Consider the following 57,671-nt stretch of genomic DNA (forward strand, 5'->3'; position numbering starts at 1 on the left):
AGATGTTTGCGGACCCTCGCAGCATGAGTTCCGACCATCGGCCCCTCGGTAGTGTCTGCACGGTAGTAACGGGCAATTCGCCGAGTCGATCGAACTCGCTGAACTTCGGCGACGACATCGAGTGGATCAAGTCGGACAACCTCGGTGGCACCATCGCAACGACTTCCAAGGAGCGTCTTTCCACCCTGGGCAGGCAGAAGGCAAGGATCGCACCCAGTGGTTCCGTCCTGGTGACATGCATTGCGGGCAGTCCGACCAGCATCGGCAAGGCATCCTTGATTGACCGTGAAGTTGCCTTCAACCAGCAACTCAATGCCGCAATCCCATCTTCAGAGATCACGGGCAGATTCCTCCTGGAGCAGTTGAGAGTGGCACCCGACTTGGTGAGGAAGCAGTCGACAGGCGGAATGAAGGGATTGGTGAGCAAGGCGAGTTTCATGGCAATACTGATCCACGTGCCGTCACTAGATCGGCAGCGAAAGTTTGTTGAGATGGCACAAAAGATCGACGCACTGCGGGCCAAAAAGCACTCGGCGCTTACAGCCGTCGACGACCTTTTGCGCGCACTTCAATACCGCGCCTTCTCGGGTCAGCTATGAAAAGTTCTGCGGCGTCGTCGAACTTCAGCTTCCTAGAGCCCGTTGACTGGCCGGAGATGCATGCCGACTGCAGGCGGGCGGAGAGCTACGCGCTCAGCGACCCCAGGTCGGCCTGCATGTACAGTCGCCGAGCGGTCGAGCACCTCGTGAAGTACCTGTACGGTGTCTTGGCGTTGCCGGTGCCGTATCAGGATGACATGTCGGCACGGATCAACGATGCCCGGTTCAAGGCAAAGGTCGGAACCGGGATCACGACGAAGCTCAACCTGATCCGCAAGCTCGGCAACCACGCGGTACACGACCAGAAGCCAATCCCACCGCGCGCTGCTCTCGATGCGCTGCGCGAGCTGCACCACGTGATGGTGTGGGCGGCGTTTCACCACTCGGCCAACCCGCAGGCGGTGCCGCTCAAGGCGGCATTTGATCCGGCGCTGGCCAAGAAAGCCGCGCCGCTGACCCGGGAGGAAGTTGCCAAGCTCGCCAAGAGATTCGCCGAGCAGGACGAGGCGCACGCCAAGGCGCTGGCTGAGAAGGACGAGCTGACAGCGGCCAAGGACGCCGAGATCGCCGCGCTGCGTGAGCAGATTAAGGCGGCGCAGGCCGCTAACCAGGCGGTCGATGACCGGGACTATTCCGAGGCTGAGACCCGTGACCGGTTCATTGATGTGCTGCTGGCCGAAGCGGGCTGGCCGCTGGCGGACAAGCAGGACCGCGAGTTCGAAGTCACCGGCATGCCCACTGCCGACGGAAAGGGCTACGTCGACTACGTGTTGTGGGGTGCCGATGGTCTGCCGCTATCGGTGGTCGAGGCCAAGCGGACCACCAAGAGTGCCCAGTCGGGTCAGCAGCAGGCCAAGCTCTACGCCGACCGGCTAGAGGCAATGTACGGGCGGCGTCCAGTCATCTTCTACACCAACGGCTACCAGCACTGGCTGTGGGACGACGCAGGCGGCTACCCGCCGCGTGAGGTGCAGGGCTTTTACACCCGCAACGAGCTGGAGTTGCTGCTGCACCGCCGCCACGCGCGAAAGTCGTTGACGGAGGCAACGATTGACTCGGCGATCGTGGAGCGGCACTACCAGCACCACGCGATCCGGGCCATCGACGACGCCTTTATGGTCAAGCAGCGCCAGGCGCTGTTGGTGATGGCTACCGGTGCGGGCAAGACCCGGACCGTCATCGCGTTGGTCAAGCAGCTGATGGAGGCCGGTTGGGTCAAGAATGTGCTGTTTCTGGCGGACCGCACCGCACTGGTGGTCCAGGCCGCCAACGCCTTCAAAGCCCATCTGCCGAACGCCACCACGGTCAACCTGGTAACCGAAAAGATCAGTGACGGAAGGGTTTACGTTTGCACCTACCCGACCATGATGAACCTGATCAACAACACCGATGCTGGCACGAGGGTGTTTGGTCCCGGGCATTTCGACCTTGTGGTGATTGACGAGGCGCACCGCTCCGTTTACCAGAAATACCGGGCCATCTTCTCCTGGTTCGACTCGCTATTGGTCGGGTTGACCGCTACGCCCAAGGACGAGGTGGACCACAACACCTACCGGCTCTTCCATCTCGAAGATGGAGTGCCTACCGACGCCTACAGCCTCGACGACGCAGTCAACGAGGGCTTCCTGGTGCCTGCGGTCGGGGTGTCAGTCGGCACGAAGTTCCTGCGCCAAGGCATCAAGTACGCCGACCTGTCCGAAGAGGAGAAAGACGAGTGGGACGCACTGGAGTGGGGTGAGGACGGCCCACCCGACGAGGTCTCGGCAGACGAAATCAACCGCTTCTTGTTCAACGAGGACACCGTCGACCAGGTGCTGGCCACCCTCATGGACAAGGGTCAGAAAGTCAGCGAGGGCGACCGGCTAGGAAAGACCATCATCTTCGCCAAGAACCAGCGCCACGCGGAGTTCATCGCGCAGCGCTTCGACATTCAGCACCCCGAGTTCGCCGGGCGTTTCGCCCGGGTGGTCACCCATGGCATGAGCTACGTGCAGAGCCTCATCGACGACTTCTCCATACCGGAGAAGGCACCGCACATCGCGATCTCGGTGGACATGCTCGACACGGGCATTGACGTGCCCGAGGTGGTTAACCTGGTGTTCTTCAAGCCGGTGCGGTCCAAGACGAAGTTCTGGCAGATGATCGGGCGCGGCACGCGACTGCGCCCTGACCTCTTCGGCCCTGGCAGAGACAAGCAGAACTTCTACGTGTTCGACTTCTGCGGCAACCTGGAGTTCTTCAGTCAGGACCTACCGGGATCCGAGGGCTCGCTGCAGAAATCCCTCAACCAGCGACTGTTCGAGACCCGGCTGGACCTGATCACCGAACTGGATGCTCGCGACAAGCCCGAGCCCACCGAGCCACCCGAAGGGTCAGGCACCGAGACCGAGCGCGGCTTACGCTTCGACATCGCCCGTCAGCTCCACACCACCGTGGCCGGTATGAATTTGGACAACTTTCTGGTGCGTCCCCACCGCCAGCTCGTCGAGCAGTACGCCCAGTGGTCGGCCTGGACCCCGATGACCTCCGAAGCTGCCGACCAGATCGCACATAACCTCGCCGGGCTGCCTTCGACGAACAAGGACGACGAGGAGGACGCCAAACGGTTCGACCTGCTGGTTTTGCGTCGCCAACTTGCGCAATTGCAGGGCGATGCCGGTGTCGCCGAGCGACTGCGCGAACAGGTACAGGACATCGCCGCCGGTCTGCTCGGTAAAACGACGATCCCGTCCGTCGCCGCCCAGCAGGAACTGCTCGACGAGGTCGCCAGTGACCAGTGGTGGGTCGACGTCACCCTGCCCATGCTGGAGGTGGCTCGCCGACGCCTACGCGGCCTGCTGCAGTTCCTCGACAAAGCCAGGAAGGACGTCGTCTACACGTCCTTCCAGGACGAGTTGACCGAGTCGACGTTCGTTGAGCTGCCCGGGATCACTCCCGGCACAGATTGGGAACGATTCCGCGCCAAGGCTTCTGCCTATCTCAAGCAGCACCAGGACCACGTCGCTCTACAACGATTGCGGCGCAACAAAGCCCTTACCCCCGGCGATCTGCAGACGCTGGAGCAAATGCTGATCGATAGCGGGGCCGGAGACATCGAGACCATCACCCGCGCCAAAGAACAGTCCCATGGCCTCGGCTTATTCATCCGGTCCCTCGTCGGCCTCGACCAACAAGCCGCTTTGGAAGCCTTCGCTCGCTACCTCGACGGCACTAAACTCAACGCCAACCAACTGCACTTCATCAACCTCATCGTCGATGAGCTGACCGCCAACGGCGTCATGGAAGCGGCCCGGCTCTATGAATCCCCCTTCAGCGACTACGCGGCCACCGGACCCGAGTCGATGTTCCCTGAAGCCGACGTCGACAACATCATCAAAATCTTGAACACCGTGCGGGCCAATGCTGCACCGACAAATGGTGTCGCCTGAGGTACCCCGCTCTTGGAGCCTGCCGCGCGCCAACGAGCACGCTGATACGGAGAATCTAATGGAGACAAAGATCATCTTTACAGCGATGAAGGGCAACGGAATCGGGTGCTCCATCAGGTCTCCTCAGGGCCGATCGCTCAGTCTCTCCGGCGCGCTTCCCGACATCGAGCCAATCGTCGACGGGGATGAGAAGATGGTCAGCAATCGTGCTCTGGTGCACAACCTTTGGGCCTATGGCAAGCACGAGAAGCAGTATCGAATCCTGCGCAATCAAGAAAAGCGTGCCAGCCATGCGAGGCAGGCCAAAGCCCACAAGAAAGTGGCCATCGACATCGCCAAGCTGATCGACATGGCGGGCACAGTCACTCGCGCGGGATGGTGCTCGGCATGCCTCACGCGCAGTGAACATCGCAAGCTGATGCAGGGACTCGGCAAGATCCCGGCGTACCTGTGCACGGCATGCGGGTCACCGACGCTCGGATGTGCCGCGCCTCGATGTCCGCACATGGCGATCCGTGGCTTCGGATCGGTCCGCATTCCCCGGTACTGCGCCGAGCACGGGCATGACATTCCTGGTTTTGAGAAAGCGAAGGCCAGAATCGGCCCGCTAGAGAACTACCGCGACTTCCTGACTTATGACAGGAGGAACCTGGCTGTGGCCTCAAGGGTCGCCACCGTCGTAATAGCTGCGGGCGCGGTTGTTGGCACCGGCGGCCTGCTGGCCGCTCCCGCCATCGGCGGCGCGGTCGGCACACTGGTCGGCGGCTACACAGGAGCTGTAGCAACCAACTTCGGGCTGGCACTGCTCGGCGGTGGCTCGCTAGCTGCGGGCGGTTTAGGCATGGCGGGCGGCACTGCTGTCGTGGCAGCAATGGGAAGCGTATTAGGCGGCGGCTTAGGCGCTTTGGTCACCACCGCGTACATCGGCGCAGACAAATCGTTTCGGATTAACAAACTCGCGGATGGCGCCGCGACACCAGTCATCGTGTCGAGCGGATTCCTCACCCAAGGCAAAAACTCTTGGGGAGACTGGGAGCCGATCATCCGACGTCGATACCCCGACTCACCGGTATATCGGGTGCACTGGGGATCCAAAGAGCTTGCAGCACTGGCAAGATTGGTGGGCGGTGGCGTCGGGAAAGCAGGCATGAGTGTCGCGGTCAAGACGGCTGCCGCCAAGGCGGGCCGGACCGCAGCAAAGAAGCTAGGACCCCTTGGACCGATGCTTGTAGCAACCGACTTACTCAAAAACGCCTGGCACACCGCCAAAGTGAGGGCGGACCGCACCGGTGTGGCGCTGGCGGGTCTAATGGCACGGACTGATGCTGAAAGCTATATCCTCGTCGGCCACAGTTTGGGGGCGCGGGTGATGGTCACCGCAGCGCAGACGCTGGCAACCGACCCCGAGGCTCCCAAGATCGACACGGTCCATCTCCTCGGCGCAGCCGTGGGAGCTAAGGGTGACTGGCGCAACCTAAATGATGCTGCGACAGATGCCGCGTACAACTACTACTCCGCCAACGACAAAGTACTTAAGTACCTCTACACCGCTGTGCAGGCGGGCAGCGCACCGGCTGGCCTGCGCGGGTTCGGTAGTAAGTTCCCAAAAATCAGAGACCGCAACGTATCTCGGCTCGTGAACTCGCACTCGGAATATTTTGACAAGGTCAACCTGGTATAGCCGCCGAGCGTACCCTTCAGTTATCCGCAACTAACCGGCTCTGCGGCTCATGATCGTGATTGAGATACACCATTCGCCCGAGCCGATAAGCGCTCTAGACGGACACCGCCGATCGATCCGTGTAGGTCAGTGACGCATGTTGGCGAACGGGAGAACCCGTAGTGGGCACGAAACTTCGCGATCATCTCTGCCTCAATCCTCACTGCGTCGATGTCGTCGATGGCCCGCCACCCGACCAAGAGTTGGTCGCGGTCGGCCAACTGCCAGATGCGCCGTCCGCCGGAGTGGCCGATCGGACTGCCCGAGCCGAATCGGCGAAATTCATCGAGCCGCTTACGCAGCCCGCGCCTTCCGGTGCTGCCCAGGTTGGCCTTACCGATGTAGACGATTCGGGCACCGGGCACCCACAGCGCTCCCAGGTCGGCCACAGGGACGGTTGGGTCTCTGCCTTTGAAGTGCCCAGCGGGAGAGACATCGAGGAAGCTCGGCGGCTCATCGCTCGGCCTCACACTACGTACACGCCAGAACCGAGCGGCACGTCAGCGTGAGGAAGTTGCGCGAACTGCACCCAGCCGGTGAAGCCGGTCAGGTCAATCGGATGTGTTGTCACTACAGCTGCCTTTGCTCGCGCTGACGCGCGCCGGTCTCGAAAGCCCACTCGATCGCTCGGCCCATTCTCCTTTCGCACTGCTCACGAACGGGCGCGGCCCGGGTCATGACGTGGTATGGATGGGGCGGGAACAGGAGATATGTCGTATCCGGCGAGTCGGATTGGCGGGGCCGGGGGACTCGAAATGGCCAATTCAGCTCACGCCCCTCGGGATAGAGGGACAGCACCGCAGCCTTCGCGAACTTGCCGACGCCGATTACCAGACGCGGCTGGACGATCTCAAGCAGCTCGGCGCGCAGGAAGCCCGCGCAGTTTGCGGTCTCATGGGGGTATGGGTCTCGATCGTCCGGTGGGTGACAGTGGATTGAGTTGGTGATGAACAACTCTGTCTTGTCGCGGTTAGCCCGCTGGAAGCAGCGGTCGAGGACGCGCCCGCTGCCGCCGAAGAAGGGTTCCTGCTTCTCCATGCATGCCCGACACAGAGCCTCACCGACGATCGCGACGGGTGAGTCGATCGACCCGAAGCCGGGGGCTGATTCGGTGACGCCGGGCTCATTCAGGCGATCGGGGCGAACGCATTTGCGGCACGCCTTGATCTTGCGGTCGAGACGAGCTTTAGCGTGCTGGCGGGTATCGGTCACGGCAGCTGCCTCGGTTGCCCGCCCAGGAGGTTGGCGATGACCGCTTCGAGACGATGCCCGGTCATATCGCTCACCCTTCGCGACTTGGGTCCGACCGACTCATCGGTGTAGAAGTACAGCAACCGCGTACCGCCAGCGTGCTTCTGCTGGGCCAGCTCACGCGCGCCATCCATAGGGAACAGCCATGCGCTGTCAGTGGACATATCGACGCAGGCAAGCCACTGCGCCTTCGAGTCGTCCGGGAACGGCCAACTCAGCAGGTCTTTGCCCTTGCCGCCAGCGGGTTTCGGGGCAAGATTTGCCTTCACTTGAATCGTGGCCGCTGCCTGGTGGCCAGGCACATACATCACGAGGTCGATGCCCGAGTCGGTCGTCAGCCGGGCGCTGTCGATGCCCAGCCTAAGCAACCGATACTGCACGAGAAGTTCACCGGCTGCACCTATTGCTTGTGTGCCTAGCTTGATTGAAGCTGTCGCACCTTGGTATTCGGCCATCACCAGTCGCCCTCCTTGCGGTCGGCTACCCTGCGATCGAGCCTAGTGAAGTGCCACCGAGTACCGGGGTAACTACCCGGCTCGCTGTGTGCGCCGTGAAGGCTTCTCATCCGAGCGGCGACCGCCTCCGGCGTGCGCTTCAGGCGGCGCGCCAGCAGATCCACGAGGCGGTGCGAAGCGTCGAGAGGGTAGCCGTGCTGGCGGTACGGGCGGTCCACAGCGATCACATCGGCTGCGGACCAATGCATTTCGTAGATAGTCGCCCTGCTGACGTTGTACTCGCGCGCCAAGCGCCGAGGCTGACTCACCTTCGTCGAGTCCGACGCGCTATCGCTACGGTCTGGGCAAGTGTCGGCGAGGGCCTTTCGTCCCGATAAAGACCTTTGGCGATAGCCATGTCCTGGTGCTGGCGCTCTCGCAGTAGGGCACGCTCGAAGTCACCCGCCGCGCCCATCGCCGACAACATCAACGCCGCGCACGGTTCACTCGTATCACCAAATGTCAGGCCCTCCTTGATGAACCGGACCTGTACACCCTTAGCTGCCAGCTGTCTTATGATGCGGCGGAGGTCGTCCAACGAGCGTGCCAGACGGTCCATGCTGTGCACCACCACCTGGTCGCCTTCACGAACATGCCTGAGCAATGCCTGCAGCTGCGGTCTGTTCGTATCGTCGACGCTGGCGTGGTCAATGACCATCTGGTCTAGCTCGATCCCATCCAGCTGATGGTCGGTGGTGTGGTCTACGGTGCCGATGCGCTGGTAGCCGACGACTCGTCCCGTTCGCAATGGCACTCTCACGTGCTTGTTCATACTGAGGAATTATCTCAGGATGGGTCATGTTCAGTGCTTCGTTCGTCAACGCCGCCAATGTTCTTGCCAAGGTCCAAACACTTCCTGAGCTTCACGTCAATGGCGTCAACGACACGGGTGCCTCACCGAGGTACCGGTAGACCGTGGCACGGGATACGCCGAGCATCTTGGCGATGTCGGTCGCGTTGATGCCCTTCTTCTTGAGCTGGCGGGCCTTCGCGGCTTCGGCGTCATCGACCTTGCGGGGACGACCGCCCTTGCGCCCGTTGGCCGCTGCCGCAGCAGGACCAGGGCGGGTGCGTTCGATCATGGTGTCGCGCTCAAGCTGCGCGAAAGGGGGCCATGGTGGGGAGCATTGCCTTAACCGTCGCCCCTCGGTGCGGAGACCCTCTGTGACGGTGCGGAAGCCGATCCATCGGGAAGGGCGAGCGATCGACTTCACTGGTCCTGGTGTCGGTCAAGAAGGCGCGCAACCCTGATATCGAGCCACTGCTGTGCATCCGCTCCGTGGATCTGGTCTGCGAGGGACGCGACATCGGCATTGAGTGCGAGCGCGACCAGCATCCAGCCGTTCGTAGCGTCGATCTCGTCAACGATGGCCAAGAAGTTGTCGGCAGAGCCGGAATAAAACGCAGAAGTGAGGCGTCGCGCCGCTACCCAGAGGTTCGGGTCGGTCATCGATTCGCTCTACCTGGCTCAACCATCAGCAGCCGTGTCGAAGCGTAAGCACCGTTGCACCATACGGGGAGGCACTGACATGCGTAGGTCGCCGCAATCACCCACTACTAACGGCTATGCAGCATCATCGTCGGCCAGATACCGCTACACCATCGTCCGGCAGATGCCCAAGGATTTCGCGATGTCCTTGCCGGTGTGGCAGTCGGCCTTGATTCGTCTTGCGGTCGCGAAGTGGTCGACGTCGTCGACGTTGCAGGGACGTATCCGACCTCGGTGCCGTTGGCCCGAGATGCCGCACTCTTGAGTGCGGTGCGCTCCCTGCTCAGATCAGCTCCCGTTCGTATCGGCCAGTGACCCGGGACGGCGATCATCATGTGTCCGGAGAGTGTAAGAGTCGATCTCGTCGGTGGTGGACACCGAGGTCACGGTCTGATCAGCGACCATCAGATCGGAGGGTTGCTAGACGACGGACGACTGGCCGCCTGCATCGAGTTGGGTTACATGGACGAAGAAATATGGTCAGCCGATGCCAGCCAGTTCCCTTGCCTTCCGGACGTTTTGGGAATTGCTGTAGCGCATCCATGTCGCAGCATCGAGCAGTCGCAGGGTCGAGATCGTCGAAGCAATCCATGGCGGACGGATCGCCTCGACGCTCGTCCGTACGTGCTCGTCTTGGAGGGCGGCCTGCAGCGATGCCCAAGAGTCATTGCCCAGGGGAAGCGCTTCTCGGATCACGCTGTCCACGATTGGGATAAGGCGTGGTCTCTTTCGAGCGAGCAACTTGCTGGTCTTGGTAGCACCCACCCCCGGGAGCCTTCTGACCTCCGTCCACAGCGCATACGCCGGACGCAAGTCTTCCTCGGTGGCGCTCCAGAGATCAACGTCGTCCGGGATCTCTGCAAGGTGTTCGGAGAAGGAACTTGGACGTGTTTCGAGTAGAGCCCTTACGGCTCGCGGCTCGAACCGGACATCGAGCAGGCTCGCGGCAAGAAGGTCACTCGCAGAGACCTCGTCCCTCGGGTTGTCCGGCAGGTCGTCGAAAGTGCTGCCTGCGAACGGTCCGCCGGGCTCGAAGAACAAAACGATTAGTTGATCTGCGGGCGCTTTTACTACTTCGATGATTCGCGAGGCCAGCTCGTTCGTCGTTTTCAAGTTCAGCTCCCGTTCGTGCCTACAGGCTTCGGCGCGGATGCGATGCAATTGACCTCGATGAGGCTATCGAACTCGCTGGCCATGGCGGAACAACATCGGGCGGCACCACAAATTAGTTGGCGGTGGTGTCATTGCTCGTGTGCCCAACGGCCTCAGCGGTGCTGCGTGTTAGTCCGCGTCGATTTCGGCCAATTACCGATAAAGGTTCGCCCTGCCCATCCCGAGCGTCTCGCAGATGGTGGCGGCGGTTCTCCCCGTTGTCCTTCATGCGCTGGACAAGGGCGGCCCGCTCGTCGTGAGTAGAGGCTGCGGGTTTGCCGGTGTCAGGATGGCGTTTTCTCGCTGAGGTAGCGGTACACCGTGGCGCGGGAGACGCTCAGCATCTTCGCGATGTCGGTTGCCGTGACGCCCTTATCCCGGAGGCTTCGTGCTTTGGCGGCGTCGGCATCGTCTACCTTGCGTGGGCGTCCACCCTTACGTCCGTTCGCGGCGGCAGCAGCCAGCCCGGCGCGGGTGCGTTCGATGATGGTGTCACGCTCCAACTGTGCGAACGCGGCCATGATGGTCAACATCGCCTTCCCCATCGCGCCCTCGGTATGCAGGCCCTCGGTGATGCTGCGAAAACCAATGCCTAGCGATGTGAGTTCATCGACCACGGCGAGCACATGTTGTGTGTTGCGACCGAGCCGGTCGAGCTTCCACACCGTCAAGACATCGCCTTCGCGGAGATGGTCTAAGCAGGCGTCGAGCTGCGGGCGACTGGCCTTCGAGCCACTCACTCCATGGTCGGCAAACACCCGGACGGCACCGGCGTCGCGCAGGGCATCTAGTTGAAGCTGCGGATTCTGATCCGTCGTGCTGACCCGCGCGTACCCGATAACCGCCAAATACCTGCTCCTGTCTCATTATCCCGTCAAGCTACCGGTATTGAGAATACCGGTTATGAGACGGGTTTTCAAGACACCTGATGGGCCCGTTGAGGCTGGACGACAGAGGCCGACGGCGGTGGTGTCTCAGTCGCAACAACCTATCGAATTTGAGACCTCAACTTGAGTGCCCGTAAGCACGGGATCTGATTCAAGGCGACCTTGTCGCCCTTTGCTGAGAGCATTGGGAAGATGTTTGAACCCGAAGGATGTGACCGATGAGCACCGGCCGACCGACCACACGATGTGGGGTATCCACAACGACCAGGCCGACATCAACCCCGTCGCTGACGGCGCCGTCCGCATTGGCTGGGACGACACTGGCGATCTCTCGCAGCTGTCAGCTTCGCGGGACGCGTTCAAGCAGCGCCTCGCCGAGACCATGCCTGCGGTCGAGCAGAAGTCGATCGCCGGGCGCCGCGTACGTCGAGCGGCAGGGGTCCGCCGACCGGTTCGAATGTGGGGTGTGTCGACTCAAGCTGGACCGCCGCAACCACCTGGTGGAGGCTGCCATCCCGTTAGAGGTAGAGCTAGAACCGGATGATGCCACCCAAGACGAGATAGACGACTATGAGGCACCACAGGTCGATTCGTACATCGACGCAATGATCGACGAGAGGCGTGGGAAGTAGCGGCGAACTACTGCAACCTGGCGGCTCAGCAGCGCCTCGGCGGCCCTACGCTCGAAATGTCCGATGCTCACCCGCACGTAGCCGACGATCTGACCTCTGCCAATTTATGCCCCATTCTGTCAATTTCGATTCTTAGACTCATTTTCGACAACGTCTATCAATCCGCTACGGACCCTATTTCGACGATTGGTACTGTCGAGCAGGCTGTCCAATTTGGCTAGAGCCCAGATAAACAGTTCGGCCTGGATGACAACCCACTCGGTGTCGAGCGACCCTTGAAGCGACGAGCTTGCCACACCTGGCACGCGAAGAAGCGGTCGCTGTAAGCCACCGCTCGTGGAGCCGCCGAGGGGAAGGTAACGCCCGTCGGTGATGATCGCCTGCCTATTGATCGGCGGCTCCGGGCTCGTCAGTGGTGTCGTCGGAATCCACTCCGTCGTCGGAGTCAGTGTGGCCGTCGGCGCAGTCGGTTGATTGCGGACCGCCTGTGCTCGCACCGGAGCGGGTGACGCCTTCCCTCATATCCCGAATCATCTTCTCCTGCTGGGCCCTCATGACGTCGGCGATGCCCGACAGAGCCCCAGCCTCCCGAAAACTCTTGGCTATCTCCTCCTGCTGGGCCCTCATGACGTCGGCGATGCCCGGTACCTGTCCAACATCAATCGAGGGACGTGCAGACCGCCTTCTCCACCGCACCCGCATGGGGTCTCCTGGCAACGCCTCGACGGAGTCCGCAGCGATGTCGAGTATCTGGCCGTCTGACGCCACGGTCACTTGGCCTACCACGCGAAGAGTCTTCGTGTGCTCGGGGCCAATCAGTGGCGCTCCGACGAGCAAGAGGTCCACTTCGGTGTCTACGACGAACCGCGCAGTCCATCCTGCACTTCCTCTGCCAGCCGCCTCGCTGAACTCCCAGCCGTCTTCCGGCTCGCGCGCTCCCGCCACGACAGCCCTCAGCATTTCGACAGGCAACGCGGCCAGTTCTGGATCGACCTCGAAGCCGATCAGTGCGTTCACCAGCATTGAGGACAGGACATCCATCTTGATCGCATCGATCCGTACCCGCAGGTCATCCCCAACGATGGGGGCGAACATCGCAGCTAGGTGCAATTCCAACCGCTCAACCGATATCGCGTAGTGGACCCGTTCGCCGAGCCCCTGCTCGGCAAGTTCTTCCCCGAACTCCTCATGAAAAGGCTGGCGCGGTTTATCTTGGCCGTCGTTATTGCTTGTCGCAGCTCGCTTCTCCGGGCTCGGCCCGAAGTCCCGGGTGTTGTGGCTAACCAGCCACACCTCGTCCTCGACATTGTTACGAGCAAGGGCGAGGGCAGTCAGCCAGATCAACGTATCCCTGTAGCCGTCCTTCGTCTTGCCGTTCTTATCCCTGGTGAAGGGGTTACGACCAAGGGAGGCTCGGCTCACGATCTCCATGTGGTCGACGGGCGGTACTGGCTCGATCGCGATGTGGTGCTCGCCTAAGTAGTCCCGCAGCCACGTCTCGTAATCTTCACTGCGGGCGTCGATTTCAGCGATGATTGCCGTGATGTGGTCGTCAACGCCGAATTCGCCTAACCTCAGCGTCGTTACCCCCTCTCGCTCCTCAGCCCACTGCCGCCTGACAACGTTCACAGTCTCCATGAAGACGACGGCAGGCACTACGATGCGGAGATCCCAAGCTTCTGCGTGCTCGACCAGTGACCGCCACGCCCGCCTCTTTTGAAAGGGCGACTCGACCAAGATGTTGGTGTCGATCACGACGATAACCACACGCCTATTTTCCCTAACCAGTCAACGACATTATTGAGCCGTGCGGGTTGCGCCAGACGACTCGGGCTCTCGTGGGGCCACCAATCGAACACCGGAACAAACGACCGCTGACAGTGACTCCCTGGTTTCGCAGCCGCTACTAGGGGGTGGTTACTGCCAACCGGAATCCGGTCCGTAGCACCGTAGGTACCCCTGCCCACTTGGGTCAGAGGGGTCGCAGCCACCGGTATTGCTGGGGCCGCGAGGGTCCAGGTGGCACAGGCCGTCCGTCAGTTCGTAGTAGTAACCCACGGGGCAGCCCGCGTCTGCCCTCACCGGTGACACCGATGTGCTCGCCGGTGACACCGATGTGATGAAGCCAGCGAGGGCTGCTGCTGCCACTGTGGCCGGTAAGAGTCTTCTCATTACCGCCTGCCTTCTTGGGTCGTAGGGACTCTTGCACACCATCGAGTTGTTGGGGTCACGCCGCCCGGGCAGCCTCTACCAGGGGCGTTGAGCCCACTCAAGGAACGCGCTTCGATACTGCGGGCAGGAGTTCTTGACCGCACTGACCAGGGCCGAGTTGTACTGATCCACGGTCATTCCGCTGTCGTGTAGCCGCTGGCCAACGTCGCGCAGGTTGTCGCCATTGACTCCGCCGTGGTTGTCGAAGTACTGGCAGATCGAGGCGTCCAATTGCGGGTCGGCGTGCGCAGCGGCGGGTGCCGTCAGAGTGGCCGTCCCCAGAACAACGGCGAGAGCGGTCAGGATGGCCCCAGCTTTGATGATCACCGTCAACCCACCCCGGCCTGCAACGTCGGCATCTGGTCGGGACATAGGTTCCTCACCGCGCTGCCCATGAAACCGTATGTCCGGTTGGCGCGAGTCACCTTGGCGACGTTTTGATAGACCGCCTGGACACTCACACCCGACTGCAGGTCGACGCAGACCCCGTGGCCCCACCTCAGCGCGCTGCTGTTTCCCATGTCGTTGTAGCCCATCATGTTTATGTCGTTGAGAAAGCTCGCATCGTCTGCGCGCGCTGGGGTCGCCGCGATCAGCGCTGCCGCCAACACGCCGACAACAACCGCGAAGAACCTCCAGACCACGGTCGCCGCCGCCCGGTCCCGACCCAATGGCGGAGAGGTGTCGGAGGTTGAATGCCCGCCCGAGGCAACCTCACTCAATACCCGAGCTCCTTTACTCTTGCAAGGCATCCGGACCTAAAGTCCTCCAAATCGGTTCCGCTATAGCCGCGAACTACTCCTGCAAACCCGCAGGCATTGTGTGGCGGAGAGCCGTCCCTGATTGACGACCTGGCGTCGGTCGCATGGTCATATCCCGACTTCCAGGCGGGACTATGGTCGCTGCCACTGCAACCAGCACCGAGGCCGATGAGAACAGCGGCGGCGACGATACTGACCGCAGTCCTCGTGGCCCTCATTAGGAACTAAACACCTCACTTCGGATACGGACGGACGTGTGCCGGTACAATGCTCGGCGCGCTGACCATTCGTTGATCCGTTCAGTTGCCAAAGCTACGGGTACCCGGCGATGACCTCAAATATCCTAAATTGGGATATAGCTTACTGCCAGGTGCGCTGGCCAGGTGGAGAAATCCATCTACTCGGAGGAGTACCAGCAGCTTTGTGCGCTGCTGCGCCAACTGCGCCGAGAAGCCCTTCTGACCCAGGTCCAGGTCGCCGAGCGACTAGACGTACCTCAGTCCTTCGTCAGCAAGTACGAGTCAGGCGAGCGCCGGTTGGATGTGATCGAACTCCGTCATGTCGCCGAAGCCATCGACACGACTTTGGAGGTCCTGATCTCGCGGCTGATCCAGCCCTAATCGCCCGAACGTCTTTGGTCCGCTTGCCTGCTTCTCGCCCACAACCACCGAGTTGCCAGGCCTGACTTCGAGTGTCCTTCGCCTCCAACCGTCAACGCCTCGCCGGTGGAAGCAACAAGACATCTCCTTGAGTGAGAAGCATGCGCTAGGCGCGATCGTTTCCGAGGCAGAGCATTGAGAAGTGTCACGCCTCGACGTGCACGACCCGTCTCTGGCATGACGGAAGACATTCCGTGATACAACATGCCCAGGGTTCTTCGCTGATCGCTTACCTGTAGCCGACAACCAATCGCCTGAGTACGCCGGGGAGACATACTTACGTGGCTCAACATGGGGGCAAGAAGCGGAAAGTCGGGTCAGCCGACGTCCAGACGCTCACATACGGTCTCCTGGGTTGGTTGCTATTTGGTGCTGTAGTGGCGCTACTGCCACTCGTTTTCATCTCCTCTAGCCTCGTGGAAACAGGCAAGCTGGCCTCCATGTGGGACATATTCGACCACAAAGTCTTGTCCGGCGGAGAACTCATAATTGTGTCGGTGATTCTTGCTAGTGCCTCGGTCGGCGATCTTGTGGTGATGTTGTGCCTCGTCCTTGACGATAAGGAACGGCGGCTACCCAACCCTCTTCTCGCGTTGTTGACAGTAGGCGCGGCTTGCGTGTTCCTGGTTCTCGGGGGGTGGAAGTACGGAGACATCGTCGCCAAAGGTCGTGAGGGTGAGAAGGCGCAAGCGGACGCAAGCGCACTTAAGGCGGCTCAAGAGCCTCCAAACCAGCTACCAACGCAGTCGGACGAGCTACGTCGGAAGCAGGAGAGCCACCAGCGGCACATCGCTAACTTCTCACTAGGGTCGCTTGCAGCAGCCTTGGTCTTCGGAACGAGTAGCATCTGGTTAAGAACCCAAGAGGAGGGTGCCTCGCGGGATCGGCGAGGTAGTTCGCCGTAGGGAGGCTTCGACATAAATGAATGGGGACTGGCTTCCGCTGGCAGGCATGGCTGCTGCTGCCGCGACGGCGTTTGTTGCCGCGTCGGTCGCAACAGTTCGCAACAGCCGTGTTACTAGAACTCAATCCTCAGAACATGTGTTGACTGGACGGGGCAGCACCGCTCGTTCGTCAAACAATCGAGACGCCCAGGTAATAAGTACGAACGCAATTAGGATCTTGCATGACCGGGACGCAGCGATGCTGTGGGCGGAAGCCGCGCAGAGGACGCCCGAGGACGATCTAGCAACCTACGTCGTAGCCGCGACGCTGCTCGCAGGCTGGCGAGTGTGGGACGGCTCAAAAGAGATGCCTACAAGTAAATGGATGCGTGACACGCTGAGTGTATACACAAACAAGAGCGACGACCTCAACCGTCGCAGGGCAAGTGGTGGTCGGACCGATTCTCGATATCCGGATAAACTAAGCGAAATTTTCGGCGGATCGGATTACAAGGAATTAAGAGAATATGTTCTTCGCCTAATTAACTCCCGCCGCACACAGAAAAAAGCCCTTTGGAATCCTGCCTCGCGGAGCAGTTAGAAGCAGGTATCACCGAGCACACGTAACGATCTGGAAATCCTCGGAAGAATCATTCGTCCTAGCCCTCGGTGCTTGTCGGCGCAGAAGGCGGCCAAGCCCTGCGGAGTGTGCCAGAGCTGTAAAGCTACACGACCAAGTTGCGGCACAAAATAGTCGGGATGAAGTCGATCGTCCGGATAGACGACCTGCACACGGTTTCGCGGGGGGCTATCGGGGGGCCATCAGTTAACCTGGTCTCCACCCCACTTCGGTGAGCGCCGACTGCAGCTATCAGCGTGGCATTACCATCGAGGTTGACAGATGTTGTCGTTTAACTATTTTCGCTCGCGTCGGGGTTGGCATCGTAAAATCCTGGGCTCGCTCTCGTTAAGCAGGAAGTCTAAAGTCTTGTCCCCAATAGTAACGTTGTCGCACACTTCAAACGCAAAAAGAGTCAAGCTTAAAAGAATTGAGACGATTGAACCAAGAAAACACAACCAACCTAAATGTTTTGAGTGCAGTGCCCAACCGGTGTACAAAGCGACGCCAGAAAGCGCGATGAACAACAAGAGGTAGCCCGCAATCAAAGCGTGGTAGCCCCTATTTGCCTCGGCTCGTGCTGAGTTTACCTTATTTTCGAAGAAAATCAGCGGATCTCCTGTCAGATGGTCTAGCTCGCCTTCAATCCAGCTGCGGTAAGTCGCCAATCCGGTACAGTCTGCGGATATTTGCATTGCATAGGTAATCGGCAAGGCGATGATGAACGGGACAAAGCAGAACACCGGCCTGCAAGCTACGCCTGCAATGATTCCTGCTGCTGCTATTGCGGCTCCAATGGAGACACATGTTGTGATGCTTGACAATCGACTATCAAGGGCGGACATTACCGACGCAGCTTCTTGCCGAAGCGCATCTATCCGGAGTTTCTTCCACTCTTGAGGCGTCAACTCATACTCGCCGGGCGCAGCCACATCTCCCCCTAACCTGCCAGACCACGAACAATTGTCAATTAGATGCAGACACAAACCGCCGACACGTGGGCGGCGCGGTTGAGTGCTCAAACGTTCAGTGCCGCTCGGCGGCCGCTAGCTTACCGGTTCAGTGCCCAATTTCTGCCACCGATAACGACTCACGGAGGTTGTGGTCAGACGAACCGGATTGCGCTTAGGGCCCGCTTAGGAACGAACCGACCGCGACAGCGACTCGCCTGCGGTAACGTGGATGGGCCCACCTCAGCGCGCAACTCGTCGTAGGTAGTACTCGATCCGGGTATAGGTAGTTCGCTCCGCGCGGCCAGTCGTCGTCCTGATCGCCATCATCGACGATCTCGATGGTCCCCGTGTGCACCGACTCAGTCACGTAATCTTCGAAGCTGAAGTTGCTGCCCTGCAAGTCGTTGAGTTCGGCCAGCTCGGCCTCGCTCGCGGCCTTCAGCTCGTAGCTGTAAACCTCACCGCACATGCGGTATCGGGAGCCGTCGTCGGGCACGGGGGTGTATCTCCTTCAAGTCGTGTTTCTAGCGTCCATTCTCCGGTAGGCCACCGACACGTCTACGTTCCTGGCGGACAACGAAATCTCGGGTGGCATTCGGGAACCGCGCCCATTACGGGCTCGTCGTCGAGAACCAGAGTGCAGCTGTGGGAACTGCAGCGCGCCACGCTCCGACTCCGATCCTGGAACCTCGGGCACGACGCTCATAGGGTGGGGCAGGTGGCCGAACAGCACACACAAAACCTCCCTGCTAAGGACGCTGGGCCTGAGAGCGCCGAATCTGGGCCCCGAGAGTTCCTCACGCTCGGCCACGTGCTGGCCGGGATCGGGGCGGAGCACGTCCCACCCATTGGCCTAGAGGACATTCATCTCATCCGGCACAGCTTCAAGCCAGGTGTCTACGATGCCTCACACGTGTTCGGTGCTGAGGATCCGCTGCAAGGCCCAGAGGATCTGGCTGAACAACGAGTCCTCGACTACACCCGCTGCCAAAGCATCTCGACTAAGCGTTTCCCCTCCGACCCTGGCAGGTACTGGGTAATACTCATCGCTGATGGCAAGCGGCGCTCTCGTCTGTATGGGACCTTCGAGAACTGCGGCGAGGTACTGCGGGAGAGAACAGCGACCCGTCGGTACTGGGATCTGCGTCCCTGCAACTTCCTTGCACCGCTAACGGGCAGACTCGTCGTGGAATGGGACAATCCGCGAACCTGGCAGCGGCGCGCGACCAGCGTGGCGAACCTCCCTGTCTTAGAGATCGCAGACCGGGACAAGGTTCCGTTTCCAGGGTTCGACCGTGTGCTTCTGACGTACCACGAGCTGTGCGAGATGGTCGCCGGTCACCGATATGCCGACTGGCAGGTGGCACTCTCAGAAGTTCAGGGGATCTACCTAATTACCGACTCCTCGAACGGAAGGCAGTACGTCGGAAAGGCCGACGGGGCGGAGCGAATCCTGCAGCGGTGGACGTCCTACGTGCGTGACGGTCATGGCGGCAACGTCGCCCTGCGAGAGCTAGCCTTTGCCAGTGTTGGCAAAAGCGAGGAAGCCCGCTCCCGGGTCAAGACCGAGCATGCCCGGCACTTCGTGTTTAGCATCTTGCGGGTGTTCGGACCCAGCACGTCCTCCTCAGAGGTTGACGCCGCCGAGACTCACTACAAGCGCGCGTTGATGACTCGTGAGTTTGGGCTCAACCGGAACTGACAGATACGGTCATGGCCACAAGTTCTGAAATTGTCGCAGCGCGACCGGCGACAATATGTGGTTCTGCCGCAACAACATTCAGGCTAGACCGATGTCTCTACCTGCGCTTTCGGCCCGAATGTCCTGCAGCGCAGCTATAGTCAACTAACAACTCTCATGGACGAAACCCCGTCGTACTTGGTGCCGATGATTGCGACTCTGCTATAGGCGTCCTACAGCCTCGTCACGGCTGAGCGCTTCCGTGAAGTCCTGGATCGTCCGAGCGCTCCAATAGGCGGCGACCCCGGCAAGGCTGTAATGCCGCTGATAGTGATTCCACAAGGCGGTGTAGGTGATCTGGTCGCCCTTGGCGCGGCACTCGTTGATGGGCTCAAGCTGAGCGAGAATCTCGGCGAGAGTGATGGTATGCGACTTACCGCCTTGCCGAACGACTGGGACACCGCGCCAGTTCAACAGCCCATTGACGGCGACACGCACAGATTCGTCACGACAGATCCGACACCTTGGCTCCCTGCGCTGAACGTCGTCCGTCATGCGGTCGAACATCGCCTGCGCGTTGTGCCCAGTCACTGGATGCCCTCGATCGGGTTTTTGCACAGTTCTGCTCCTGCCGATGGTGGCCCGAAGTAAGTCGCGTGCGCGCCGCGCGACTCCTTGGATGGCGAACCTTTCCGGTCTCGACTCTCTCCGATGACCGCCCGTCCACCGACTTTGTTGCTGCCGGAGTACATCCCGTACAGCTCTCGATGCGCTCAACTCAAGCCCGATGGCCAGCGAGTGCCGTGACCGCTCATCCCTGCCCGTGATTTCGCTCCACTGGCGCAGGGGCCGCTTCCCGCGAGTAATTCCGCTGGGTGGTAGCGGTCCAATCAAATTGTCGGGGATAAGAATACGCGGTCGGCGATCGGACGCACAACCTTCACCGCCTTGTCTGCTATGGCCGTCGGCTTTGCAAGATCTCGTTGCCGATATCGTTCGGCGGCAGGGGCCTTCCTCCTGGCCGTACCTTCCTCTTGGAGGTCGTTGGAATGTCGGGCTTGCCCCGAATGGGTTAGACGGGAGGTGATTTCCTGTCCGAGGACGTGTGACCGAAAGCCCAAGCCGTTGCACGATTAGCAGGATCGAGGCCTCCACTCGATTGGCCATTGCTAGGTGGCCCGTAGCGCTGTGAGCGACTTTCAGCGCCGCGGAGGGTGGGTAGTGCCTGCCGAGCGATCTGCGGTCCTAACAGGGCAAGGTGGTTGGCGCTGACGGCGATTGGACCGATGGCGTGCTTAATAGTTTTTAGCTATAGGACTGCTACAGGCTGAATCAGTAATTGCGACAACGGGGTCGAGGCTGCGAGTGAGGTGAGCATCCTGCGAGCGAGGTTGTCCGACTTCCGTCTGGGTTCCGTCCGACTTCCGTATATCTCCCCGGCAATGCTCTGAACAGTACGAATAGGTGATCCGTCCGACTTGTCCGGGATCAAAGCTGGAATTTTCTTCCCTATACGTGTGCGTGTAGGGGATGTATTACTCTCTTCCCCTCCTGTGTAAAAGAGGAAAAGAAGTCGGACATCCCGGACGTCGCAGTTCAGACTGTGTTTTTTCCCGGACCAAAGTCGGACGGAAGTCGGACGGAAGTCGGACGTCGCGGCGCTGACGGACGTTCGAGTCATCATCGCTGCACCACCCTCAGCCCTCGGTAGATGGGCTTGCGGTCGCCAGTGGACTGCTTGCCGAGGACGCCGGGGCCGTAGATCGCGACCAGCTTACGACCCAGGTTGCCCTTCGATCCTGGCTCGTGGCCGTTGTTCCGACACCATCCTCGCCAAGCGGTAAAGAACTCGCCCTTGCCGACCACGAAATCGTTCCCCTCGTCGCAGCACTCGGCGATGAACTCGCGTAGCGGCGAGGTGCCCTCGCGCAGATGCTCGGCCATCAACGTGCTGTTCTCGCCGGTCAACTCAGTGAAGCAACCGGCCTTGGTTAGCCGGTCCAGTCCTTGAAGCGCCCAGTCGAGGATGCCCGGCAGTTCCTCTCGCAAGGTGTTGAGCAGGGTCGGATCTTCCTTGCCGAGAAAGCTGTTCGGCAGCCACAACGTCAGCATCCGGGCCGCGATCGCCCCGGATGCGTCGGGCAACTGCGGCGTTTCGTTGCTCATGAACTGCAACCGGACGCCGAGCTGCCCGGTCCATGCGGTTTTGTGCTTCTGGTTCGCCGACACCGGATCTTCGCCCGTGATCCGCAGCACTATCTCGACAAAACGCTTGCCGTTCATCGTCATCCGCTCATCGGAGAATGTCGCTACCGACTTGGTGACTAGTTGCTCCATGCCAAAATCGCTGGTGAGGTCTGCCCCGGACATGCCGGTGTGGCCCTGGTCTCCGCCGACCAGCCAGCGGATGACGCGGTCGATGGTGCCCTTGCCCGAGCGCGGCGGTCCCAGCAGCATCAGCGCCTTATGCAGATCGGTGCGCCCGCTAAGGACGTAGCCGATCCACTCCTGTAACACTGCTTGCGCCGTCGGGTCATTGGGCATGACCTCTTCGACAAAGCGCATCCACCGGCGCGCCGGTGTGGCCCCGGCCTTATAGGCCAACGGCAAAGAGTACGTCGTGAAGAACAGCGGATTGGGCGGCAACAGGACTCGATCCGCAACCCTGAGCAACCCGTTGACACACGGGATGACCAGCAACTCGGTCCTGCGGTCCAGCCAGGTTCCCGGACGCACCCAGGAACCGAGCAGCACCGGCGGGGTCTTAAGCGCGTCCAGAATCCTGTCGAGCTTGGACTTGTCCGGGTTCCACGGCAGTAGCTCGCCCCTGGCATTGGCGTAATGGACGTTTTCCAACAATCCGTAGAGTTCGGCGCGCAGCTCGGTAGCGGTCAGCCCTAGATAGGCAGATCCGTTAAACCGAAACCAATTATCGCCGTAATAGGCCAGTGGCCGACCCGCAGCGCGATAGTCGGCCTCGATGCGCTTGGCGCACACACGAGGAGCTGCCGGTGAGGGCCACAGCAGATCATCTACATCGCCTGTCGCGGGCTCCTCGCCGTCGGCCACCGTCGAGGCAGCAGGGCCGTCCTCGTCGCTCGTGCTGGCCTCTGAACGCTGGTCAGCTGATTCATCGTCGCCAGCGTCATTGCCAGGCCCAGCAACATCTTCCGGCGGCTCAGCACCCGGTTCGGGCGTCTGGTTGTCCTCAGCGCCATCCGGATGTTCGGCGGCAGCCTGGGCGGCCTCGGCTCGCCTCCGGACGCTCGGGTCACCGGCGGCCACCCGCGCTTTCATCCGGGCAGTGCCCTCGGCGAAAAGTACTTGCATCTCGTCGACCGATAGGTACGGGCTGGGGGTAGGGGTATGCTGGCCGTTGATTCCTTTCGCTGGATCACTGTTGGTCGCCCCGGCCCCTCCTGTGCCGGGGCTTCCTTCTATTTCGGCGGTCATGTGGCTTGTCTCTCTTCGCAATGGACGGCTCCGTCGCCAGAACCGATGGTGTGGTCTGTGGTGTCGGCCAAGGCGTCCTCGATGAGATCCCGTGCGGCCTGGTCGGTGTGCGGCGCTGAGGCGATCACGAGGACTCCCCGGTGTCCATCACCTTCGGACGGTGCTGAAAGTGGCTCAGAATCCCTGTCGCCGGGTGGTTTTCGTGGTTCTCGTAGTGGCCTCGCGCGGCGGTAGCAGTCATAAGCGCGCTCGGTGGCCAATTCCAGGCCGACTTCGAGAGGTGGCTGACAGACACCACCACGCCGATGAATGTCGAAAGACTCGACGCCCGAGAAGGTTCGGTGGCATCGGGAGCAATGACAGGTGTTCAGGCCGTCCCACCGATTGGGGCACTTAGAGCAACCGTGGGCGGTCATGAGGCCGACCGCCTCAGCGACACAGAGACGACGACACCGACGACGACGGCCAGATACAGGGCCAGCATCACGGCACCTTCCGATGTGCCGCACTGGCGTCCAGGGCCTCGACAGCGGCGTCGAGCTGGCTGCGCAACCGCTTCAGCCGCGCAACGTGATTCGTGCGGGTGAGCGTGGAATCGGCATAGGCGGCGGAGAGCAGTTGCGCATTAGCGGCGAGGCGGTCAGCCAGCCGTCGCGCGCGGCTTTCTAGGCCCGTCAGGTCTCCGCTCACGGCGTCACGCAGAGTGGTGCCGCGTGAGTCAGCCACGAGTAACCCTCGGTCCGGCGTGTCACCTGCTGGACTCCCACGCAATTCTGGGACGCTCGAACGAGACTTCGGGCTGACGACAGTCTCGCCGCCATCTAAAGGGTCGTGTTTCGTTGCGCGCTGCGTCGTCGCTTCAAGTTGCTCGACATATTTTGCGAGCGGCTCGATCGCCACGGTATGGCTCAGCAACGTGTGCAGCGCCTTATCCAGCACGGGCACGAGCGTTTGCACGGCTTTGCCCTCGGCAAGCAGGTCGGGCAACTGCGAGAGCGCCCAGACGCCTTCCTCGAAGTCGTCGAACCAATCACTCATAATTTCAAGAGACAGGGCGAGGTCGGGGTCATTCTTGGATGTATTCATGCCGGATCCCCGGCCTCGCGTGCCAATTGTTCGGCACCAATAATCAGCTCGGGGTCCTCGGCAGCCATTTCGGCCTCGATAGTGCTGGCCTGCTTGCGGAGCCTGCGGGCTTTGGCGCTGGCGGCGGCCATTTTGGCCATGTGGGCGCGCTTCGCATGATCGGCTCGCTTGGCTCGCTCTTCGGGCAACAACAGACCGTCAGGGTCTACTTGGTTTTCGAACCTGCGCGAGGCGGCTTCACGGGCTGCGGCAGTGCGCGCCAGTGGATCCGTGGTGTTGGCCCACGAAGCGTGGGCGGCGGCTGTGGCCTGCAGGCTGCACTCGGCAGCGCTCTGATGGCGGCTTTCACTAGACATGCGGGGGCCTGACTTTCTGAATTGAAAGGAGATTCAGGCATAGGCATCAAAAGAAATAACCGGAACGATTGCGTTCGATTACCGACACGGCCCCTGCGATTAGGTATTCAGTTGTACTCAGCTACGGTACAACTTCCGGTAGTACAGCGCAATTTGGCTCTAAAACAGGCGATCTCGACCATAGGATCGCTACAGGTAGCCGTGGAGCAAACGTCGCGTGACTGCCGCTGATCGGTGGTGGTTGTCTTTGGATCGACGATCACGCGGCTTGCTTGACGCCTCACGGAGCCCTCGGGCTATCGGTGCACACGGACGACAGCCAGCGCGTCGATCGTTGACCGCCGAGTTGATCAGAGATGCGCCCACGAAAGCCCTGGCCGCGGACCTCGATGCTCTTGCCTAGGGCTGCATAACTTCTTGCGGGTCGCCTGCTTCTTCCGACCGTGCGCAGCTTGAAGCTGCACCTCTACCACGGGGACCGCAAGCGTATGGAATCGATGTTGCCGGAATCGCAGTCAGCGGAATTGCGGTTCACGTGCCTCGTCCGCCGAAGCAGACTGCGACTGGGCCACACCGGTAGACCTCGATCGACGGGCGGCGTCATAGTCGGCGTGTAGCGCTGCGCCGGGTGCCTAACGGACGCGCCTATGCAGAAACCGCGAATGTTCCTGGTCTGGCGGCCTTTGCACACGACAAGCACCAGCGACCCCAGCCCGCACACAGCCCGCAGGAGTCGGATCAAGCGCGATAAAGGCATCAAACCCATCAACGCATCTACGCAGGTCACGCTATAAATTCGAAGAAGCCATCAAAAGCCGTGTATACGCAAAACGCCAGGTCAGACGGCCTTCTAATCCCTAGGTCGCACGTTCGAGTCGTGCCGGGGGCGCAGGGGAAGACAAGTACGAATATGAAACTGCGCCCTACCGTATGAGGCTGATGCGGGAACCGTCGTCAAGCGGCCGCTTCCGAACTCCCGCACATGTCAGCGCCTCGCCGTAAGCTGAGGTCGTCATGATGGGCGGCCTGGCGCGCTAGTCTCCGCAGTACCGATAACCCAATACCCCGGACACCCCGTCCAAGAGCCGGCGCAGGTGCGATGCAACTCGTACTAAGAGACGCCTATCAATGCGGGATGATTGCGGTGGAGGTAGACGCGATGAGCGTGATGAGTGAGGGTGCAGTAGAGGCGCCGCGATCGAGGCTGTCGTACTCGGCGATCGCGACGTACGCCGAGCAGATCGCACATGAACACAAAGTCATCAACGAACATGGCTATGTCGATGTGCATGCACTGCTCAAGAAGCTTGGTGGTGAGATCGAGGTCGACAACCGCGCAGAATCGCTCGAAGTGCGGGAGCCAGGCGACTTCACCGTAATCATCCCTACGCACACCTCGCGGCTGCGTGACAGGTTCACGATTGCCCATGAGCTCGGGCACTACTTCCTGCACTACCGAGCCCCCAAAAGTCATCGCATCGGTGAGCGGACATCCATGTTCGCCCGGCTAGGCCGCAACGTCGCCGAGACTCAGGCAAACGTGTTTGCATCGAACCTCCTGATGCCTGCGAACCACTTCAAGGATGTGTTCGTCCGGCAGGACTGCAACCTGGTGACCGTCGCTGAGCACTTCGGGGTGTCAGTCCCGGCGGCGAAGGTCCGCGCCGAGTATCTCGGCCTTCTCACCTGATGGCGGCTGGCCTCAATCAAGACGGATCCATACTTTTCCTCTCCTGCGATCTGCAGAACTCGACCCAGTTCAAGCAGAAGAGCGAGGGCGGATGGATTGCGACCTTCCTCGCCTTCTACAGCGAATTCCCCTCGCTACTGGCAAACAAGATCAACGAGTCATATCCGGTTCTGAGGGACCGTCTCTCGCTGTGGAAGGCCATTGGCGACGAGTTGATCTTCTCGTTCAGGATCCAATCAGAGCAAGAGTGCAGCGACGCCATCGACGCGTGGACAGCCACGATGCTCGAGTTCGAGATCCAACACTTGCTGGGGAAGACACCAATGACGCTTAAGGGCGGCGCGTTCTTAGCGACCGTCCCTGCACCAGACCGCCGGGTTGCGATCCCCCGCACCATCCAGACCTCCGACGAAGGATCGCAGATCGACGCGGAGGAGACGAACGAAGCAACGCTCAACAGCGCCGATACAACTGGGAACTTCGCGATCAACTTCGCAACGGACTTCGTCGGTCCGAGCATCGACACTGGATTCCGCGTCCTCAAGTTCGCGGCGCGTAGCTACTTCGTGCTGACCGTCGAGGTCGCTCACCTGCTGTTCAAGCACTACAACGATGACAAGACCCAGCGCGGCCGTGCGGCATATCTCCTCGGAACGCACTCTCTCAAGGGTGTCTGGGGCGGTAGGCCGTACCCGGTGTTCGCGATCGCGCGGTCATTGGAGGCGGCCACTCCTGAGCAACTGCTGGCCAAAGCATTTGGGGACGGCGACAACCCCGGCCTAGTCACCGATGAGTACCCGCACCGCACACCCAGTGAGGTGCTTGCGGCTATCGAGGCATACCGCAGCGCTGATGCATGGCAGGGCGCGATTCATGCCCCGGACGCGCATGAGCCGGACTTCAGGGAGCATGAAGCAGTCATCGCCGTTCGGCATTACCTCGACAACCTCAACGACACGTCCGAAGATCCTCTCGATAGTGCGGAGGATCGGGGCGAGGAGGATGCGGTCGGCGACGACCTACCTCGCGACTGAGGACCACCACGAACTTCGTCTGGCCCACTGCCGCGGCGGTGCTGCCGGTATGGCATCTGGCCAGACGAGTCGCGCCACGCCGATCAGATCGCATCAACACACCGGGACGCCAGCGCTATGATCCGCGCATTTCCCCTTCCCGGGGCGCGAAGGAGGTATCTTGCAGACACTTTGTTGTCCGTTTGCCAGCTACCTCGGCACGGTCTTGGTAAGTTCTGGTACGTGCGTATCATTTCAGTCGTCCAGGCCGGCGTCGTCGTGGCCGGCGGTCTCATCGCGTGCTTCGGCGCGCCAATCGCCCATGCCGACTGCCAGACCGGGGCAATCAGGCCTGACTCGGGCGGGACCTATTCGATGTGCACTGCCGGCCAGTGGACACATGTCGACCGGCAACTGTGCGTGGACTATCCGCAGTCGCAGTACTGCGCGGCGACGACTACGCCCACTACGTCGACGTCTGCCAGCACCACCCCCGCTACGCCGACGCCGACTGGTGCGCCTCCGCCTGGCGGTATCGACTTGCCCAACCCTCCTAATGTGAACGCGCCCAACGTCGGTTGCACGTGGGTAAACGGCTACACGAAGAAGAACGGGACTCACGTCAGCGGCTATTGGCGCTGCTGACGGACTCGTCCACGGCGGCAGCCGACGGACACCGAGTTTTTCGAATGCCCTTCGTGTCGCCCGGCGGTCAACTACCGCCCGCGAAAACCGCGCGTCAGCCGCGCCGGCCGGCGCGGTCGGCGAAAGCGTCGAGCGCCGCGAGCACTTCCGGCGACCGCCACACTCGGTTGCGGGGTCCGTTTGTCGTCTCGACGAGGATTCCCGCCTGGGTGAGCGGGTTGAGATAGCGGTGAGCATTGGTGGAGTCGATGCCCAACTCTTGTGCCAGCAGCACAGCGTTCACCACCGGTCGGCGGATCAACAAATCGGCGACTTTCCACACCGCCGAGTCGGACCGCGCGGTGATCACGTCGTTCCACGACTGCCGGATACTGCGAAGTTCCGCGACCAGTTGTCGTGCGTTGGCGATAGCTAGAAGGGTCGCCTTCGAGAAGCGTCTGACAATCGGCGCGGCGTCACCAGCTCGATAGCTCGTCAAAGCGGCGAAGTATGCGTCCGTGTCGGCCAACAGCCCAGCTGAAATCGGCGCCGTCACCTGGCGGGCGAGGCCCTTGTTGCGCAGCATGGCCTGTACCAAAGCCCGGCCCGTACGTCCATTCCCATCGGTGAAGGGGTGAATGGTCTCGAACTGGGCATGACTGACGGCGATCTGGGGCAACGTCGGCACGTCGGCCCGCTGCGCGAAGGCGATCAAGTCGCTGATCGCGTCGGGGATCTTCTGGTAAGACGGGCCGACGAAGGTCGCGCCGATGGGAGTCGAGCCGCCGCCGATCCACACCGGCTCGGTGCGAAACTTTCCCGGCGTGTGGCGCGGCTCGTCAACCATCAACGCGCGATGCGTCGCCAGGATCGCGTCGGCGTCGATGTTGTCGGAGAGGGCGACCGCCGCTTGCATCGCTGCGGTGTTGGCGACGATTATCCCGGCGTTGCGCTTTGTTTTCGCGCCGGATAGTTCGGCCTCGGCGATAGCCCGCGCTGATGCGGTCAAGTTTTCGATCTGCGAGCTGGCGGCGGACTCCGACCGCAGCAGAACGGCGGCAAATGGCGCGATTTCACTTCCGAATTCGGCATCGAATCGGGTGATTTCGCGGCCGGCGGACTCGGCGTCCGCCAGAACCGACGGAGGTAGGTCCAAGACCAGTTCGGCAATGCCAGCGGGCACAGCTGGGTGGTAGATGCCGAGTTTGGGCAGCACGGCGCTCGCGTACCGCCTCGTCTCCGGCGCCCACCGAACGTCCTCGTAACTGACGGGACGAAGTGAAGTCACCACTTCAAGTTAGCTTCAGTTAAATTCACAAGTGAAGTTAATGAGAATATTGACTTCAGCTATGTCGTGGCGAGCGAGGAACGTCGCGGCCCCCGCCGACAAACGAAATACTCAGGCTCTGCAAGAGTCGACGCGGTTTACCGCACCTCGTCAGCCGTACGGATCCCGAATACCGCATGATCTTCGGCATGAACGACAAATCGACTGAGCCGTTCGTGCAATTAGGTTCCTGGATCGCCGTAGCGGCCATGGTCGGGTTATTCCTGTACTGGCTACTCCAGGCGGGGGTCGCAGCGGTCGTGGCCAGTGAGAAGAATCGCAGTGGCGTCGGCTACTTCTTCGCGACCTTCTTCTTCCTAGGTCCACTCGGACTCGCCGTTGCCATGCTCGTCGAACCCGGGGAACCGCCAGAGGAGAACGACAGCGAAGACTACTTGACCGAAAGCGAGGATGAATCGTTCTCGTCAGAGCCATCCGGACGGGGCCCATGGTTCGTTCGAGGTCTGATCGGCAAGTGGGATTAATACCTACCGCGGGGCCGAGTTGCGTGCTGGTGCGCCGGTGCCGCAGTGACCGGCTCGCTGGTGCTGTTAACGAGGTATTGGCGCTGCTGACGGACTCGTCCCACGGCGGCAGCCGAAGGACACCGAGTTTTCGAATGCCGTCGGCCCGGGGGTGCTCTCGCCGCAACATATTTGAGACGTGCCCCGAGGGTTAAGTCACGCCAAGAGCACCGCTAGCGCCACTCCTGTTGACCATTGTCGCCAGAATGCCGCGCGAGTTTGCTGTGACCCGCCTTGTCTCGTCCCCACCCGTGCCGGACGCGTGCAATCGCAGCGCGTTGCCGGGGCAGCGCCTGGTGCGGCCGAGGATCACCTCCGACAACGGCTTTAGCAGCACCTTTGTCCCGCTCAGTGCCCAACTCGAATAGTCGCGCGCGTCAATACTCCGGCGCATCGAATCGACGTGAACGCCCGGCGTCTCGGCGAACCAAACCCAGGTGAACTTCAGTGTGGCGTTTTTGCTCCAGCCGGTGGTGATGGTCGCTATCATCCCTGCATCGCTTCCGGTGAAGTGTGGGCTGGGGAGAGTCCGATGACTGCGGTGGGGCTGGCATGTCGAGGGAGCCGCAATGTCATCTGTTGTGATCGTGTCGCCGGAGGTGGCAATAGCCGCCGCGCAGAATCTGTCCGACATCGGCTCGGCGCTCCGGGCGGCCCATGCGGAGGCGGCGGGCGTGACGACCTCGGTGACAGCGGCCGCGCAGGACGAGGTGTCGGTAGCGATCGCATCGTTGTTCGGGGGTTATGCCGAGCAGTTTCAGGCACTCAACGCGCAGGCGGCGCTGTTTCATGCCGACTTTGTGCGGACGCTGAACTCGGGTGCCGCCAGCTACGCGGCCGCTGAAGCATTTTCGGCGGAGACGCTGGAGCAGACCATTCTCGACGTGATCAATGCCCCCACCAATTTGCTGCTGGGGCGTCCCCTGATCGGCGACGGCGCCAACGGCGCGCCCGGCACCGGCCAGCCCGGCGGTGCGGGCGGAATCCTGTGGGGCAACGGCGGCAACGGTGGTTCCGGCGGCGTCGGGCAGGCCGGCGGGGCTGGCGGTGAGGCCGGTCTCTGGGGCAACGGCGGATCTGGCGGGGCTGGTGGGGCGGCTGACGCCGCCGGCGCCGTTGGCGCAGCCGGTGGCAATGGCGGTGCGGGCGGCTGGTTGGGCGGTTTCGGCGGGCACGGTGGTGCCGGCGGTACCGGCGGGACGGGCACCGCGACCCAAAACGGCGGCACCGGCGGAGTCGGCGGGGCCGGCGGCCTGAACCGGGCGACGTCCTACAGCGGCGGGGCTGGCGGGATGGGTGGGACCGGCGGCGACGGTTGGTCCGGCGGCGCGGCCGGACCCGGATTGACCGGCGCCTCCGGGACCGGCGGCGGCAACGGCGGGGCTGGCGGTGCCGGCGGCGGCAACATCGGACTGTTGGGCACTGGCGGGGCCGGCGGACTCGGCGGCGCTGGTGGGGCGGGTGGCAGCGGCGCGACGGGCGGTTCCGGACTGGATTCGGTCACCCCTGGCGGACTAGGGGGCAACGGCGGCGCGGGTGGTAACGCAGGGGCGGGTGGCGCGGGCGGTTCGGGCGGAATATTCGGGATCGACGGCGCCACCGGCGCCACCGGCACCGGCGGTAATGGCGGCGCCGGCGGGCAGGGCGGTGCGGGATACGACGCGTCCGCGGTGGCGGGCGCTGCCGGCGGGCAAGGCGGTAAAGGCGGCACCGGCGGGATAGGCGGCGCTGGCGCCATCAACGGCGACGGCGGCAAAGGCGGCCAGGGCGGCGACGGCGGCGCCGGGTTCGACGCGAAGGGTCTGACCACGGGCGTCGACGGCAAAAACGGCGGACTAGGTGGTAACGGCGGGACCGGCGGGGCGGCCGGAAGCGGTGGCATCGGCGGCACCGACGGCCAAGGGGGTGCGGCCGGTGCGGGTGGTGCCGGTGGTGGCGGTGCGAGTAATGCAGCGTTTGGCGGCACCGGCGGTAATGGCGGCAATGGTGGCGACGGAGGTATCGGCGGTGCCGGTGGCGGAGTGGCCGGTGCCAAGGGTGTGGACGCAGTCGGCGGCAACGGTGGCAACGGCGGCCAAGGTGGCATCGGTACCACTGGCACCGAGACCTCGGACGGAGGTCAGGGTGGCCACGGCGGCTCGGGCGGCACCGGCGGTAAGGCCGGTGGCGACGGTGTGGCGGCCGGTGACGGCGGCGCAGGCGGCCAGGGCGGTAAGGGTGGCACTGGATTTAGCGCATCGGGAACGATCGGCGGCGTCGGCGAGAACGGCGGTAGAGGCGGCATGGGCGGGACCGGCGGGACCGGCGGGGCGGCCGGCAGCGGTGGCACCGGCGGCGCCGACGGCAAGGGCGGCGATGCCGGGGCCGGTGGTGTGGGTGGTCGCGGTGCCGAGGGTCGTGCCGGCTATCACGACGACATCGATCCCGAAATCGGCGGCAACGGCGGCCAGGGGGGTACCGGCGGGACCGGTGGCACCGGCGGCGCGGGCGGAGGACTGACCGGCGCCAAGGGCGCCGACGGCGCTGGGGGTAAGGGCGGCAACGGTGGCGACGGTGGCGCCGGCGTGAACGGCTTCCTCAACGACGGTGCCGGGAACGCCGGCCACGGCGGCGCCGGCGGGACCGGCGGGAACGCCGGCGGCGATCTAGCGGCGGCAGGCGACGGTGGCACCGGCGGCAGGGGCGGCAAGGGCGGCGCCGGGTCTGACTGGTCGCTCACTGATTTCGGCCGCAACGGTGGTGACGGCGGCATAGGCGGTAATGGCGGTACCGGCGGGGCGGCCGGCACTGGCGGCCTCGGCGGCGCCTTCGGTGATGGTGGAGACGGCGGAGCTGGTGGCGCCGGAGGCGGCGGCGCGTCTGGGCTCGACCCGTTGAGTCCCGCAAAAAGCAATGGTGGTTCCGGCGGTAACGGGGGCGCAGGTGGAGATGGCGGTGCCGCGCTTGGGAAAGGCGCCACGGCTGGTACCGGCGGTGCGGGCGGCGGCGGCGCTAACGGCGGTGTGGGCGGCAACTATAGCAACGTGTCCGGCAGCGGTGGTAACGGTGGAAACGGCGGCACCGGCGGCAACGGAGGCACCGCCACCGGAGGCGCAACCAACGGCGACGGCGGCAAGGGCGGCGCCGGTGGCGCGGCCGCCGGAGGCTTTGACGCGCAGTTGCTGACCACCGGCCAAGCCGGTGGTAATGGTGGTGCGGGCGGTCACGGCGGTACCGGCGGGTCGGCTGGCGGTGTCGGTGGCAACTACGGCGATGGTGGCAACGGTGGCGCGGGTGGCGTCGGAGGCGGTGGCGCCGCCGGTAAGACACCGGTCGCCTCCGATAACCCGGGAAACGGCGGTACCGGCGGTAACGGCGGCGACGGAGGCGCGGGCGGCGACGTTGGCGGTCCGGGCGCCAAGGCCGGTGCCGGCGCCCAGGGCGGCGCCGCCGGGGATGGCGGTGACGGCGCCTCTACCGTCAACGGACAACCCGGCGGCCAGGGGGGTAACGGCGGCCGCGGCGGGGCCGGCGGCAATGGCGGTGCCGCCCCGGCGGGTGGGACCAACGGTGACGGCGCGAAGGCCGGCGACGGCGGCGACGGCGGCAACGGGGGTAATGCCGCGCGCGGCCAGGGCAATCCCGACGATGGACCGGCTCACGGCGGTGGTGGCGGCGGTGGCGGCGCCGGCGGCAAGGGCGGTAGCGGCGGCGCCGGCCTAGGCGCCGCTGGCCCCGGCAACTCCGGCGGGTCGGGTGGCGTCGGCGGTAACGGTGGCACCGCGAACTTCGGCGGAGGGTTCTTCGACCTGACCACCGCAAACGGTGGGGACGGTGGGGGTGGCGGAACCGGCGCCACTACTACCACCGCAACCGGCGGCAAGGGCGGCGGCGGGGGCGGGGGCGGCGCCGGCGGTTTCGCAGCAGAAGGCGAGGCGGCCACCGGCGGTGGCGGCGGCGGAGGCGGTGCCGGGTCATCGAGCGGTGTCGCCGGCAGGGGCGGCGACGGCGGCGACGCCAGCGACGGGTTCACTGGTGGCGCCGGCGCTACAGGCGCGGGTGGTGTCGGCGGTGGAGGCGGAGGCGGCGCCTACGATGCCAATGGTTCGCCCGGCGCCGTGCCGGCAGGTGGCGCGGGCATCGCCCCTCTTGACAACAACGGGGGCAACGGCGGCACAGTCGGCGGGACCGGCGGCCAGGGCGGTTTCGGCACCTCATTCAGTCCGAACGACAACGGCAGCGACGGGCAGACCGCGCTCTAACCGGTCAGCCACCCAGCTCGCGCGCCACCGCATCGAACGCCCGCAGCGTGTCCAACAGCATCGGTTCCTCAGAGGACTCCGACTGGCTGGAAATCTTGGCGGCCACCACCTCTGCGGCGCGGTTGATGTAGATGACCTGACCGCACATGCCCAGACACAACACGACGTTGCTGCCCGGATAGGGGAACCACACCTGGTTGCGGTACATCCCGCCGGGCATCTCGTTGTCGTCGGGGCTGGCGGCGAACGCCTCCCGTGAGTCGGGCCCACCTTGCAGGGTGTCGGCGATCCACGCCGCCGGCACCACTTGCCGGCCGGTCAATGAGACGCCGTCGCGCAGGAACAGCGACCCGAACCGAATCATGTCGGTCAGACATGCGCTGATGCCGCCGTCGAACAATCCGGTGCCCTCGCTGTCGACGCCGATCGTGGCGTCGCACTGGGCCCCGATGCGGCTCCACAGCAGATCCGACATCAGCTCCGGCATCCGCTGGCCGGCTACGACCTCGCACATCCAGCCGAGGACGTCGGTTTCACAGGAGCGATATTGGAACGGCCCGCCGTGCGCTGACTTCTGCCGCAGGGTGAGCAGGAAATCCCGCAGCGTGGTGGGGCCGTCCGGCCCACTGCGGGGCGCCCACCCGAGGGCCTGGTCGAGCTGGTGTATCTCGGCCGTCGGGTGCAGGTAGTTGTCCGAGAAGGCGATACCTGAGCGCATATCCAGCAGATGACGCACGGTCGCCCCGGCGTAGCCGCAATCCCCCAGTGCGGGAACGTAATCCGTGACCGGCGAGTCGAGATCGATGGCCCCGGCGCCGTGCAACGCGCCCGCGACCGCTCCCACCAGCGACTTGCTCACCGAGAACAACAGGTGCCGGGTCTGTTGTCCCATGCCGCCCAGGTACTCCTCGGCCACCAACGAACCGCGGTGAGCGACGGCCCATCCGTCGGTGGCGGTGGTGGCCATCACGGTGCCGACCCGGGTGGCCACCCCGTCCGTCCGGTTCACCCGGACCTCGGCCAACCCCGCGTCGACCGCCGGTAACTCTGCGACCGGCCCGTCCCCGCGCGCGATCAAAGCAGTCGGCACGAAGTCTTCGACGTGCTGAAAAGACCACTGCGCGTAGGGCTCCGACAGCCAGTTGGCCAGTGAAATGCCGGCCGGGCGGCTCACGCTCGTGCTACGAGTCGAGAGACGATCGCTGCAGTCGGCGTCAGAGGTGTCGAGACGAACTTGGACTTGATGCCCTTCACCCAGCGCTGGCAACGCTCGGTCAGCTGGTAGTCGGGGGTCTGCAGGTGCCCGCGGGTGAACAGCACTCCGAGTTGGGCGCCCTCACAACGCAAGTCGCCGGGCGCCGCCACCCGCATGTAGAACGCCTCGGACCCGTCGAGCAGCGTGGCCCAATCGTTGGCGGGGCGCGCAAACGAGACGCGCCCGTCGTCGTCGATGCGCCACACACCGGTACGTGGCGTCGCGGTGAAGATCTCGAGATCCGGCGCGGTCTCGTTGATGATCAGCTGACTCCAGACCTCGTCTTCGCCGTAGCCGCGCTCCCAGCGCGAGTTGATCGCGTCGATGTCGAGCTCGTACTCCACGTCCATGTATTCGAGCAGGTGGAACAGGAACAGCGGCATGTCGGCGTAGGCCTCGGTGGTCAGGTTCGTCATCGGGCTCGCGCCGCTCAGGCGCGGGTTCACCTCGCCGAGGTAGAGCTCGTCGGAGTCCAGGTCATGCAGCAGGTCCACCTCGAAGTAGCCGCGGTAGCCCTCGCGGCCCAGGACATCGCCCAGCTTTCGCACCATTTCCCGCGCGGCGTGCGTCTGCGCGGGCGGCAGGACCTCGCGCCAGATGTCGTTGCCGCACCAGCCGCCCTTGGCCGGCGTCAGCTCCGGATACCCGACGAGACTCGTCATGGCCGGGCCGATCACGGTGCCGTGCCGCGTCACGGTGCCCTCGATGCACACCTCGACGTTGCGGATGCGCTTCATCACCTTGACTTCCTGACCGGCCAGGTCAGCGGCGTGATCGTCCCAGTCGCGCTGGCCGCGCACGAAGAACGTGCCCGACCCGGCGGCGCCGTAGGCGGCGTTGACGACGAGGTCGTCACCCAGACCCGCCTGCTGCGCCAGCGCCGACAGCTCCTCGTACGAACCGGCTCGCGCGATCACGTTCGGGACACTCCGGACGCCCGCCTCGTCGGCCAGGCGGGTCATGACGATCTTGGAGCCCAGCCGATGGCGCAACTCCACCGGAGCGTGCATGACTTCCAGCCCGGCCTGGCGCGCGAGGGCCTGTGTCTCCTCGTCCATCATCACGAAGCAGGCCTTGCCGCCGGGCCCCCTGCCGGCGATGAACTCGAGTGTCTCGGAATCACGCAGCAGGTGGTTGCACACATCCCCCATCGAGTCGAAGTCGATGCGGTCGCGCCGCCGCGGCACGAACACACGCGAGTGCACGCCCTCGAAGGAGTCAAAGTAGGTCAGGTAGAAGAAGTTTCGAACCCAGCGGTCGATCCCGAGCAGGTTGAAGGGGGTCGGCGAGATGAAGTACAGCGGCACGGTGTTGGTGTGGAAGAACGCACGTACGTCTGAGATGCCGTTCAACTTGCGGCGCGGTTCGGGCCCGCCTGCGTGGGCGGTCACGCCAGCCACGGTGACGTCGGGGGCAGGGGCCTAGCGGTGACCGCGGTGATCTCACATGCGTCCATGCCCACAAGTGTGCACGTGCCTACGGCGCCTTGAAAGCGTGGATTCCCATAGCACTGACTCTCTTGATCATCGTCGCAGGCTCTCGATCACGGACGGCAAGTGTTGATTCTGCGCTGAGGGCGTGGTTTTGCGAGTAGACGTCGCTCTCAGCGCAGACTGAATGCAATCAGCCCAACCTCAGACCGGAACGGCTTCCCGGCTGGGCACGTCAGCCGAACTCGTCAGTTGCAACGCCGGGTCGACGACGGCGTCGTTGCGCAGCAGTTTGACGTCGGCGTGGTAACTCATCGACGTCAACCACGGCTGGCTGGCACCCTGGCGGGGCAGCTGGTTGACCGCGCGCCGCACATAGCCGGCCGAAAAGTCCAGCAGCGGGCGGGTTTCCATGTCCGGGTCGTCGAGCACCGGGCGCGCGGTGTCGTAGCCGTTGGCGTCCATGTGCGCCAGCAGCCGGCAGAAGTGCTCGCACAGCAGGCCGACCTTCAGCGTCCACGAGGAGTTGGTGTAGCCGATCGCGTAGGCGAAATTCGGTACGTCGGACAGCATCATCCCCTTGTAGGCGACCCGCTCGGGCAGCTCGACCGGCTCGCCGTCGACCACCAGCGACATGCCGCCGAACGCCTGAAGATTCAAACCCGTTGCGGTGACGATGATGTCGGCGTCGAGTTCGCGGCCGGATTCCAGCTGGATCCCGGTTTCGGTGAACGTCACGATGCGGTCGGTGACCACCGATGCGCTGCCGTTGCTGATCGCCCGGAACAGGTCGGAGTCGGGTACCGCGCACAGCCGCTGGTCCCACGGGTTGTACGCGGGGCTGAAGTGCTCGTCGACCGGATAGCCCTTGGGCAACCGCTTGGCGTTGACGCTGCGGATGATCTTCTTGGCCAGGCCCGGATACTTCTGGCAGAACTGATACACGGCGCGCTGCTGACCGATGTTCTTACGACGGGCCAGTGCGTAACCGAGCCTGTCGCCGAACAGCTTTCGTGCCGTATTGGCGAAGACGTCCTTGGACGGCACCGGCATGATGTAGGTCGGCGAACGCTGCAGCATGGTGACGTGCCCCGCCCGTTCGGCCATTGCCGGCAACATGGTGACGGCCGTTGCGCCACTGCCGATGATGACCACCTTCTTGCCGGCGTAGTCGAGGTCCTCGGGCCAGTGCTGCGGGTGCACGATCTGCCCGGCGAACCGCTCGCGGCCCTCGAAGTGCGGGGTGAAGCCCTCGTCGTAGCGGTAATAGCCGCCGGCGCAGAACAACCAATTGGCGCTGATCTGCGTCGTCTCACCGGTGTCGGTGCGCTCGACATCGACGACCCACCGTGCGTCGGAACTCGACCACGCGGCGCCGCGCACCTTGTGGTGGAAACGGATGTTGCCGTCGATGCCGTTCTCGGCGGAGGTCTCGCGCAGATACGCCAGGATCTTGTCGGCGGTGGCGATGGCGTCCTCGTCGCGCCACGGCTTGAACTCATAGCCGAAGGTGTGCAGATCGGAGTCCGAACGAATCCCGGGATAGCGGAACAGATCCCAGGTGCCGCCGGTCGCACCGCGCGCTTCGAGGATCGCGTAGCTGCGACCGGGATGCTCGCGCTGCAGGTAGTAGGCGGCACCGATGCCCGAGATACCGGCGCCGACGATGAGGACGTCGACGTGCTCGACCTCGGTGGTTGTAGATATGCGGGACATGACATGGCTCCTGACGCCGGATGCGTGTACTGCGTCCATGGTCTCGGTCCCGGTCGCCGCGACCAAGATAGGATTCGACCATTCCTGGCGGCTTCGTGGTGCAATTTGCACCACTGACTTATGGTGGCTGCATGTCCTGGAAGCGTCCGTCGGAGCCGGTCAGGGAGCTGATCCGGCAGTGTGCGCAGATCACCGTCAATCCGCGTGCCGAGTGGCTCGACGAACTCGACGCCGAAGTGCTCGCGGCCAGCCCGGCGTTGGCGGCCGACCCCGAGCTGGCCGCCGCGGTCGGTCGCAGCAACCGAGCAAACATGTACTTCTGGGGCGCGGCCAACGTGCGCGACCCCGGTGCGCCGGTACCCCCGAACAGCGGGCCGGAGCCGATGAATATCGCGCGCGAGGTCGCCCGGCGCGGACTGACCCCGTTCACCCTCGACGCGTACCGGATCGGGGAGGCAGTGGCGTGGCGCCGGCTGATGGAGATCGCGTTCTCGCTGACTTCGGATCCGGCCGAATTGCACGAATTGCTCGACGTCTGCTCCCGCTCGATCAGCGCTTTCATCGACGGAACCCTGGCGGGTATCGCCGCACAGATCGAGCAGGAACGCGACGATCTCACCCGCGGGACCCATGCCGAACGACTCGAGACCGTCGCCCTGATCCTCGACGGGGCCCCCATCACCCGAAAGCGCGCCGAGGCACGACTCGGGTACGCCCTGACCGGACCGCACGTCGCCGCCGTGATCTGGAGCGACGATCCGGCGGGCGACATGGCCGGACTGGATTCGGCCGCCGAGTCGTTCGGACACGCCGCCGGGGTGCGACCGCTCACCGTCCTCGCTTCCACGGCCACCCGCTGGGTATGGATACCGGCGAGATCGATAGACATTGGCGCGCTGCGTGATTCGATCGAAGCCCGGCCCGATATCCGTGTCGCGGTAGGACCCTGCGCCGAGGGCATCGACGGTTTCCGGCGCAGTCACTTCGACGCCATCACCACCCAACAGATGTTGGCGCGCCTGCAATCACCGCGACGTGTCGCGCGGTTCGCCGACGTGGAACTGGTCGCCTTGATCACCGCCGACACCGACCGCGCCACCGAGTTCGTCCGCCACACCCTGGGCGCACTGGAACAGGCGGGACACGAACTACAGGAGACCGTAAGGGTTTTCGTGCATGAGCAGTGCAATGCGTCGCGCGCCGCGACACGGCTCTATACCCATCGCAACACGCTGCTGCGGCGTCTGGCCCGCGCCGACGAACTGTTGCCGCGTCCGCTGGCCGAGTGCAGCGTCAATGTGGCGGTCGCACTCGACGTGCTGCGCTGGCGCGGCAAGTAGGTAATCCAGTCAGGCGGACATCACGATCGTCGATCAATCCGGTGACGGGCCGCGCCGCCGATCCGACTGATGACACCAGGTGCCCCAGAATGCGGGCATGACGGTAGCTGGCGAACCGACGGCACAGTTCTCGCGGCAGACGTTTCTGCGGGCTGCCGTCGGGACCTTGGCCGCCGGGGCGGTCTTCGGGACCGCCCGCGCCGGTGCCGCACCCAACAGCGCCGACTGGGGCAGTCTGTCGGGAGCCATCGGCGGGCAGGTCATTGAACCGGAGAACGGGCAATTCGGTTCGGCCAAGCAGGTTTTCAACACCAACTACAACGGTTCGACACCGGCGGCGGTCGTCAACGTGACGTCGGCCGCGGACGTGCAGAAAGCGATGGCGTTCGCGGCTACCCGCAAGCTCAAGGTCGCCGCGCGCAGCGGCGGGCACTCCTACATCGGAGCGTCCACGGCAGACGGAGCCCTGGTAATCGACCTGCGCGGGCTACCCGGGGATCCCAAATACGACCCCGCCAGCGGACAGATCACCGTCACGCCCGCAACGCATCTGTTTGCGATGCACCAGACGCTGGCCGCCGCGGGCCGAGGCATCCCGACGGGTACCTGCCCGACCGTCGGTGCGGCGGGACACACCTTGGGTGGCGGCATCGGTGCACAGTCGCGGCACGCCGGACTGCTCTGCGACCAGCTGGCGTCGGCGAACGTGGTGCTGCCCGGCGGGCAGGCGGTCACCGCGTCGGCCACTAGCAACCCCGACCTGTTCTGGGCGTTGCGGGGTGGCGGCGGCGGCAACTTCGGGGTGACAACTTCGTTGACCTACACCACGTTTGCCAGCGAGGACGTCGACGTCGTCAACATCTTCTTTCCGCCGCAGACGTTCGCGCAGGTTCTGCTCGGCTGGCAGAGCTGGCTGCGTACCGTCGACCGCAAGTTCTGGGCGCTGGCCGACGCCACCGTCGACGGGATGGGCACGCAGTGCCGCATCATGGCGACGTCCCCGGTCGGGACCGCCAACAGCGTTGCGGGCGCGATTGTTTCGGCGGTCGGTGTACAACCGACCAGGACCGAGAACCTGACGCTCAACTATCTGGACCTGGTGAAGTATCTGGCCGTGGAGAACCTCAACCCGTCCCCGCTGGGATACGTCGGTGGTTCCGATGTCTTCCCGACGATCAACGCCGGTGCCGCCAAGGGAATCGCTTCGGCGCTCGACACATTTCCACGTGGGGCCGGGCGAGGTCTGGTGATCATGCATGCCCTCGACGGCGCGCTGGCCAGTGTGGCCGGCGACGCCACGGCCTTCCCGTACCGGCGGCACTCCGCGATGGTGCAGTGGTACGTCGAAACGGCCGGTTCCCCGTCGGCGGCCGCCGGCTGGCTCACCACCGCACATCAAGCGGTGCAACCGTATTCGGCTGGTGGCTACGTGAACTACATCGAACCCAACCAGCCGCCGTCGCGGTACTTCGGCGCCAACCTGGCCCGGCTCAGCGCCGTCCGCCAGAAGTACGATCCGGGGCGGATGATGTTCTCCGGCATGAACTTTTGATTCCGCGCCAAGGGATTTTCTGCGATGATGCAGCGTCATGGGCATCACTCGCACGCTGACGATCCTCACCGTTCTCGGCTACGCCACGCTGGCCACGTCGGGCGTCGCCGCAGCCGACGACAGCCTCAACGGCCACTACCGGGCCGTCGTCGACGGCTCCCCTTCCAATCAGCTCGGTGACATCCTGCTGATCAACACCACCTGCGACCCTTCGGGCAACTGCAGTGGTTGGGTGTCGACACCCAAGACCTGGGGCGCCGCGATCAACAAAACCCCGGGCGGCCCATGGACGATCAACCGCACCGACAGCCAGGGCTGGACCTGCCCGGACGGGACCAAGGCAGCGGCGGATCTCGTCTACACGTTCGCCGTAGGAAGTCTGGCCGGTTCGATCACGTCGACAAAAGTGGCCGGCGGATGCGGTGATCCGTCAACGCCCAGCACCACCCACGCGCTTCAGGTCCAGCAGTGCGTCGACAGCCCCACTCGGGGAGTGTGCCCCTGAGCGACGGCTAGTCGGGGTCGACATCGGCGACACATCGCACCGGATAAAGCTCGTACGTACCGCGGAAGCCCTTGAGTTCGACCTCGCGGGGTGCGTCCAGCGCGATATCGGACGCCCCTGAAACCGCCTCCCGAATCGGCGCACTGACCAACACTTCCCCACCCTCGGCCTCGCCCGCGACCCGCGCAGCCATCGCCACATTGCGGCCGAACAGATCGTCGCCGCGCCGCACTGAGCTGCCCATGTGCAGACCGATGCGGACCCGGATGCGTTCCCACCGTTCGGGTTCGGACCGTAGCGCGCGTTGCACGGCCATACTGCAGCGCACGGCCTTGACGGGATCGGAGAAGGCGATCATGAAACCGTCGCCCTGAGTTTTGACGACGTGTCCGCCGTTGTCGCCGACCTGCTTGCTGATCAACTTGTTGTGGCGTTCCAGCAGCTTCACCCAACCTCGATCGCCGAGTTCCTCGTTGAGTTCGGTGGAACCCTCGATGTCCGAGAAGGCGATCACCACGTTGCCGTCGGCTGTCATCCTGGCCAGGTCGGGTCGTTCAACCCGCGCCCAACCCGCCAAGTCCTCCACCGAGTTGCGGACGGTGGCACCTAGGCCCCTGTTGATCAATGAATCCGCGGTGCGCCAAACGGTCCTGACCGCAAGAGGAGCCACCCCGGGCGGCCGTCTACGACGCGGTCGGTCTTGGCGCAGCCGCGCCAGCGCCTTTCGGGCTCCAGTCAATTGCCGCCGCGACACGATCAGCACGATTCCCACCGCGATGAGGCCCGCGAATTCGACGAGAGCGACGATGGCCCACAGCAGTTCCGCGCTCACGGTCAGGTTGCGGATTCCCCAGCGCGTCGCAGCATGCTTTCCGCGTGCCGCAGCACCGGGGAGTCGACCATCTGCCCTTCGAACGCGAACACTCCGCGCTCGGTCTTGGCCGCCGCCAGCACGCGCCGGGCCCAGTCCAGCTTGTCGTCGCTGGGCCGGTAAGCGCTGCGCACCACCGGAACCTGACTGGGGTGGATGCATACGGTCACGTCGAACCCGACGGTGGCGGCGTCGACGGCCTCATCCCGCAAACCGTCGATGTCGCGGATGTCGAGGTGCACGGCGTCCAGCGCGAGCCGGCCGAAGGCGGAGGCCGCCAGCAGGATCGTCGACCGGACGTGCCGGTCGACGTCGCGGTAATGTCCGTCGGGCCACCGGCTGGAACTGCCACCCAGCGAGACGGTCAGATCCTCCGCGCCCCACATCATCGCTACCACGCCGTCTGCGGCGGCGATTTCGGTGGCGAACACCGCACCCCGCGCACTTTCGACCAACGCGATGACGTCGCGCGGCGCCAGCGCTGTGATCTGCGCGGCTGACTCCGTCTTGGGCAGCATCACCGTGGTGTACGGCGTCTCAGCCAGGACTTCGAGGTCGCGAGCGTACTCGTCGGTGCCTGCGGCGTTGATCCGGACGACGGTGCGCGCGGGGTCAAGTGGTGTGTCGCGCAACGCATTACGGGCGGCCGGCTTGTCCGGCTCGGCCACACCGTCTTCGAGATCGAGGATCACCACGTCGGCCGCGGCGGCGGCTTTCGCGAAGCGCTCGGGCCGGTCAGCCGGACAGAACAGCCAGCCCGGTCCGGCATCGCGCAGGCTCATTGCCCCGCCTCGCTCGGCCGCTTCTGCACCAGCGTGGTGCGCACTGCCCGTGCCACGACGTCGCCGTGCTGGTTACGACCGGTGTGCTGCAAGGTGACAATGCCTTCTCCAGGACGGCTTTTCGACTCGCGCTTGTCGGTGCACACCGTCTCGGCGTACAAGGTGTCGCCGTGGAAGACGGGTTTGGGGAACGACACCTCGGCGAAACCGAGGTTGGCGACGATGGTGCCCAACGTCAGCTGCGCGACGGAAAGACCGACCAGCGTGGACAGGGTGAACATCGAATTCACCAGTCGCTCACCGCGAAAGCCCGGCTGTTCGGCGGCCCACGCGGCGTCCAGATGCAGCGACTGGGTATTCATCGTCAGCGTGGTGAACAACACGTTGTCGGCCTCGGTGACGGTACGGCCGGGCCGGTGCAGATAGATGGTGCCGACCTCGAACTCCTCGAACCACAAACCGCGCTGGACGATCCTTGCCCCGACTGTGACATCTGCGACGCGACTCGCCGAGGCTGTGTCGTCAGATTCACCCTCGGAAGGGGCGGCGGCGTCGGTGTCGCTCATGACAACCCCAGCGACCGTGCGATCAACATCAACTGCACCTCCGTTGTGCCTTCACCGATTTCGAGGATCTTGCTGTCGCGGTAGTGGCGAGCCACCGGGTACTCGTTCATGAACCCGTATCCACCGTGGATCTGGGTGGCGTCCCGCGCGTTGTCCATCGCGGCTTCCGACGAGATCATCTTCGCGATCGCCGCTTCCTTCTTGAATGGCTTGCCGGCCAACATCTTTGCCGCGGCGTCGTAGTAGGCGGTGCGGGCGGCGTGGGCACGGGCTTCCATGCGCGCGATCTTGAAGCTGATGGCCTGGTAGGAGCCGATCGGCTGGCCGAAGGACTGACGTTCCTTGGCGTACTTGACGCTTTCGTCGACGCAGCCCTGCGCCACCCCCGTCGCGAGCGCGGCGATCGCGATCCGGCCCTCGTCGAGGATGGACAGGAAGTTCGCGTAACCCTTGGCGCGGGTGCCCAGCAGGTTCTCTTCGGGGACCCGGGCGTCGTCGAAGGTCAGCGGATGGGTGTCCGAGGCGTTCCAGCCGACTTTGTTGTAGACGGGCTCGACGATGAAACCCGGTGTGCCGTTGGGCACGATGATCGTCGAGATCTCCTTCTTGCCGTCGGCGATGGTGCCCGTCACCGCGGTGACGGTGACCAGCGAGGTGATGTCGGTGCCGGAGTTGGTGATGAACTGCTTGCTGCCGTTGATGATCCATTCGCCGCCGTCGAGGCGGGCGGTGGTGCGGGTGCCACCGGCGTCCGAGCCCGCACCGGGTTCGGTGAGCCCGAAGCCGGCCAGCGCGCGGCCGGCGACCAGGTCGGGCAGCCACTGCTGTTTCTGCTCCTCGGTGCCGAACCGGTAAATGGGCATGGCCCCCAGACCGACACCGGCTTCCAAAGTGATCGCCACCGATTGATCGACCTTGCCGAGTTCCTCCAAAGCCAATGCCAGCGCGAAGTAGTCCCCGCCCATGCCGCCGTACTCTTCCGGGAACGGCAGCCCGAACAGGCCCATCTCGGCCATCTTCGCGACGACCTCGTACGGAAAGCTGTGCTCCTCATCGTGTTTGGCCGACACCGGCGCCACCACGGAGCGCGCGAAGTCGGCCACCGTGTCGCGTAGGTCCTCGTATTCCTTGGGCAGGGTCCCCGCCGGGATCGTCGTCGTCATGATCAGTCCTTGCCTTCTTGTTCTGTCTCCGGGACCAGCCGGGCCAGCACCTGCTCGACCTTCACCTGATCGCCGACGCCCACCAGCACCTGCACCCGTCCCGAAATCGGTGCGGCCAGTGAATGTTCCATCTTCATCGCCTCGACCACGACCACCACGTCGCCCTCGGACACCTCACTACCCGACTCGACCTGCACGGCGATCACGCTGCCCGGCATCGGGCTGAGGATCTCGGCCGGTCGCTCGCCGCCGGTGCGGTCGATCTTGTGTTCCTCGGCTTCGCGGATATGCCAGGTGCCGCGTTCGTCGGCGATCCACAGATGTTGATCGGCCTCGGCCCAGTGATAGTCCTGGCGCAGCCCATCGATCGTCACGCTCAGCTGGTGCTCACCGACCTGCACGGTCGCCGGCTTGACCTCGCCGTCGCCGACCTGCACGCCCGCCGCGTCGGGCAGCCCCCACACCGACACCGTCTCGGTGCGCAGCGGGGTCTGCACCTCGGTGCGCACCGGAGCCACCAGACTGACGGGCCGCCACCCGGTCGGTTGAGCCCACAGCTCGCTCCCGGCGCGGTCGGTCAGTGCCCATTGACGGTAGAGGCCGCCCGCGGCAAGCACGTCATCGGGCGCGGGTGCCGGCTCGAAGTCCGCCAACCGCTCGTCCAGCAGGGCAGTGTCCAAATCCCCGGCACGCACCCGTTCGTCGGCGAGCAGGAATCGCAGAAACTCGACGTTGGTCTGTACCCCGAGCACCGCAGTCTGCGAGAGCGCCCGGTCGAGCCGGGCTAGTGCCTCGGCGCGGTCGGCGCCGTGCGCGATCACCTTGCTCAGCATCGGGTCGTAATCGCTGCCCACCACGGTGCCGGACAACAGCGACGAATCGACCCGCACGCCGTCGCCGGAGGGTTCCCGCACATGCAGTACCCGACCTCCCGTCGGCAGGAATCCCCGAGCTGGATCCTCGGCGTAAACCCTTGCCTCGATGGCGTGTCCGGTGAGCTCGATGTCATCCTGAGCGAACCCCAGCTTCTCCCCCGCGGCGACCCGCAGCTGCCACTCGACGAGGTCGCGGCCGGTGATCTCTTCGGTGACCGGATGTTCCACCTGCAGACGGGTGTTCATCTCCATGAAGAAGAACTCGTCGGGCCGGTCACCGGAGACGATGAATTCCACCGTGCCGGCGCCGACGTAGTCGACGCTGCGGGCGGTGCTGCACGCCGCAGCTCCGATCCGCGCCCGGGTCTCGGGGTCCAGCAGCGGCGAGGGCGCCTCCTCGATCACCTTCTGGTGGCGTCGTTGCAGACTGCACTCGCGCTCACCCAGGTGCACCACGTTGCCGTGCGTGTCGGCGAGCACCTGCACCTCAATGTGCCTGGGCCGCAGCACGAACCGCTCCAGGAACAGCGTGTCATCGCCGAACGCCGAGGCGGCTTCGCGCCGGGCGCTGACCAACGCGGCACGTAGCTTCGTCGGCTCTTCGACCAGCCGCATGCCCTTGCCGCCGCCACCGGCAGACGGCTTGACCAACACCGGGTAGCCGACTTCGTCCGCCGCGCTGACCAACTCGTCGTCCGTCAGCCCCGGCCGAGCCACCCCCGGCACCACCGGCACGTCGAACGCGGCGACCGCGTTCTTGGCGGTGATCTTGTCGCCCATCACCTCGATGGCGCGCGCCGGTGGGCCGACGAACGCCACCCCGGCTCGCTCGCATTCTGCGGCGAAAGCGGCGTTCTCGGAAAGGAATCCGTAACCCGGGTGGATCGCTTCGGCACCGGTCCGCGCCGCCGCCCGCAGCACGCGCTGCATGTTCAAGTAACTCTCGCGCGCCGGCGCCGGCCCCAGCCGCACCGCCGTGTCGGCCTCGAGCACGTGCCGCGCTCCGGCGTCGGCGTCGCTGTAGACCGCAGCCGCACGAATGCCCAGCCGGCGCAGCGTCCTGATCACCCGCACGGCGATCTCGCCGCGGTTCGCCACCAATACCGTCTCAAACATGAGTCACATCCGGAAGACGCCGTAGGATACCGGCTCCAGTGGCGCCTGGGCGCACACCGAAAGAGCCAGTCCGACAACCGTTCTGGTGTCGGCAGGGTCGATGATCCCGTCGTCCCACAGGCGGGCGGTCGAATAATAGGGGTTGCCCTGGTCCTCGTACTGCTCGCGGATGGGCGCCTTGAACGCGTCTTCCTCCTCCGGCGACCACGGCTTGCCGTTGGCGGAAAGTTGCTCGCCGCGCACGGTGGCCAGCACGGACGCGGCCTGCTCACCGCCCATCACCGAGATCCGCGCATTCGGCCACATCCACAGGAAGCGTGGCGAATAGGCTCGACCGCACATCGAATAGTTGCCCGCGCCATACGATCCGCCGATCACCACGGTCAGCTTCGGCACCCTCGCGCACGCCACGGCCGTCACCATCTTCGCGCCGTGCTTGGCGATGCCGCTCGCCTCGTAGTCACGGCCGACCATGAATCCCGCGATGTTCTGCAGGAACAGCAACGGAATCCGACGCTTGTCGCACAGCTCGATGAAATGAGCTCCCTTGACCGCGGATTCGCCGAACAGCACGCCGTTGTTGGCGATGATCCCCACCGGGTGGCCGTGAATGCGCGCGAACGCGGTGACCAGCGATTTACCGTAATTGGCTTTGAATTCACTGAATTCGTTACCGTCGACCAGTCGCAGGATCACCTCGTGCACGTCGTAGGGCACCCGCGGATCCGGGGGTACCACGTCGTAGAGCTCGGTCTGCGCATGCCTGGGTTCGACGGTCGGTATGACCTCCCAGGGCGCGGGCTCGCGCGGACCGAAGGTGGCAGCGATCCCCCGCACGATTCGCAGCGCATCCTCGTCGTCCTCGGCCAGATGGTCGGTCACCCCGGAAACTCTCGAGTGCAGATCGCCGCCGCCCAGTTCTTCGGCGGTGACGATCTCCCCGGTGGCCGCCTTGACCAACGGAGGGCCGCCCAGGAAGATCGTGCCCTGCTCGCGGACGATGACGGCTTCGTCGCTCATCGCCGGCACGTAGGCACCGCCGGCGGTGCAGGAACCGAGGACGGCGGCCACCTGCGGGATTCCCTTGGCGCTCATGGTCGCCTGGTTGTAGAAGATCCGCCCGAAGTGTTCGCGGTCGGGGAACACTTCGTCCTGTTTGGGCAGGAAGGCGCCGCCGGAGTCGACGAGGTAGATGCAGGGCAGCAGGTTCTGCAGCGCCACCTCCTGCGCGCGCAGATGCTTCTTGACCGTGATCGGGTAATAGGTGCCGCCCTTGACCGTTGCGTCGTTGGCGACGATCACGCATTCGCGTCCGGCTACCCGTCCGATCCCGGTGATGATTCCCGCGCCCGGGGATTCATCGCCGTACATGCCGTTGGCGGCCAGGGCGGCCAGTTCCAGGAACGGGCTGCCCGGGTCGAGCAGCCGGTCCACCCGTTCGCGCGGGAGCAATTTGCCGCGGCTGACGTGGCGCTCCCTGGCACGTTCGTTGCCGCCCAGAGCGACAGCGGAGAGCTTTTCGCGCAGTTCGGCCGCCAGCCGGTGGTGTTCGTCGGCGAACGACGGGGCCGTCACTGTGGTCACTGTGTCACCAGATCCGAAAGGTTCAGCGGCGGCTGCGTTTTCGCGACGACTTCTTCGACCGACACCTCCGGGGCGGTCTCGATCAGGTGCAGGCCGTCGTCGCGGACGTCGATGACCGCGAGTTCGGTGACGATCCGGTTGACACACCCGATGCCGGTCAACGGCAGCGTGCACCGCTCCAGGATTTTCGGGCTGCCGTCCTTGGCGGCGTGTTCCATCATCACGATCACCTTGCGGGCGCCGTGCACCAGGTCCATCGCGCCGCCCATGCCCTTGACCATCTTGCCGGGGATCATCCAGTTCGCCAGGTCGCCGGTGACCGAAACCTGCATGGCGCCAAGGACTGCCACGTCCAGGTGCCCGCCGCGGATGATCCCGAACGAGGTGGACGAGCCGAAGAACGAGGCGCCGGGCAGCGTAGTGACGGTTTCCTTGCCGGCGTTGATCAGGTCGGCGTCGACGTCCTCGCGACGCGGGTAGGGACCGACGCCGAGGATCCCGTTCTCTGAGTGCAGCACGACATGCACGCCGTCGGGGATGTGGTTGGGGATCAGGGTGGGCATCCCGATCCCCAGGTTGACGTATTGCCCGTCCTCGAACTCCGAAGCCACCCGGGCGGCCATGCCGTCTCTGCTCCAGGTCACTTGGCGCCCTCCCCTTCGGCGTCCGTCACGTTAGCGTGACGTTCGGCGCCGAGCGTCACGCCAGCGCAGCGCTCGGCAAAGTCATGGACGCTCACCGCACCGTCTCCTTCTCAATCCGCTTCTCGGGATCAGGCACATGCACCACGCGCTGCACGAAAACGCCCGGCGTGTGCACCGTCGCGGGATCGATCTCGCCGGGTTCGACGAGTTCCTCGACCTCGGCGATGGTGATCCGGCCGGCGACCGCGCATTCGGGGTTGAAGTTGCCCGCGGCGTAGCGGTACACCAGGTTGCCCAGCCGGTCACCCTTCCAGGCGTGCACGAGCGCGAAGTCGGTCCGGATCCCCCGTTCGAGAACGTAAGTCACGCCGTCGAACTCGCGGGTCTCTTTGGGCGGTGACACCACCGCCACCTCGCCGGAGGAGTCGTAGCGCCAGGGCAGTCCACCGTCGGCAATCTGGGTGCCGACCCCGGCCGGCGTGTAGAAGCCGGGAATGCCCATCCCGCCGGCGCGCAGCCGCTCGGCCAACGTTCCCTGCGGGGTCAGTTCGACTTCGAGCTCGCCGGACAGGAATTGGCGGGCGAATTCCTTGTTCTCCCCGACATAGGACGAGACGGTGCGGCGAATCCTCCTGTTCGCCAACAGAATCCCCAGCCCGATGCCGTCGACGCCGCAGTTGTTGGACACCGTCTCCAGATCGGTCACACTGCTGTCGGCCAAGGCGGCGATCAGCGCCTCCGGAATGCCACACAACCCGAATCCGCCGACGGCCAGCGACGACCCATCGGCTATGTCTGCCACCGCCTCGGCAGCGGTCGCCACCACCTTGTCCATATACCGCAGCGCCCTCCGGTTTCAGTTAATAATCATTAACTAAACGGTGAGAATACCATTTCCCTGCGCAGCGGGTAAAGGCAGGGCAGGGGCTATTCCCGCTCACTGAGGTGCTCGATCGCGCGCTGCCGCATCTCGACTTTGCGGACTTTGCCGGTGACCGTCATCGGGAACTCGTCGACCACCCAGACATAGCGGGGAATCTTGAACTTCGCGATGCTGCCGACGCAGAACTCCCGCAGCCGCTCGGGGGTCAGCTCCGAGGCTCCCGCACGCAACGTGACCACCGCCATGAGTTCTTCGCCGTAGCGCTCGTCGGGCACCCCGATGACGTGGGCGTCGAGGATGTCCGGATGCGTGTGCAGGAACTCCTCGATCTCGCGCGGGGAGATGTTCTCCCCGCCACGGACGACGATGTCCTTGATCCGTCCGGTGATCCGCACATATCCGGCGGAGTCCATGGACGCCAGGTCGCCGGTGTGCATCCACCCGTCCGCGTCGATGACCTCCGCGGTCTTCTGCGGGTCGTTCCAATAGCCCGACATCACCGAGTAGCCGCGCGTGCAGAACTCCCCCGCCTCCCCACGGGGGACCGTCGCACCGGTCATCGGGTCGATCACCTTGATCTCCAGATGCGGCCCCACCCTCCCGACCGTCGCGACGCGCCGCTCCAACGAATCGTCGGTGCGCGTCTGAGTCGACACCGGGGCCGTTTCGGTCATGCCGTAACAGATCGACACCCCGGGCATGTGCATGCGCTCGATCACCATGCGCATCACCTCGACCGGACAAGGGGATCCGGCCATGATCCCGGTGCGCAGACTGTCCAGCCGGTAGTCGGTGAAGTCCGGCAACCCAAGCTCGGCAATGTACATCGTCGGCACCCCGTAGAGGCTGGTGCACCGTTCGTCCTGCACCGCGCGCAAGGTGGCGGCGGGATCGAAGCCGGGTGCCGGGATCACCATGCAGGCACCGTGACTGGTGGCTGCCAGGTTGCCCATCACCATTCCGAAGCAGTGGTAGAACGGCACCGGGATACAGATCCGATCGTGTTCGGTGTACTCGAGTAGCTCACCGACCAGGTAGCCGTTGTTGAGGATGTTGCAATGGCTGAGCGTGACGCCTTTCGGGTATCCCGTTGTGCCCGAGGTGTATTGGATGTTGATCGGATCGGACGGTGTCAGCAGCGCGGTCCTCGCGTCCAGCGCGGCCGGGTCGGCTTGGGCACCAACCAACTCGTCCCAGCGATCACTGCCCATGATGGTGACGGCACAGTCGGGCGCTACGTCGGCCAGCATCTGCGCGTAGTCCGCACCTTTGAAACCCGGTGCGGCAACTACCATCCGCACACCGGACTGCCTCAGCGCATACTCCAATTCGCGCGCTTGGTAGGCGGGATTAATGGTCACCAGGATCGCGCCGATGTGAGCAGTCGCGTATTGCACCAGCACCCATTCCCACCGGTTGGGCGCCCAGATGCCGACCCGATCACCCGCTTCGATGCCGGCTTGCAACAGTCCCGTCGCCAAACCCCGTACGACGTCCGATAGTTCGGCGTAGGTCCACCGCCGGCCCGCGGCGACGTCGACGAGCGCTTCACGACTCGCGAAGGCGTCCGCGGTAGCCGCGAGGTTGGCGCCGATGGTGGTCCCGAGCAACGCAGGTGTGTTCGGGCCACGTTCGTAGGAAAGCGGATTGCGGTCTGCGGCGTCGGTGGTTGTCACGGTCCCTCCGGCCGGTAATCGGGTGTTACGTTAGTGACGATTAACCGACATGTCCAGGAGGGCCGTCATGGCAGCATCCGCCCCGGACGGGGAGCCCGGTCCACCTGAGGCGCCAAATCGTCGCAGCCAGTTGAAATCCGACCGTCGGCTGCAACTGCTCGCCGCCGCCGAGAGACTGATCGCCGAACGGGGTTTCCTCGCGGTGCGCCTGGAAGACATCGGCGCAGCTGCCGGCGTCAGCGGTCCGGCGATCTATCGTCACTTCCCCAACAAGGAGTCGCTGCTGGTCGAGTTGTTGGTCGGGATCAGCGCCCGACTGCTTGCCGGTGCCCGCGCGGTGGCGGACCGCGGCGCCGATGCCTCGGCGACGCTGGACGGTCTGATCGACTTCCATCTGGACTTCGCCCTGGGCGAGCCGGACCTGATCCGTATCCAGGACCGTGATCTCGCCCACCTGCCGGCCACCGCGGAGCGGCAGGTGCGCAGAGCCCAGCGGCAGTACGTGGAGATCTGGGTGGGCGTGCTGCGCGAGTTGAACCCCGAACTCGCCGAGGCCGATGCCCGGTTGATGGCGCACGCCGTTTTCGGGCTGTTGAACTCGACGCCGCACAGCATGAAGTCGGCCGATACCAAGGCGTCGCGGGTGCTTCGGTCCCGCGCCGTCATGCGGGCGATGACGCTCGCGGCGCTGACGGCAGGCGATCTGTAGTGCGCATTCGCTGAAGCGCGGTCAAAGCCCCCTTCGCCGTGCCCAGGTACCCTGCGAAGTGGACATGAACGAGCCACGCCGCACCCAGAATTTCGGTCCCCCTGAGCCGGGGTGGTATTCGGCGTCTCCGCAGGATGCCGCCGATTCGGTGATCGATTACCCGGCCTACGCCGACGAGATGCCGTACGCCTACGGCGGCAGAGGCTCGCCGTGGGCGCCGGGCGCCTACCCACCGAACCCGACCCAACAGTTGCCGTCACAGTATTGGCAACAAGACCAGCCGCCGTCCGACGAGCCGCCGGGAAGCACCCCGCCGCCGGGATCGCCGCGCTGGCTGTGGTTTGTGGCCGGCGCCGCGGTGCTGCTCGTCATCGGCCTGGTCATCGCGCTGGTCGTCACGAACAGTTCGGACACCCAGCAGACCGCCATCGAACCGCTGCCCCCGATGCCCGGGCCCAGCACCACCTTCGCGCCGCCGACCACCCGGACGGCGCCCCCGTCGACCACTCGCAGGCCGCCGCGGACCACCACGACCGAGCCAGGCACCACGGTCCCGCCCACGGCCACCGTGCCGGGCACGATGCAGTCCGTGGTCTACAGCGTCACCGGGGAAGGCCGGGCGATCAGCGTGATGTACATGGACACCGGCGATCTCATCCAGACCGAGTTCAACGTCACGCTGCCGTGGACCAAACAGGTGAGCCTGTCCACGTCGGCGACTCATCCGGCCAGCGTCACCATCGTCAACATCGGCCACAACGTCACCTGTTCGGTGACCGTGGCCGGAGTGCAGGTTCGTCAGCGCACCGGCCAGGGTTTAACCATCTGCGACGCCCCGCTCTGACTGCGGTCGCGGCACCCGCACGAAGAACATCGCCACCAGTCCGGCGAGCAGCACCACGACGATGCCGCCCAAACCGGCCCGATCCGCGGCGAATACGTCGACGAAGACGGAGAACAACCACGGGGCAATGAATGACATTGCTCGGCCAGTCATCGTGTAAAGACCAAAGGCGACACCCTCTTTGCCGTGTTGCGCCAACCGAAGCAACAGGGCGCGCGCAGAGGATTGCGAAGGCCCGATGAACAGACACAGGGACAACCCGCACACCCAGAACGCGAGTGGGCCGGACACGGCCAGCATGGCCATCCCGGCGGTGAGGATGGCGATCAGAGAAGCGACGATGACCGGTTTCGATCCGATTCGGTGATCGACAAACCCTCCCACCGCCGCACCAATCGCGGCCACGACGCACGCGGCAACGCCGAAGATCAGCACGTCACCTTTAGGGACGCCGTAGACCTTGACGCCCAACACCGGACCGAAGGTGAATACCGCCGCCAGTCCGTCCCGCAACAGCGCGCTTGCCACCAGGAAGTAGACGAGGTTGCGGTCGCGGTGCCACTCGGAGGTGATGTCGGTCCACAGCTTGCGGTAGCTACCCAGCAGGGTTGTGGACGGGTGGGGGTTCGCGCCCGCGTCCGGGAGGCGGTGGGCGACGAGAAGCAGCGGCAGGGCCAGGATCGCCAGCCAGGCGGCTGCCAGCAGCATCGCTGCCCGGACGTTGACTCCGTCGGCGATGGGCAGGTGTAGCAAACCGCGACGGTCACCGTCGCCGAACACGAAGCCCAGATAGACCACGATCAGCAGCACGACGGTGCCGATATACCCCGCCGCATAGCCCAAGCCCGAGATGCGACCGGCCGTCTGCGGCGTCGAGAGCTGACGCAGCATGGCGTTGTAAGGGACGCTGGCCAGGTCACCGCATGCGGCGGTCGCCGTCAACAGCGCCAACCCGGCGAAAAAGTAGCCCGGCTCATCCCGGATCAACGCCATCGAGCAGGTCAACACCACCGCCATGCCGGTCAGCACGGCCAGGGCCAATCGCCGTCGACGCGGTGACTCGACCCACGCTCCGATCAGGGGCGCCAACGTCGCGATCAGCACGCCGGCGGCGGCTCCGGCGCGCGCCAGCCAACTCACCGGCGAGGCACCCAACGGTGTGGTGCCTTCTGCCACGCTGGCCGTCAAGTACACCGAAAACACGAACGTCGGTGTGATAGCGCTCAGGCCGGTTTGACCGCAGTCCCACATGGCCCAAGCGACCACCCGCGAGCGCGGGACGGTGACTTGGCTGGTTTGCCGAGATTGAGTCTCTGCGGGCCCGCCCTCGAACTTCTTCTGCAAATTTTCAGTGTCGGTGACGGGCTGGTGACGTGCGGCCGAACCGCGCTCCGAGTCACCCATGACCGCACTCTATGCGTGTTGCATCCGGTCGTTGCGCGCTGGCTACGATCAACCCATGCCGATACCCGCTCCCAGTCCCGACGCGCGCGCCGTTGTCACCGGAGCGTCACAGAACATCGGCGAGGCGCTGGCCACCGAACTGGCCGCGCGCGGCCACAGTCTGATCGTCACCGCCCGACGAGAGGAACTGCTCACCGCGCTGGCCGCCCGTCTGGTGGACAAATACCGCGTCGCCGTCGAGGTGCGACCCGCCGACCTCGCCGACCCGGCCGACCGCGCGGCGCTGTGCGAGGAACTGGCCGCGCGGCCGATCTCGATCCTGTGCGCCAATGCCGGCACCGCCACCTTTGGTCCGGTCGCATCGCTGGACCCCGCCGGCGAGAAAGCACAGGTGCAGCTCAATGCCGTTGCGGTGCATGACCTTACATTGGCGGTGCTGCCGGGCATGATTGAACGACGGGCCGGCGGCATCTTGATTTCCGGCTCGGCAGCGGGGAATTCGCCTATTCCCTACAACGCCACCTACGCCGCCACCAAGGCTTTTGCCAATACGTTCAGCGAATCGCTGCGGGGTGAACTGCGTAATTCCGGGGTGCACGTGACACTGCTGGCCCCGGGCCCGGTGCGCACCGATCTGCCCGCGGAGGAGGAGGCGTCGCTGGTGGAGAAGTTGGTGCCGGACTTTCTGTGGATCTCCACCGAGCACACCGCTCAACTGTCGCTGGATGCGTTGGAGCGCAACAAGATGCGTGTGGTTCCCGGCTTGACGTCCAAGGCGATGTCGGTGGCGAGCGGATATGCTCCACGCGCGATCGTGGCGCCGATCGTCGGGGCGTTCTACAAGAAGCTCGGCGGCGGATAGGCCTACTTCCGGCGCCGCCGACCGGTGCCGAAGATGCCTTTGACGGCTTCGCGGATCGCCGTGTTGATCCCGCTCTTCACGGTGGGGTTCTTCAACACTTCCTCCCACATCGAGGGACCTTTGGGCTCGACCGGAGCCGGCATGGGTGGCAGCTCGTAATCCGTTGGTACCGGCGGATAGTCAGGCACGCGAGCTTGCTCAGCCGAGGGGCCCGGGGAAGGCGGCGGTGCCGCCTCGATCGTCTGACCGTACTTGCTTTGCAACGAACTCGACTTGGCCGCCTCGTGGACCGCGTCCGGACCGATCGCCGCCATCAGCGAGCGGGGCACCCGCATCCGCGTCCAGGCGACGGGAGTAGGCGCACCCTTTTCAGAAAGCACGGTGACGACGGCCTCGCCGATCCCCAATGACGTCAACGCCGACTCGAGGTCGTAGACATCGGTTTTCGGGTAGGTGCGCACGGTCTTGCTCAGCGCCTTCTGGTCGTCGGGGGTGAATGCGCGCAGCGCGTGCTGGACGCGGGCGCCCAACTGAGACAGCACGTCGTTGGGCAGGTCCGTCGGCAACTGGGTACAGAAGAACACCCCGACCCCCTTGGAGCGGATCAGCTTGACCGTCTGCTCGACCTGTTCCAGGAAAGCCTTCGACGCGTCGGCGAACAACAGGTGTGCCTCGTCGAAGAAGAAGACCAACTTGGGTTTGTCTACGTCGCCGATTTCGGGCAACTGCGCGAAAAGGTCGGCCAGCAGCCACATCAGGAAAGTCGAGAAGATGACCGGACGCAGCGACTGACCGCTGAACTCGAGCAGACTGATTACGCCCTGACCGTTTTCGACGCGCAACAGGTCGTCCGGATCGAGTTTGGGCTCGCCGAAGAAGGTGTCTCCGCCCTCGCCGGCGAGGTTGACCAGCGCGCGCAGGATGACGCCTGCCGTGGTGGACGACACTCCCCCAAGGGATTTCAGGTCGGCCTTGCCGCCCTCACTGGTCAGGTGGCTGATGACCTCGCGCAGTTGCTTCAGGGTGACGAGGGGCCAGTTGTTCTCCTTGGCCCAGTGGAAGATCAGTCCCAGCGTCGATTCTTGAGTCACGTTGAGCCCCAACACTTTCGACAGCAGGACGGGCCCGAAGCTGGCCACGGTTGCGCGCACCGGCACGCCGATCCCGCCGGTCCCGAGCGACAGAAACTCGACCGGGAAACCCGTCGGCTCCCAGGTGTCGCCGGTGTCCTTGGCGCGCGCCGCGGTCTTTTCGTTGCTCTCCCCCGGACGGGACAGACCCGACAGATCGCCCTTCACGTCGGCCATGAACACCGGGACCCCGGCCGCACTGAGCTGCTCGGCGATCAACTGCAGCGTCTTGGTCTTTCCGGTGCCGGTGGCCCCGGCCACCAGGCCGTGGCGGTTGATCGTGGCCAGCGGGATGCGGATCTGTGCGGCCGGGTCCGCCGTGCCGTCGACGACGACGGTGCCCAGCTCGAGTGCCTGACCTTGTACGGCGTAGCCAGCGGAAATGCGCTGCGCGGGTCCTGCCTCTGATTCGGTGCTCATCGGTGCCGCGCCCCTTTTCCCCGGTAGTTGCCCGTGCAGGATCACCCTACTTGCCGGGGGCCGACGAGGTCAGAGCCCCGATGCGCCTAATGTTGGGCGTTGTGCGCGACGAATTGGTGTGGATCGATTGCGAGATGACCGGGCTCGACCTCGGCTCGGACAAGCTGATCGAGATCGCCGCACTGGTCACCGACGCCGAACTGAACATCCTGGGCGACGGAATAGACGTGGTGATTCACGCCGAGGAGGCCGCGCTGTCGTCGATGATCGACGTCGTCGCGCAGATGCACGCGCGCTCGGGGCTGACAAACGAGGTCAAGGCGTCCACCGTCGACGTCGCCACTGCCGAAGCGATGGTGCTCGATTACATCGGTGAGCACGTCAAACAGCCCAAGACCGCGCCGCTGGCCGGTAACTCCATCGCCACCGACCGATCCTTCATCGCGCGTGACATGCCCGCTCTCGACGCGTTTCTGCACTACCGGATGATCGACGTCAGCTCCATCAAAGAACTCTGCCGGCGGTGGTACCCGCGGATCTATTTCGGGCAGCCGCCCAAAGGGCTGGCGCACCGCGCGCTGGCCGACATCCACGAGTCCATCCGGGAACT

At 64.2% G+C, this 57,671-nt stretch carries 50 protein-coding genes (1 of these 50 running past the window's edge); 17 read left to right on the top strand and 33 right to left on the bottom strand.

The window, feature by feature from the left end; genetic code table 11:
* The 3 genes from AC5Y47_RS17965 to AC5Y47_RS17975 form a co-directional block, all read left to right on the top strand.
* On the top strand, positions 1 to 599 hold a 599-nt coding region (locus AC5Y47_RS17965), incomplete at its 5' end, for a restriction endonuclease subunit S (RefSeq protein ID WP_499945574.1).
* A 56-nt stretch (positions 600 to 655) separates the two neighbouring features.
* Positions 656 to 4,027 (top strand): DEAD/DEAH box helicase family protein, encoded by a 3,372-nt coding sequence (locus AC5Y47_RS17970; RefSeq protein ID WP_499945669.1) that lies wholly within the window; start codon positions 656 to 658, stop codon positions 4,025 to 4,027.
* A 58-nt stretch (positions 4,028 to 4,085) separates the two neighbouring features.
* Positions 4,086 to 5,708 carry a DUF726 domain-containing protein gene (locus AC5Y47_RS17975; protein ID WP_499945575.1) on the top strand — a complete coding sequence of 541 codons (1,623 nt, stop codon included), beginning with the start codon at positions 4,086 to 4,088 and terminating at the stop codon, positions 5,706 to 5,708.
* A 609-nt stretch (positions 5,709 to 6,317) separates the two neighbouring features.
* Here the strand turns inward: AC5Y47_RS17975 and AC5Y47_RS17980 are convergent.
* The 10 genes from AC5Y47_RS17980 to AC5Y47_RS18025 all read right to left on the bottom strand — a co-directional run bounded on the left by AC5Y47_RS17980 (position 6,318) and on the right by AC5Y47_RS18025 (position 14,585).
* On the bottom strand, positions 6,318 to 6,959 hold the full coding sequence (locus AC5Y47_RS17980; RefSeq protein ID WP_499945577.1) for a uracil-DNA glycosylase family protein: 642 nt from the start codon (positions 6,957 to 6,959) through the stop codon (positions 6,318 to 6,320).
* On the bottom strand, positions 6,956 to 7,456 hold the full coding sequence (locus tag AC5Y47_RS17985; RefSeq protein ID WP_499945578.1) for a hypothetical protein: 501 nt from the start codon (positions 7,454 to 7,456) through the stop codon (positions 6,956 to 6,958). The genes AC5Y47_RS17980 and AC5Y47_RS17985 overlap by 4 nt, the downstream gene beginning before the upstream one ends.
* Positions 7,457 to 7,757: 301 nt before the next feature.
* Positions 7,758 to 8,264 carry a recombinase family protein gene (locus AC5Y47_RS17990; protein ID WP_499945579.1) on the bottom strand — a complete coding sequence of 169 codons (507 nt, stop codon included), beginning with the start codon at positions 8,262 to 8,264 and terminating at the stop codon, positions 7,758 to 7,760.
* 91 nt (positions 8,265 to 8,355) lie between these two features.
* Complete coding sequence (locus tag AC5Y47_RS17995; RefSeq protein ID WP_499945581.1) at positions 8,356 to 8,574, bottom strand: helix-turn-helix domain-containing protein; 219 nt, start codon at positions 8,572 to 8,574, stop codon at positions 8,356 to 8,358.
* A 128-nt stretch (positions 8,575 to 8,702) separates the two neighbouring features.
* Complete coding sequence (locus tag AC5Y47_RS18000; RefSeq protein ID WP_499945582.1) at positions 8,703 to 8,942, bottom strand: hypothetical protein; 240 nt, start codon at positions 8,940 to 8,942, stop codon at positions 8,703 to 8,705.
* 519 nt (positions 8,943 to 9,461) lie between these two features.
* Positions 9,462 to 10,094: a DUF6308 family protein gene (locus AC5Y47_RS18005; RefSeq protein WP_499945583.1), complete on the bottom strand. Its 633-nt coding sequence runs from the start codon at positions 10,092 to 10,094 to the stop codon at positions 9,462 to 9,464.
* Between the two features lie 323 nt (positions 10,095 to 10,417).
* On the bottom strand, positions 10,418 to 10,981 hold the full coding sequence (locus AC5Y47_RS18010) for a recombinase family protein (protein ID WP_499945585.1): 564 nt from the start codon (positions 10,979 to 10,981) through the stop codon (positions 10,418 to 10,420).
* A 1,055-nt stretch (positions 10,982 to 12,036) separates the two neighbouring features.
* Positions 12,037 to 13,419 carry a PIN domain-containing protein gene (locus AC5Y47_RS18015; RefSeq protein WP_499945587.1) on the bottom strand — a complete coding sequence of 461 codons (1,383 nt, stop codon included), beginning with the start codon at positions 13,417 to 13,419 and terminating at the stop codon, positions 12,037 to 12,039.
* A gap of 480 nt (positions 13,420 to 13,899) precedes the next feature.
* On the bottom strand, positions 13,900 to 14,190 hold the full coding sequence (locus tag AC5Y47_RS18020) for a hypothetical protein (RefSeq protein WP_499945589.1): 291 nt from the start codon (positions 14,188 to 14,190) through the stop codon (positions 13,900 to 13,902).
* A 2-nt stretch (positions 14,191 to 14,192) separates the two neighbouring features.
* A complete protein-coding gene (locus AC5Y47_RS18025; RefSeq protein ID WP_499945590.1) occupies positions 14,193 to 14,585 on the bottom strand; it encodes a DUF732 domain-containing protein in 393 nt (130 codons plus the stop codon).
* A 422-nt stretch (positions 14,586 to 15,007) separates the two neighbouring features.
* On the opposite strand from AC5Y47_RS18025, the gene AC5Y47_RS18030 reads away from it, so the two are divergent.
* The gene (locus AC5Y47_RS18030; protein WP_499945592.1) at positions 15,008 to 15,244 is read left to right on the top strand and encodes a helix-turn-helix domain-containing protein; all 237 of its coding nucleotides are present in this window, start codon (positions 15,008 to 15,010) and stop codon (positions 15,242 to 15,244) included.
* Between the two features lie 1,838 nt (positions 15,245 to 17,082).
* Here AC5Y47_RS18030 and AC5Y47_RS18035 read toward each other — a convergent pair.
* Positions 17,083 to 17,718 carry a hypothetical protein gene (locus AC5Y47_RS18035; RefSeq protein WP_499945593.1) on the bottom strand — a complete coding sequence of 212 codons (636 nt, stop codon included), beginning with the start codon at positions 17,716 to 17,718 and terminating at the stop codon, positions 17,083 to 17,085.
* Between the two features lie 193 nt (positions 17,719 to 17,911).
* Positions 17,912 to 18,235: a hypothetical protein gene (locus tag AC5Y47_RS18040; protein ID WP_499945595.1), complete on the bottom strand. Its 324-nt coding sequence runs from the start codon at positions 18,233 to 18,235 to the stop codon at positions 17,912 to 17,914.
* Between the two features lie 222 nt (positions 18,236 to 18,457).
* Here AC5Y47_RS18040 and AC5Y47_RS18045 point away from each other — a divergent pair, with 222 nt between their 5' ends.
* A complete protein-coding gene (locus AC5Y47_RS18045) occupies positions 18,458 to 19,441 on the top strand; it encodes a GIY-YIG nuclease family protein (protein ID WP_499945596.1) in 984 nt (327 codons plus the stop codon).
* 201 nt (positions 19,442 to 19,642) lie between these two features.
* Here the strand turns inward: AC5Y47_RS18045 and AC5Y47_RS18050 are convergent, their stop codons facing one another.
* The 5 genes from AC5Y47_RS18050 to AC5Y47_RS18070 all read right to left on the bottom strand — a co-directional run bounded on the left by AC5Y47_RS18050 (position 19,643) and on the right by AC5Y47_RS18070 (position 24,315).
* Positions 19,643 to 20,011, bottom strand: coding sequence for a hypothetical protein (locus AC5Y47_RS18050; protein WP_499945599.1), 369 nt, complete (start codon positions 20,009 to 20,011; stop codon positions 19,643 to 19,645).
* Between the two features lie 1,089 nt (positions 20,012 to 21,100).
* Entirely contained in the window at positions 21,101 to 22,873 is a 1,773-nt protein-coding gene (locus AC5Y47_RS18055; RefSeq protein WP_499945600.1) for a DNA primase family protein, read from the bottom strand.
* Complete coding sequence (locus tag AC5Y47_RS18060; RefSeq protein ID WP_499945601.1) at positions 22,870 to 23,289, bottom strand: FDXHR family putative zinc-binding protein; 420 nt, start codon at positions 23,287 to 23,289, stop codon at positions 22,870 to 22,872. The genes AC5Y47_RS18055 and AC5Y47_RS18060 overlap by 4 nt, the downstream gene beginning before the upstream one ends.
* 67 nt (positions 23,290 to 23,356) lie before the next feature.
* Entirely contained in the window at positions 23,357 to 23,959 is a 603-nt protein-coding gene (locus AC5Y47_RS18065; protein ID WP_499945602.1) for a hypothetical protein, read from the bottom strand.
* Complete coding sequence (locus AC5Y47_RS18070) at positions 23,956 to 24,315, bottom strand: hypothetical protein (protein ID WP_499945603.1); 360 nt, start codon at positions 24,313 to 24,315, stop codon at positions 23,956 to 23,958. The genes AC5Y47_RS18065 and AC5Y47_RS18070 overlap by 4 nt, the downstream gene beginning before the upstream one ends.
* 1,135 nt (positions 24,316 to 25,450) lie before the next feature.
* Between AC5Y47_RS18070 and AC5Y47_RS18075 the strand changes: the two genes are divergently transcribed.
* The 3 genes from AC5Y47_RS18075 to AC5Y47_RS18085 all read left to right on the top strand — a co-directional run bounded on the left by AC5Y47_RS18075 (position 25,451) and on the right by AC5Y47_RS18085 (position 27,663).
* Positions 25,451 to 26,005, top strand: coding sequence for an ImmA/IrrE family metallo-endopeptidase (locus AC5Y47_RS18075; protein WP_499945604.1), 555 nt, complete (start codon positions 25,451 to 25,453; stop codon positions 26,003 to 26,005).
* Complete coding sequence (locus tag AC5Y47_RS18080; RefSeq protein ID WP_499945605.1) at positions 26,005 to 27,039, top strand: hypothetical protein; 1,035 nt, start codon at positions 26,005 to 26,007, stop codon at positions 27,037 to 27,039. The genes AC5Y47_RS18075 and AC5Y47_RS18080 overlap by 1 nt, the downstream gene beginning before the upstream one ends.
* Before the next feature lie 222 nt (positions 27,040 to 27,261).
* Positions 27,262 to 27,663, top strand: coding sequence for a hypothetical protein (locus AC5Y47_RS18085; protein WP_499945606.1), 402 nt, complete (start codon positions 27,262 to 27,264; stop codon positions 27,661 to 27,663).
* 94 nt (positions 27,664 to 27,757) lie between these two features.
* Here AC5Y47_RS18085 and AC5Y47_RS18090 read toward each other — a convergent pair whose 3' ends face one another.
* Positions 27,758 to 28,930, bottom strand: a complete 1,173-nt coding sequence (locus AC5Y47_RS18090; RefSeq protein WP_499945607.1) for a Fic family protein — start codon at positions 28,928 to 28,930, stop codon at positions 27,758 to 27,760.
* Between the two features lie 188 nt (positions 28,931 to 29,118).
* Between AC5Y47_RS18090 and AC5Y47_RS18095 the strand changes: the two genes are divergently transcribed.
* Positions 29,119 to 29,454 (top strand): hypothetical protein, encoded by a 336-nt coding sequence (locus AC5Y47_RS18095; RefSeq protein ID WP_499945608.1) that lies wholly within the window; start codon positions 29,119 to 29,121, stop codon positions 29,452 to 29,454.
* A gap of 190 nt (positions 29,455 to 29,644) precedes the next feature.
* Here the strand turns inward: AC5Y47_RS18095 and AC5Y47_RS18100 are convergent, their stop codons facing one another.
* The gene (locus AC5Y47_RS18100) at positions 29,645 to 29,983 is read right to left on the bottom strand and encodes a hypothetical protein (protein WP_499945609.1); all 339 of its coding nucleotides are present in this window, start codon (positions 29,981 to 29,983) and stop codon (positions 29,645 to 29,647) included.
* A 79-nt stretch (positions 29,984 to 30,062) separates the two neighbouring features.
* Here AC5Y47_RS18100 and AC5Y47_RS18105 point away from each other — a divergent pair, with 79 nt between their 5' ends.
* Entirely contained in the window at positions 30,063 to 33,734 is a 3,672-nt protein-coding gene (locus AC5Y47_RS18105; RefSeq protein ID WP_499945610.1) for a PE family protein, read from the top strand.
* A gap of 4 nt (positions 33,735 to 33,738) precedes the next feature.
* On the opposite strand, the gene AC5Y47_RS18110 is transcribed toward AC5Y47_RS18105, so the two are convergent.
* The 3 genes from AC5Y47_RS18110 to AC5Y47_RS18120 all read right to left on the bottom strand — a co-directional run bounded on the left by AC5Y47_RS18110 (position 33,739) and on the right by AC5Y47_RS18120 (position 38,135).
* Entirely contained in the window at positions 33,739 to 34,908 is a 1,170-nt protein-coding gene (locus AC5Y47_RS18110; protein ID WP_499945611.1) for a serine hydrolase domain-containing protein, read from the bottom strand.
* Positions 34,905 to 36,380 (bottom strand): biotin carboxylase, encoded by a 1,476-nt coding sequence (locus AC5Y47_RS18115; protein WP_499945612.1) that lies wholly within the window; start codon positions 36,378 to 36,380, stop codon positions 34,905 to 34,907. Before AC5Y47_RS18115 ends, AC5Y47_RS18110 begins: the two co-directional genes overlap by 4 nt.
* Before the next feature lie 243 nt (positions 36,381 to 36,623).
* A complete protein-coding gene (locus tag AC5Y47_RS18120) occupies positions 36,624 to 38,135 on the bottom strand; it encodes a flavin-containing monooxygenase (RefSeq protein ID WP_499945613.1) in 1,512 nt (503 codons plus the stop codon).
* Between the two features lie 131 nt (positions 38,136 to 38,266).
* On the opposite strand from AC5Y47_RS18120, the gene AC5Y47_RS18125 reads away from it, so the two are divergent.
* The 3 genes from AC5Y47_RS18125 (at position 38,267) to AC5Y47_RS18135 (ending at position 41,532) form a co-directional block, all read left to right on the top strand.
* On the top strand, positions 38,267 to 39,475 hold the full coding sequence (locus AC5Y47_RS18125) for an Rv1453 family transcriptional regulator (protein ID WP_499945614.1): 1,209 nt from the start codon (positions 38,267 to 38,269) through the stop codon (positions 39,473 to 39,475).
* 97 nt (positions 39,476 to 39,572) lie between these two features.
* On the top strand, positions 39,573 to 41,027 hold the full coding sequence (locus AC5Y47_RS18130; RefSeq protein ID WP_499945615.1) for an FAD-dependent oxidoreductase: 1,455 nt from the start codon (positions 39,573 to 39,575) through the stop codon (positions 41,025 to 41,027).
* Positions 41,028 to 41,064: 37 nt separating this feature from the next.
* Positions 41,065 to 41,532, top strand: a complete 468-nt coding sequence (locus tag AC5Y47_RS18135) for a hypothetical protein (protein ID WP_499945616.1) — start codon at positions 41,065 to 41,067, stop codon at positions 41,530 to 41,532.
* Positions 41,533 to 41,539: 7 nt separating this feature from the next.
* Here AC5Y47_RS18135 and AC5Y47_RS18140 read toward each other — a convergent pair whose 3' ends face one another.
* The 9 genes from AC5Y47_RS18140 to AC5Y47_RS18180 form a co-directional block, all read right to left on the bottom strand.
* Positions 41,540 to 42,370 (bottom strand): adenylate/guanylate cyclase domain-containing protein, encoded by an 831-nt coding sequence (locus tag AC5Y47_RS18140; RefSeq protein WP_499945670.1) that lies wholly within the window; start codon positions 42,368 to 42,370, stop codon positions 41,540 to 41,542.
* Positions 42,367 to 43,185 (bottom strand): HpcH/HpaI aldolase/citrate lyase family protein, encoded by an 819-nt coding sequence (locus tag AC5Y47_RS18145; protein ID WP_499945617.1) that lies wholly within the window; start codon positions 43,183 to 43,185, stop codon positions 42,367 to 42,369. The genes AC5Y47_RS18140 and AC5Y47_RS18145 overlap by 4 nt, the downstream gene beginning before the upstream one ends.
* Positions 43,182 to 43,751: a MaoC family dehydratase gene (locus AC5Y47_RS18150; protein WP_499945618.1), complete on the bottom strand. Its 570-nt coding sequence runs from the start codon at positions 43,749 to 43,751 to the stop codon at positions 43,182 to 43,184. Before AC5Y47_RS18150 ends, AC5Y47_RS18145 begins: the two co-directional genes overlap by 4 nt.
* Positions 43,748 to 44,914, bottom strand: a complete 1,167-nt coding sequence (locus AC5Y47_RS18155; RefSeq protein ID WP_499945619.1) for an acyl-CoA dehydrogenase family protein — start codon at positions 44,912 to 44,914, stop codon at positions 43,748 to 43,750. The genes AC5Y47_RS18150 and AC5Y47_RS18155 overlap by 4 nt, the downstream gene beginning before the upstream one ends.
* A 2-nt stretch (positions 44,915 to 44,916) precedes the next feature.
* Positions 44,917 to 46,905: an acetyl/propionyl/methylcrotonyl-CoA carboxylase subunit alpha gene (locus AC5Y47_RS18160; RefSeq protein WP_499945620.1), complete on the bottom strand. Its 1,989-nt coding sequence runs from the start codon at positions 46,903 to 46,905 to the stop codon at positions 44,917 to 44,919.
* Positions 46,906 to 46,908: 3 nt separating this feature from the next.
* A complete protein-coding gene (locus AC5Y47_RS18165; RefSeq protein WP_499945621.1) occupies positions 46,909 to 48,489 on the bottom strand; it encodes a carboxyl transferase domain-containing protein in 1,581 nt (526 codons plus the stop codon).
* Complete coding sequence (locus tag AC5Y47_RS18170) at positions 48,486 to 49,133, bottom strand: CoA transferase subunit B (RefSeq protein ID WP_499945622.1); 648 nt, start codon at positions 49,131 to 49,133, stop codon at positions 48,486 to 48,488. The genes AC5Y47_RS18165 and AC5Y47_RS18170 overlap by 4 nt, the downstream gene beginning before the upstream one ends.
* Before the next feature lie 91 nt (positions 49,134 to 49,224).
* Complete coding sequence (locus AC5Y47_RS18175) at positions 49,225 to 49,968, bottom strand: CoA transferase subunit A (protein ID WP_499945623.1); 744 nt, start codon at positions 49,966 to 49,968, stop codon at positions 49,225 to 49,227.
* Between the two features lie 92 nt (positions 49,969 to 50,060).
* Entirely contained in the window at positions 50,061 to 51,692 is a 1,632-nt protein-coding gene (locus tag AC5Y47_RS18180) for an AMP-binding protein (RefSeq protein ID WP_499945624.1), read from the bottom strand.
* A 67-nt stretch (positions 51,693 to 51,759) separates the two neighbouring features.
* On the opposite strand from AC5Y47_RS18180, the gene AC5Y47_RS18185 reads away from it, so the two are divergent.
* The gene (locus AC5Y47_RS18185; RefSeq protein ID WP_499945625.1) at positions 51,760 to 52,401 is read left to right on the top strand and encodes an SACE_7040 family transcriptional regulator; all 642 of its coding nucleotides are present in this window, start codon (positions 51,760 to 51,762) and stop codon (positions 52,399 to 52,401) included.
* A gap of 64 nt (positions 52,402 to 52,465) precedes the next feature.
* Positions 52,466 to 53,245 (top strand): MmpS family transport accessory protein, encoded by a 780-nt coding sequence (locus tag AC5Y47_RS18190; protein WP_499945626.1) that lies wholly within the window; start codon positions 52,466 to 52,468, stop codon positions 53,243 to 53,245.
* Here AC5Y47_RS18190 and AC5Y47_RS18195 read toward each other — a convergent pair.
* A complete protein-coding gene (locus AC5Y47_RS18195) occupies positions 53,219 to 54,496 on the bottom strand; it encodes an MFS transporter (protein WP_499945671.1) in 1,278 nt (425 codons plus the stop codon). The two genes, AC5Y47_RS18190 and AC5Y47_RS18195, sit on opposite strands and share 27 nt — an antisense overlap.
* 208 nt (positions 54,497 to 54,704) lie before the next feature.
* Between AC5Y47_RS18195 and cmrA the strand changes: the two genes are divergently transcribed.
* Positions 54,705 to 55,511 carry a mycolate reductase gene (gene cmrA, locus AC5Y47_RS18200; protein ID WP_499945627.1) on the top strand — a complete coding sequence of 269 codons (807 nt, stop codon included), beginning with the start codon at positions 54,705 to 54,707 and terminating at the stop codon, positions 55,509 to 55,511.
* Between the two features lie 2 nt (positions 55,512 to 55,513).
* Here the strand turns inward: cmrA and AC5Y47_RS18205 are convergent, their stop codons facing one another.
* Positions 55,514 to 57,061, bottom strand: coding sequence for a helicase HerA-like domain-containing protein (locus tag AC5Y47_RS18205; RefSeq protein WP_499945628.1), 1,548 nt, complete (start codon positions 57,059 to 57,061; stop codon positions 55,514 to 55,516).
* 101 nt (positions 57,062 to 57,162) lie between these two features.
* Here AC5Y47_RS18205 and orn point away from each other — a divergent pair, with 101 nt between their 5' ends.
* On the top strand, positions 57,163 to 57,671 hold the 5' portion of the coding sequence (gene orn / locus AC5Y47_RS18210; protein WP_499945673.1) for an oligoribonuclease. It continues 139 nt past the right edge of the window; 509 of the gene's 648 nt are visible here — the first part of the coding sequence; the start codon lies at positions 57,163 to 57,165; its stop codon lies beyond the right edge, outside the window.

The sequence above is a fragment of the Mycobacterium sp. NGS22 genome (genome assembly GCF_059813095.1).

Excerpts from the sequence above, each read along its gene's own strand:
- AC5Y47_RS18160 (WP_499945620.1), bottom strand. The coding sequence starts at position 46,905 with ATGTTTGAGACGGTATTGGTGGCGAACCGCGGCGAGATCGCCGTGCGG.
- AC5Y47_RS18075 (WP_499945604.1), top strand. The coding sequence starts at position 25,451 with ATGATTGCGGTGGAGGTAGACGCGATGAGCGTGATGAGTGAGGGTGCA.
- AC5Y47_RS18070 (WP_499945603.1), bottom strand. The coding sequence starts at position 24,315 with ATGTCTAGTGAAAGCCGCCATCAGAGCGCTGCCGAGTGCAGCCTGCAG.
- AC5Y47_RS18150 (WP_499945618.1), bottom strand. The coding sequence starts at position 43,751 with ATGAGCGACACCGACGCCGCCGCCCCTTCCGAGGGTGAATCTGACGAC.
- AC5Y47_RS18145 (WP_499945617.1), bottom strand. The coding sequence starts at position 43,185 with ATGAGCCTGCGCGATGCCGGACCGGGCTGGCTGTTCTGTCCGGCTGAC.
- AC5Y47_RS18155 (WP_499945619.1), bottom strand. The coding sequence starts at position 44,914 with ATGACGACGACGATCCCGGCGGGGACCCTGCCCAAGGAATACGAGGAC.
- cmrA (WP_499945627.1), top strand. The coding sequence starts at position 54,705 with ATGCCGATACCCGCTCCCAGTCCCGACGCGCGCGCCGTTGTCACCGGA.
- AC5Y47_RS18205 (WP_499945628.1), bottom strand. The coding sequence starts at position 57,061 with ATGAGCACCGAATCAGAGGCAGGACCCGCGCAGCGCATTTCCGCTGGC.
- AC5Y47_RS18195 (WP_499945671.1), bottom strand. The coding sequence starts at position 54,496 with ATGTGGGACTGCGGTCAAACCGGCCTGAGCGCTATCACACCGACGTTC.
- AC5Y47_RS18065 (WP_499945602.1), bottom strand. The coding sequence starts at position 23,959 with ATGAATACATCCAAGAATGACCCCGACCTCGCCCTGTCTCTTGAAATT.
- AC5Y47_RS18130 (WP_499945615.1), top strand. The coding sequence starts at position 39,573 with ATGACGGTAGCTGGCGAACCGACGGCACAGTTCTCGCGGCAGACGTTT.
- AC5Y47_RS18060 (WP_499945601.1), bottom strand. The coding sequence starts at position 23,289 with ATGACCGCCCACGGTTGCTCTAAGTGCCCCAATCGGTGGGACGGCCTG.
- AC5Y47_RS18175 (WP_499945623.1), bottom strand. The coding sequence starts at position 49,968 with ATGGACAAGGTGGTGGCGACCGCTGCCGAGGCGGTGGCAGACATAGCC.
- AC5Y47_RS17990 (WP_499945579.1), bottom strand. The coding sequence starts at position 8,264 with ATGAACAAGCACGTGAGAGTGCCATTGCGAACGGGACGAGTCGTCGGC.
- AC5Y47_RS18105 (WP_499945610.1), top strand. The coding sequence starts at position 30,063 with ATGTCATCTGTTGTGATCGTGTCGCCGGAGGTGGCAATAGCCGCCGCG.
- AC5Y47_RS18100 (WP_499945609.1), bottom strand. The coding sequence starts at position 29,983 with ATGATAGCGACCATCACCACCGGCTGGAGCAAAAACGCCACACTGAAG.
- AC5Y47_RS18120 (WP_499945613.1), bottom strand. The coding sequence starts at position 38,135 with ATGTCCCGCATATCTACAACCACCGAGGTCGAGCACGTCGACGTCCTC.
- AC5Y47_RS18055 (WP_499945600.1), bottom strand. The coding sequence starts at position 22,873 with ATGACCGCCGAAATAGAAGGAAGCCCCGGCACAGGAGGGGCCGGGGCG.
- AC5Y47_RS18000 (WP_499945582.1), bottom strand. The coding sequence starts at position 8,942 with ATGACCGACCCGAACCTCTGGGTAGCGGCGCGACGCCTCACTTCTGCG.
- AC5Y47_RS17975 (WP_499945575.1), top strand. The coding sequence starts at position 4,086 with ATGGAGACAAAGATCATCTTTACAGCGATGAAGGGCAACGGAATCGGG.
- AC5Y47_RS18190 (WP_499945626.1), top strand. The coding sequence starts at position 52,466 with ATGAACGAGCCACGCCGCACCCAGAATTTCGGTCCCCCTGAGCCGGGG.
- AC5Y47_RS18185 (WP_499945625.1), top strand. The coding sequence starts at position 51,760 with ATGGCAGCATCCGCCCCGGACGGGGAGCCCGGTCCACCTGAGGCGCCA.
- AC5Y47_RS18080 (WP_499945605.1), top strand. The coding sequence starts at position 26,005 with ATGGCGGCTGGCCTCAATCAAGACGGATCCATACTTTTCCTCTCCTGC.
- AC5Y47_RS18095 (WP_499945608.1), top strand. The coding sequence starts at position 29,119 with ATGAACGACAAATCGACTGAGCCGTTCGTGCAATTAGGTTCCTGGATC.
- AC5Y47_RS18125 (WP_499945614.1), top strand. The coding sequence starts at position 38,267 with ATGTCCTGGAAGCGTCCGTCGGAGCCGGTCAGGGAGCTGATCCGGCAG.
- AC5Y47_RS17970 (WP_499945669.1), top strand. The coding sequence starts at position 656 with ATGCATGCCGACTGCAGGCGGGCGGAGAGCTACGCGCTCAGCGACCCC.
- AC5Y47_RS18135 (WP_499945616.1), top strand. The coding sequence starts at position 41,065 with ATGGGCATCACTCGCACGCTGACGATCCTCACCGTTCTCGGCTACGCC.
- AC5Y47_RS17995 (WP_499945581.1), bottom strand. The coding sequence starts at position 8,574 with ATGATCGAACGCACCCGCCCTGGTCCTGCTGCGGCAGCGGCCAACGGG.